Source organism: Nocardioides terrigena (genome assembly GCF_003047265.1).
In the GTDB taxonomy this organism is placed as follows: domain Bacteria; phylum Actinomycetota; class Actinomycetes; order Propionibacteriales; family Nocardioidaceae; genus Nocardioides; species Nocardioides terrigena.
The window spans coordinates 170,140-224,144 of record NZ_PZYY01000004.1 but is presented as its reverse complement, the minus strand read 5'-3'; the positions used below and the strand labels follow the sequence as shown (position 1 = coordinate 224,144).

At 72.9% G+C, this 54,005-nt stretch carries 61 protein-coding genes (2 of these 61 only partly in view); 35 read left to right on the top strand and 26 right to left on the bottom strand.

The annotated features are described in order from the left end of the window. On the bottom strand, positions 1–111 hold the 5' portion of the coding sequence (locus DAE25_RS10355; RefSeq protein ID WP_159083672.1) for a helix-turn-helix domain-containing protein. The gene continues 690 nt to the left of window position 1, outside the view; 111 of the gene's 801 nt are visible here — the first part of the coding sequence; the start codon lies at positions 109–111; its stop codon lies off the left edge, out of view. Between the two features lie 126 nt (positions 112–237). Between DAE25_RS10355 and DAE25_RS10350 the strand changes: the two genes are divergently transcribed. From DAE25_RS10350 to DAE25_RS10335, 4 genes are all read left to right on the top strand, one after another. Next, a complete protein-coding gene (locus DAE25_RS10350; protein WP_159083671.1) occupies positions 238–2,391 on the top strand; it encodes a hypothetical protein in 2,154 nt (717 codons plus the stop codon). A 19-nt stretch (positions 2,392–2,410) separates the two neighbouring features. After that, positions 2,411–4,135 carry a hypothetical protein gene (locus DAE25_RS10345; protein ID WP_107766128.1) on the top strand — a complete coding sequence of 575 codons (1,725 nt, stop codon included), beginning with the start codon at positions 2,411–2,413 and terminating at the stop codon, positions 4,133–4,135. 115 nt (positions 4,136–4,250) lie between these two features. Beyond that, the gene (locus DAE25_RS10340) at positions 4,251–4,604 is read left to right on the top strand and encodes a YciI family protein (RefSeq protein ID WP_107766127.1); all 354 of its coding nucleotides are present in this window, start codon (positions 4,251–4,253) and stop codon (positions 4,602–4,604) included. 22 nt (positions 4,605–4,626) lie between these two features. Continuing rightward, positions 4,627–5,835 carry an RNA polymerase sigma factor gene (locus DAE25_RS10335; RefSeq protein ID WP_107766126.1) on the top strand — a complete coding sequence of 403 codons (1,209 nt, stop codon included), beginning with the start codon at positions 4,627–4,629 and terminating at the stop codon, positions 5,833–5,835. Positions 5,836–5,842: 7 nt separating this feature from the next. Here DAE25_RS10335 and DAE25_RS10330 read toward each other — a convergent pair whose 3' ends face one another. From DAE25_RS10330 to DAE25_RS10320, 3 genes are all read right to left on the bottom strand, one after another. Further along, complete coding sequence (locus tag DAE25_RS10330; RefSeq protein WP_107766125.1) at positions 5,843–8,167, bottom strand: MMPL family transporter; 2,325 nt, start codon at positions 8,165–8,167, stop codon at positions 5,843–5,845. A gap of 64 nt (positions 8,168–8,231) precedes the next feature. Further along, positions 8,232–8,825, bottom strand: coding sequence for a TetR/AcrR family transcriptional regulator (locus tag DAE25_RS10325; protein ID WP_159083670.1), 594 nt, complete (start codon positions 8,823–8,825; stop codon positions 8,232–8,234). Positions 8,826–8,870: 45 nt separating this feature from the next. Then, positions 8,871–9,557 (bottom strand): SDR family NAD(P)-dependent oxidoreductase, encoded by a 687-nt coding sequence (locus DAE25_RS10320; RefSeq protein WP_107766123.1) that lies wholly within the window; start codon positions 9,555–9,557, stop codon positions 8,871–8,873. A 46-nt stretch (positions 9,558–9,603) separates the two neighbouring features. Between DAE25_RS10320 and DAE25_RS10315 the strand changes: the two genes are divergently transcribed. Beyond that, positions 9,604–10,062, top strand: coding sequence for an MOSC domain-containing protein (locus DAE25_RS10315; protein ID WP_107766353.1), 459 nt, complete (start codon positions 9,604–9,606; stop codon positions 10,060–10,062). Between the two features lie 183 nt (positions 10,063–10,245). Here the strand turns inward: DAE25_RS10315 and DAE25_RS10310 are convergent, their stop codons facing one another. The 6 genes from DAE25_RS10310 to DAE25_RS10285 all read right to left on the bottom strand — a co-directional run bounded on the left by DAE25_RS10310 (position 10,246) and on the right by DAE25_RS10285 (position 15,503). Beyond that, the gene (locus DAE25_RS10310) at positions 10,246–10,632 is read right to left on the bottom strand and encodes a nuclear transport factor 2 family protein (protein ID WP_107766122.1); all 387 of its coding nucleotides are present in this window, start codon (positions 10,630–10,632) and stop codon (positions 10,246–10,248) included. Between the two features lie 50 nt (positions 10,633–10,682). Further along, positions 10,683–12,032: a calcium-binding protein gene (locus tag DAE25_RS10305; protein ID WP_159083669.1), complete on the bottom strand. Its 1,350-nt coding sequence runs from the start codon at positions 12,030–12,032 to the stop codon at positions 10,683–10,685. 139 nt (positions 12,033–12,171) lie between these two features. Continuing rightward, entirely contained in the window at positions 12,172–13,197 is a 1,026-nt protein-coding gene (locus DAE25_RS10300; RefSeq protein WP_107766120.1) for a glycosyltransferase family 2 protein, read from the bottom strand. Positions 13,198–13,470: 273 nt separating this feature from the next. Next, positions 13,471–14,082 (bottom strand): hypothetical protein, encoded by a 612-nt coding sequence (locus DAE25_RS10295; RefSeq protein ID WP_107766119.1) that lies wholly within the window; start codon positions 14,080–14,082, stop codon positions 13,471–13,473. A gap of 54 nt (positions 14,083–14,136) precedes the next feature. Next, positions 14,137–14,928: an SRPBCC family protein gene (locus DAE25_RS10290; RefSeq protein ID WP_107766118.1), complete on the bottom strand. Its 792-nt coding sequence runs from the start codon at positions 14,926–14,928 to the stop codon at positions 14,137–14,139. After that, on the bottom strand, positions 14,925–15,503 hold the full coding sequence (locus DAE25_RS10285; RefSeq protein ID WP_107766117.1) for an ArsR/SmtB family transcription factor: 579 nt from the start codon (positions 15,501–15,503) through the stop codon (positions 14,925–14,927). The genes DAE25_RS10290 and DAE25_RS10285 overlap by 4 nt, the downstream gene beginning before the upstream one ends. Before the next feature lie 108 nt (positions 15,504–15,611). On the opposite strand from DAE25_RS10285, the gene DAE25_RS10280 reads away from it, so the two are divergent. Further along, entirely contained in the window at positions 15,612–16,073 is a 462-nt protein-coding gene (locus DAE25_RS10280; RefSeq protein WP_199907527.1) for an AAA family ATPase, read from the top strand. Positions 16,074–16,291: 218 nt separating this feature from the next. Next, positions 16,292–17,536 carry an HNH endonuclease signature motif containing protein gene (locus tag DAE25_RS10275; RefSeq protein ID WP_107766116.1) on the top strand — a complete coding sequence of 415 codons (1,245 nt, stop codon included), beginning with the start codon at positions 16,292–16,294 and terminating at the stop codon, positions 17,534–17,536. Between the two features lie 58 nt (positions 17,537–17,594). On the opposite strand, the gene DAE25_RS10270 is transcribed toward DAE25_RS10275, so the two are convergent. Beyond that, on the bottom strand, positions 17,595–18,221 hold the full coding sequence (locus DAE25_RS10270) for a class I SAM-dependent methyltransferase (protein ID WP_199907526.1): 627 nt from the start codon (positions 18,219–18,221) through the stop codon (positions 17,595–17,597). A 19-nt stretch (positions 18,222–18,240) separates the two neighbouring features. Here DAE25_RS10270 and DAE25_RS10265 point away from each other — a divergent pair, with 19 nt between their 5' ends. Continuing rightward, positions 18,241–19,251 carry an aldo/keto reductase family protein gene (locus DAE25_RS10265; protein WP_107766114.1) on the top strand — a complete coding sequence of 337 codons (1,011 nt, stop codon included), beginning with the start codon at positions 18,241–18,243 and terminating at the stop codon, positions 19,249–19,251. An 80-nt stretch (positions 19,252–19,331) separates the two neighbouring features. Here the strand turns inward: DAE25_RS10265 and DAE25_RS10260 are convergent, their stop codons facing one another. After that, entirely contained in the window at positions 19,332–19,856 is a 525-nt protein-coding gene (locus DAE25_RS10260) for a DUF2231 domain-containing protein (protein WP_107766113.1), read from the bottom strand. A 103-nt stretch (positions 19,857–19,959) separates the two neighbouring features. Between DAE25_RS10260 and DAE25_RS10255 the strand changes: the two genes are divergently transcribed. After that, positions 19,960–20,259 (top strand): hypothetical protein, encoded by a 300-nt coding sequence (locus DAE25_RS10255; protein WP_107766112.1) that lies wholly within the window; start codon positions 19,960–19,962, stop codon positions 20,257–20,259. A 3-nt stretch (positions 20,260–20,262) separates the two neighbouring features. On the opposite strand, the gene DAE25_RS10250 is transcribed toward DAE25_RS10255, so the two are convergent. Beyond that, positions 20,263–22,083 (bottom strand): DNA/RNA non-specific endonuclease, encoded by a 1,821-nt coding sequence (locus DAE25_RS10250; protein ID WP_107766111.1) that lies wholly within the window; start codon positions 22,081–22,083, stop codon positions 20,263–20,265. A 107-nt stretch (positions 22,084–22,190) separates the two neighbouring features. Between DAE25_RS10250 and DAE25_RS10245 the strand changes: the two genes are divergently transcribed. Both DAE25_RS10245 and DAE25_RS10240 read left to right on the top strand, forming a co-directional pair. Then, positions 22,191–22,628, top strand: a complete 438-nt coding sequence (locus DAE25_RS10245; protein ID WP_159083668.1) for an SRPBCC family protein — start codon at positions 22,191–22,193, stop codon at positions 22,626–22,628. After that, positions 22,625–23,590, top strand: coding sequence for an SDR family NAD(P)-dependent oxidoreductase (locus DAE25_RS10240; protein WP_107766109.1), 966 nt, complete (start codon positions 22,625–22,627; stop codon positions 23,588–23,590). Before DAE25_RS10245 ends, DAE25_RS10240 begins: the two co-directional genes overlap by 4 nt. Before the next feature lie 21 nt (positions 23,591–23,611). On the opposite strand, the gene DAE25_RS10235 is transcribed toward DAE25_RS10240, so the two are convergent. Continuing rightward, complete coding sequence (locus DAE25_RS10235; protein ID WP_107766108.1) at positions 23,612–24,559, bottom strand: NAD(P)-dependent alcohol dehydrogenase; 948 nt, start codon at positions 24,557–24,559, stop codon at positions 23,612–23,614. A gap of 85 nt (positions 24,560–24,644) precedes the next feature. Here DAE25_RS10235 and DAE25_RS10230 point away from each other — a divergent pair, with 85 nt between their 5' ends. From DAE25_RS10230 to DAE25_RS10220, 3 genes are read left to right on the top strand one after another with little or no spacing between them, the layout of a single operon-like run. After that, a complete protein-coding gene (locus tag DAE25_RS10230) occupies positions 24,645–25,304 on the top strand; it encodes a TetR/AcrR family transcriptional regulator (RefSeq protein ID WP_107766107.1) in 660 nt (219 codons plus the stop codon). Next, positions 25,301–25,594 (top strand): Dabb family protein, encoded by a 294-nt coding sequence (locus tag DAE25_RS10225; RefSeq protein ID WP_107766106.1) that lies wholly within the window; start codon positions 25,301–25,303, stop codon positions 25,592–25,594. The genes DAE25_RS10230 and DAE25_RS10225 overlap by 4 nt, the downstream gene beginning before the upstream one ends. Before the next feature lie 36 nt (positions 25,595–25,630). Then, complete coding sequence (locus tag DAE25_RS10220; protein ID WP_107766105.1) at positions 25,631–25,906, top strand: hypothetical protein; 276 nt, start codon at positions 25,631–25,633, stop codon at positions 25,904–25,906. 65 nt (positions 25,907–25,971) lie between these two features. Here DAE25_RS10220 and DAE25_RS10215 read toward each other — a convergent pair whose 3' ends face one another. Continuing rightward, on the bottom strand, positions 25,972–27,393 hold the full coding sequence (locus DAE25_RS10215; RefSeq protein WP_107766104.1) for a GntP family permease: 1,422 nt from the start codon (positions 27,391–27,393) through the stop codon (positions 25,972–25,974). Between the two features lie 116 nt (positions 27,394–27,509). Between DAE25_RS10215 and DAE25_RS10210 the strand changes: the two genes are divergently transcribed. The 5 genes from DAE25_RS10210 (at position 27,510) to DAE25_RS10190 (ending at position 30,909) form a co-directional block, all read left to right on the top strand. Next, positions 27,510–28,007 (top strand): cupin domain-containing protein, encoded by a 498-nt coding sequence (locus DAE25_RS10210; protein WP_107766103.1) that lies wholly within the window; start codon positions 27,510–27,512, stop codon positions 28,005–28,007. Between the two features lie 66 nt (positions 28,008–28,073). Further along, positions 28,074–28,430: a hypothetical protein gene (locus DAE25_RS10205; protein ID WP_107766102.1), complete on the top strand. Its 357-nt coding sequence runs from the start codon at positions 28,074–28,076 to the stop codon at positions 28,428–28,430. A 39-nt stretch (positions 28,431–28,469) separates the two neighbouring features. Further along, entirely contained in the window at positions 28,470–28,850 is a 381-nt protein-coding gene (locus DAE25_RS10200) for a DUF1304 domain-containing protein (RefSeq protein ID WP_107766101.1), read from the top strand. A 59-nt stretch (positions 28,851–28,909) separates the two neighbouring features. Further along, on the top strand, positions 28,910–29,293 hold the full coding sequence (locus DAE25_RS10195; RefSeq protein WP_107766100.1) for a tetratricopeptide repeat protein: 384 nt from the start codon (positions 28,910–28,912) through the stop codon (positions 29,291–29,293). Beyond that, positions 29,293–30,909: an LLM class flavin-dependent oxidoreductase gene (locus tag DAE25_RS10190; protein ID WP_107766099.1), complete on the top strand. Its 1,617-nt coding sequence runs from the start codon at positions 29,293–29,295 to the stop codon at positions 30,907–30,909. The genes DAE25_RS10195 and DAE25_RS10190 overlap by 1 nt, the downstream gene beginning before the upstream one ends. A 13-nt stretch (positions 30,910–30,922) precedes the next feature. Here DAE25_RS10190 and DAE25_RS10185 read toward each other — a convergent pair whose 3' ends face one another. Next, entirely contained in the window at positions 30,923–31,867 is a 945-nt protein-coding gene (locus DAE25_RS10185; RefSeq protein WP_107766098.1) for a helix-turn-helix transcriptional regulator, read from the bottom strand. A 62-nt stretch (positions 31,868–31,929) separates the two neighbouring features. Here DAE25_RS10185 and DAE25_RS10180 point away from each other — a divergent pair, with 62 nt between their 5' ends. Further along, on the top strand, positions 31,930–32,505 hold the full coding sequence (locus DAE25_RS10180; protein ID WP_107766351.1) for a mycothiol transferase: 576 nt from the start codon (positions 31,930–31,932) through the stop codon (positions 32,503–32,505). 123 nt (positions 32,506–32,628) lie between these two features. Here DAE25_RS10180 and DAE25_RS10175 read toward each other — a convergent pair whose 3' ends face one another. After that, positions 32,629–33,078, bottom strand: coding sequence for a MarR family winged helix-turn-helix transcriptional regulator (locus tag DAE25_RS10175; RefSeq protein WP_107766097.1), 450 nt, complete (start codon positions 33,076–33,078; stop codon positions 32,629–32,631). Positions 33,079–33,226: 148 nt separating this feature from the next. Between DAE25_RS10175 and DAE25_RS10170 the strand changes: the two genes are divergently transcribed. Continuing rightward, a complete protein-coding gene (locus DAE25_RS10170; RefSeq protein WP_107766096.1) occupies positions 33,227–34,417 on the top strand; it encodes an MFS transporter in 1,191 nt (396 codons plus the stop codon). 9 nt (positions 34,418–34,426) lie between these two features. Here the strand turns inward: DAE25_RS10170 and DAE25_RS10165 are convergent, their stop codons facing one another. Then, the gene (locus tag DAE25_RS10165; RefSeq protein WP_107766095.1) at positions 34,427–34,744 is read right to left on the bottom strand and encodes a GNAT family N-acetyltransferase; all 318 of its coding nucleotides are present in this window, start codon (positions 34,742–34,744) and stop codon (positions 34,427–34,429) included. Between the two features lie 157 nt (positions 34,745–34,901). On the opposite strand from DAE25_RS10165, the gene DAE25_RS10160 reads away from it, so the two are divergent. From DAE25_RS10160 to DAE25_RS10140, 5 genes are all read left to right on the top strand, one after another. Beyond that, the gene (locus DAE25_RS10160; RefSeq protein WP_107766094.1) at positions 34,902–35,243 is read left to right on the top strand and encodes a hypothetical protein; all 342 of its coding nucleotides are present in this window, start codon (positions 34,902–34,904) and stop codon (positions 35,241–35,243) included. Between the two features lie 10 nt (positions 35,244–35,253). After that, entirely contained in the window at positions 35,254–36,114 is an 861-nt protein-coding gene (locus DAE25_RS10155; protein ID WP_107766093.1) for a WXG100 family type VII secretion target, read from the top strand. A 52-nt stretch (positions 36,115–36,166) separates the two neighbouring features. Continuing rightward, positions 36,167–36,433, top strand: coding sequence for a hypothetical protein (locus DAE25_RS10150; RefSeq protein ID WP_056887908.1), 267 nt, complete (start codon positions 36,167–36,169; stop codon positions 36,431–36,433). A gap of 185 nt (positions 36,434–36,618) precedes the next feature. After that, positions 36,619–37,557: a JmjC domain-containing protein gene (locus tag DAE25_RS10145; RefSeq protein ID WP_325050369.1), complete on the top strand. Its 939-nt coding sequence runs from the start codon at positions 36,619–36,621 to the stop codon at positions 37,555–37,557. After that, positions 37,550–38,449 (top strand): sucrase ferredoxin, encoded by a 900-nt coding sequence (locus DAE25_RS10140; protein ID WP_107766091.1) that lies wholly within the window; start codon positions 37,550–37,552, stop codon positions 38,447–38,449. The genes DAE25_RS10145 and DAE25_RS10140 overlap by 8 nt, the downstream gene beginning before the upstream one ends. Positions 38,450–38,663: 214 nt before the next feature. On the opposite strand, the gene DAE25_RS10135 is transcribed toward DAE25_RS10140, so the two are convergent. From DAE25_RS10135 to DAE25_RS10120, 4 genes are all read right to left on the bottom strand, one after another. Beyond that, on the bottom strand, positions 38,664–39,617 hold the full coding sequence (locus tag DAE25_RS10135) for a succinylglutamate desuccinylase/aspartoacylase family protein (RefSeq protein ID WP_107766090.1): 954 nt from the start codon (positions 39,615–39,617) through the stop codon (positions 38,664–38,666). Between the two features lie 134 nt (positions 39,618–39,751). Further along, complete coding sequence (locus tag DAE25_RS10130; protein WP_107766089.1) at positions 39,752–40,231, bottom strand: hypothetical protein; 480 nt, start codon at positions 40,229–40,231, stop codon at positions 39,752–39,754. A 52-nt stretch (positions 40,232–40,283) separates the two neighbouring features. Then, complete coding sequence (locus tag DAE25_RS10125; RefSeq protein ID WP_107766088.1) at positions 40,284–41,825, bottom strand: carbohydrate-binding domain-containing protein; 1,542 nt, start codon at positions 41,823–41,825, stop codon at positions 40,284–40,286. A gap of 126 nt (positions 41,826–41,951) precedes the next feature. Further along, positions 41,952–42,425 carry an ATP-dependent zinc protease family protein gene (locus tag DAE25_RS10120; protein ID WP_107766350.1) on the bottom strand — a complete coding sequence of 158 codons (474 nt, stop codon included), beginning with the start codon at positions 42,423–42,425 and terminating at the stop codon, positions 41,952–41,954. Between the two features lie 26 nt (positions 42,426–42,451). Between DAE25_RS10120 and DAE25_RS10115 the strand changes: the two genes are divergently transcribed. Next, the gene (locus DAE25_RS10115; RefSeq protein WP_107766087.1) at positions 42,452–43,645 is read left to right on the top strand and encodes a RimK family alpha-L-glutamate ligase; all 1,194 of its coding nucleotides are present in this window, start codon (positions 42,452–42,454) and stop codon (positions 43,643–43,645) included. A gap of 10 nt (positions 43,646–43,655) precedes the next feature. Here the strand turns inward: DAE25_RS10115 and DAE25_RS10110 are convergent, their stop codons facing one another. The 3 genes from DAE25_RS10110 to DAE25_RS10100 form a co-directional block, all read right to left on the bottom strand. After that, positions 43,656–44,045: a YbaB/EbfC family nucleoid-associated protein gene (locus tag DAE25_RS10110; RefSeq protein ID WP_107766086.1), complete on the bottom strand. Its 390-nt coding sequence runs from the start codon at positions 44,043–44,045 to the stop codon at positions 43,656–43,658. A 70-nt stretch (positions 44,046–44,115) separates the two neighbouring features. Then, positions 44,116–45,174: a DNA polymerase IV gene (locus DAE25_RS10105; RefSeq protein ID WP_234410965.1), complete on the bottom strand. Its 1,059-nt coding sequence runs from the start codon at positions 45,172–45,174 to the stop codon at positions 44,116–44,118. A gap of 18 nt (positions 45,175–45,192) precedes the next feature. Further along, the gene (locus DAE25_RS10100) at positions 45,193–45,639 is read right to left on the bottom strand and encodes a MarR family winged helix-turn-helix transcriptional regulator (RefSeq protein WP_107766085.1); all 447 of its coding nucleotides are present in this window, start codon (positions 45,637–45,639) and stop codon (positions 45,193–45,195) included. Between the two features lie 76 nt (positions 45,640–45,715). Here DAE25_RS10100 and DAE25_RS10095 point away from each other — a divergent pair, with 76 nt between their 5' ends. From DAE25_RS10095 to DAE25_RS10070, 6 genes are all read left to right on the top strand, one after another. Then, positions 45,716–46,309, top strand: a complete 594-nt coding sequence (locus DAE25_RS10095) for a maleylpyruvate isomerase family mycothiol-dependent enzyme (RefSeq protein ID WP_159083667.1) — start codon at positions 45,716–45,718, stop codon at positions 46,307–46,309. 29 nt (positions 46,310–46,338) lie between these two features. Then, positions 46,339–46,695: a hypothetical protein gene (locus tag DAE25_RS10090; protein WP_159083666.1), complete on the top strand. Its 357-nt coding sequence runs from the start codon at positions 46,339–46,341 to the stop codon at positions 46,693–46,695. Further along, a complete protein-coding gene (locus DAE25_RS10085; protein WP_107766083.1) occupies positions 46,682–47,122 on the top strand; it encodes a hypothetical protein in 441 nt (146 codons plus the stop codon). Before DAE25_RS10090 ends, DAE25_RS10085 begins: the two co-directional genes overlap by 14 nt. A gap of 115 nt (positions 47,123–47,237) precedes the next feature. Further along, a complete protein-coding gene (locus DAE25_RS10080) occupies positions 47,238–47,831 on the top strand; it encodes a DUF4956 domain-containing protein (RefSeq protein WP_107766082.1) in 594 nt (197 codons plus the stop codon). Positions 47,832–47,847: 16 nt separating this feature from the next. Further along, positions 47,848–48,627, top strand: coding sequence for a VTC domain-containing protein (locus DAE25_RS10075; protein WP_107766347.1), 780 nt, complete (start codon positions 47,848–47,850; stop codon positions 48,625–48,627). Then, on the top strand, positions 48,624–50,024 hold the full coding sequence (locus tag DAE25_RS10070; RefSeq protein WP_159083665.1) for a CotH kinase family protein: 1,401 nt from the start codon (positions 48,624–48,626) through the stop codon (positions 50,022–50,024). The genes DAE25_RS10075 and DAE25_RS10070 overlap by 4 nt, the downstream gene beginning before the upstream one ends. Before the next feature lie 22 nt (positions 50,025–50,046). Here DAE25_RS10070 and DAE25_RS10065 read toward each other — a convergent pair whose 3' ends face one another. Continuing rightward, positions 50,047–50,769 (bottom strand): EcsC family protein, encoded by a 723-nt coding sequence (locus DAE25_RS10065; RefSeq protein WP_107766080.1) that lies wholly within the window; start codon positions 50,767–50,769, stop codon positions 50,047–50,049. 194 nt (positions 50,770–50,963) lie between these two features. On the opposite strand from DAE25_RS10065, the gene DAE25_RS10060 reads away from it, so the two are divergent. Together DAE25_RS10060 and DAE25_RS10055 are read left to right on the top strand one after the other, a co-directional pair. Next, positions 50,964–52,370 carry an alpha/beta hydrolase family protein gene (locus DAE25_RS10060; RefSeq protein WP_107766079.1) on the top strand — a complete coding sequence of 469 codons (1,407 nt, stop codon included), beginning with the start codon at positions 50,964–50,966 and terminating at the stop codon, positions 52,368–52,370. Between the two features lie 65 nt (positions 52,371–52,435). Then, a protein-coding gene (locus tag DAE25_RS10055; protein WP_107766078.1) for a sensor histidine kinase crosses the window boundary here: on the top strand, positions 52,436–54,005 show its 5' portion. Its footprint extends 59 nt past the window's final position; the window shows 1,570 of its 1,629 coding nt (coding positions 1–1,570); its start codon is at positions 52,436–52,438; its stop codon lies off the right edge, out of view.

Sequence of the window (54,005 nt, the reverse complement as noted above, 5' to 3'; positions counted from 1 at the left end):
CGACCGGATCGTCTCCACCGACAGGGCCACCCGCTCGGCCGTCGCGCGCCGGCTGAGCCCGGCCTCGGTCCGGGCCGTGCGCAACAGCTCGAACCAGGGCGGTTCTTCCACCGCAGAAGCGTGGCACAGGTGGTACTTGCCGTACCAGACACGCGATGGGCTGCCGCGCCGGTCCGTCCCTACCGTCGAGGGCAGGACTCGTCCGTGGGGGGCGGGGGGATCAAGGGGGAGATCGTCGTGTCCACACACTTCGCGACGCTGCGCACGCTGGACCTGGAGACCGGCCAAGCCGCCGGCCTGGGCGCACTAGGGATCCACACCATCGGCGACCTGCTCGCCTTCTCGCCGTTCCGGCACGCCCGGGCGGTCGCGGCCGCCCTCGAGGGGAGCCTGCGCCGCCACGAGGTCGACGTCTTCCTCGTCGCCCGCGTCCACGACCTCGAGCTCGACCGGGTCCTGGACGAGCCCTCGACCGCCCTGCGCGCGGTGGACACCGGGCTCGCGCCGCGGTTGGCCGCGCTGGGGCTCGACTCCGTCGGAGACCTCGCGCGCTACGCCCCGTTCGACGAGGCGGAGGACCTGGTGGCGTCGTACGTCGACGACTACCGCGACCCGGACGCGCCCCGGCTGCTGGTGCCACAGCCGCGCAGGTTCACCCGCAACTCCAAGTCCTTCGTCAGCTTCACCAAGCAGCGGGCGGTGCGGGGCCAGGACATGGTGAGCGACGGCGGGGACGCCGTCCTGGGCAACGTCTTCTGGTTCCCCGACAACCAACCTCCGGTGATCCACCTCGGTCACGCGGTGTCGTTCCGCCAGGACTGGATCTTCGAGGGCACCCACCTCGGGGAGCCGCGCGGCTCGGTCAACCTCTTCATGGGCCAGGACACGCAGGTGTCCGTGCTGGACTGGCGGCGCGCGGTCACGGCGGTGCGCACCGAGGACTCCACGACCGCCGAGCGACTGGCGAGCACGCTCTTCCACCAGCGGGCGGTCGACGAGGTCGCCCGGGCCACGGCCCAGGAGCACCAGTTCGGTGCGACGGGGTCCTTCGGCGCCAATGCCGCCACCTCCGGCAGCTTCGTGGCGGCCGGGGCGCTCGTCGGCGGCGTCGGCGGCGGTGCCACCGGCACGGTCGTCGGGCTCGGCATCGACGCCCTGACCGGCGGTGCGACCGGGGGCCTCGGCACCCTGGGCGGTGCCGTGATCGGCACCGCGGTCGGCAGCATGGTGGGAGCGGCGGCCGGCAGCCTGGTCACGACGGGCGCCACCACGCTGGGTTTCGTGGCCTCGGACGCCCGGGGCGCCCGGACGGTGATGGGTCGCTCGGCGCAGGACATCACCCAGACCACGGCACAGAACTCGTCGTCCATCCGATCGTTCTGGTCCAACATCGTTGCGCAGAACCTGGAGGAGGAGCAGCAGACGGTCCGCACCGACAGGGTGACCAACCACAACCGGATCCACGCCCTCAACGCGCTCTACTTCGAGGTCCTCAACGACTACCGGGTGACCCTCACGCCGACCGAGGTGCGCGGGTTGCTGTTCCTCCCCTTCCGGCCGATCACCTTCGACCGGGCCTCGCTCGAGCGCTACTGGTGGATCATCCGCACCGTCCTGGACGACGACGACCTGGTCGCGTTGCTCGACCTCCACTTCACGACGCTCACGCCGGCCCCCAGCCCGGGAGGACCGCCCGTCGAGCTGCCCCGGATCGAGGAGATCCGCACGGGCATCGTCGAGGTCGAGCTCAACTTCGACGGGTCCAGGATGGCCGAGTTCATCGCGGGCCTGGCCTTTCCGCTCGCGGTGTTCCTGAGACTGGTCTCGGGTCTCTCGCGGGACAACATCACCGTCGAGCTGGTGACGACCGGCGACGACGTCGAGCTCGAGCTCATCGACTCCGCGGACGACGACCCGAGCTTCGTCGGGCTCTACCGCGCGCGTGAGGTCACCGCCGTCCACACCATCACCGGGATACGAGTCCACAACGAGAACGACGAGTTCACCGTCGGCCTGGAGCTGGGGCCGATCGACGCGAGCGTCGACGTCAACGCGCTGCACTTCGAGGAGCTGACGGCGAGGCTGACGGTGCTGGACCGCGCGTCGTTCTCCGCCGCCCTCCCGGACCTGGGAGCACTGGAGGACGACCAGCGGCTCGGGACCGAGACCCTCACCGTCGGTGCACAACGGAGCAAGCTCGTCCGCTGGAACGTCGGGGACCGGCTCCGTGAGCAGTCACAGGCGTGGAGCAGCTGCGGGCCGAGCAGGAGGCGGCGGCCTCGGAGGCGGCCGCCCTCGAGGCCAAGGTCCAGCACCTGCTCGGGTTCCTCAACGCCCAGGCCTTCACGTTCACCCGCCTGGTGCTCGAGGGCACGGAGCGCGCCCAGCTGACCCGCGCCCCCTCGAGGCGGTGCGGATCGGCGGGATCGAGCTGAGCCAGGTCGCCTCCACCGATCCGGTCGGGTTCGCCGGGGAGCACGTCGTGCTCGCGCTCACCTGTGAGGACGCCGAGGACAGCGCCATCGGCGTGGACACCACCAAGCTGGAGGGTCAGCTGGCCCGGGTCGAACGTCTCGCGCTGTCGGACCGGGCGGCCGTCGCGGAGTTCTTCGCCGACACCCGCCGGTTCATCGACTCCTTCGTCGTCGCCTCGCGCGGCCAGGGCAACGGCTCGTCCACCGAGCGACGGCTCTTCACCGAGCTGCTCGAGCTGCGCCGCCTGCTCGCCTCGGCCTCGCCGGGACTGCGGCAGACGGCGGTTCTCGCGGCGATCCGCGACGTACGGCGCACGATCCGGGCCGGCACCCGCACCGACGACTTCACCTCACTGGTGTGCGAGTTCAACCGTGAGGTCCTGGCCGAGCTCGCCCCGACGCTCGGCGAGATCGCCACCGACGACGACGTCGCCCTGCCGTCGCCGGCGATCTTCATGGAGCCGGTGCTCAGCCACGCCAAGGGGGCGGAGCTCTACGACCTGCGCCGCAACTCCCACTACGAGCTGCTGACCGCGCCGGGCATCGGGGACGTCGACCCCAACGTCGTACGCGCCAGGGAGCTCGAGCTCACGCCGACCGACCCTGCTCGCACCCTCGAGCTGCTGAGGCCCCCCGAGCTCGCTCTCCCCGACTCGCTGGGCGCGGCGCTCGCCGAGGCGGGCAGGCTCGACCTGTCGTCGCTGATCAGCTCCAGCGCGACCAGCCTGACGTCGACGATCTCCACCGTCGCGGACCTGGCGACCGAGCTGGCCAGGGCCTCGACCCAGCTGACCGGGGACGCGCAGGAGCAGGCCCTCGACGCCGCGACCGAGGTGGCGGGCAAGGTCGCCGAGACGTTGCGGGCCACGGCCGCGGCCCCGCCCGTCGGGCCCGCACCACCCGCCGCGCCCCCCACTCCCGTGCCGGCCCCGCCCCCGGCGGCGACCACGTCGCAGGACCAGGCCCCGCGGGTCCGGGAGATGGACCGGATCGACCGTGACACCACGCTGACCCCCACGCAGCGGACGGAGCGCAAGCAGACGCTCGGCGTGCCGGTCGTCCCGGACCCGCAGCTCACCTCCTCGATCTCCGTGCAGTTCCTCGACGACCTGGGAGTCCCGATCACGGGTCAGTACCAGGCGTCGGTCGAGGGCTTCTCTCAGGATCCCAACGACGACCTCCTCCTGAGTGGCAGCGTGCCCCTCGACGTCTCCGACGGCATCCTGCGGATACCCGGGACCTTCCGGCTCACCCCCGGGCGTGGAGTGCAGCTCGAGGTCGACGCCCGCTTCGGCAGCGCCACCGTGCCCGGTGTCGTGCAGTTCCGCGTGCCCGCGACACCCGACCTGGTCGTCCAGTGCCGCATGCCGGTCAGGACGGAGACGGTCGTCGAGACCAGCGTCAAGAGGGCTGTGGACCGGGTGGTCGCCACCAGCGGCGTGGGCACCCTCTTCGAGGAGTTCATGTCGAGCCAGGTGTCGCTGCCGTTCCGCCTCGTCGAGCTGACCGGCACCGACTCGGCGGAGACATCGCTGGACCTCAAGCGGGAGTACGACGCCTCGCCGTCGAGCACCAGCGAGGAGAGCGGGGCGCCGAGCCAGCGAACGTTCAGGGTGACCACCCCCTTCGGCAGGTGGGCGATCACGCTCTTCGGTGCCTGAGCGGCGTACCCGGACAAGATTCCTGTCGCGGACGTGTCGCACCTGGGCGACCCCGTTCGTGGAGTGGGTGAAGGGCGCCCGATGAGTAGGGTTCCCACCGACGAGAGGAATCGCGATGTCCACCACCCAGTACCTGCTCGGAGTCCACCACGGCGACGAGATCAGCTGGCCCGAGGGCGTCACCGTCGACCAGGTCATGGCCGACGTCGACGCCTTCAACGTGAAGCTCCGCGAGCAGGGCCGGTGGGTCTTCGCCGGAGGCCTGCAGCCGGCGTCGTCCGCCACCGTCATCGACGCGACCGGCGCCGAGCCGGTCGTCACCGACGGCCCCTACGTCGAATCGAAGGAGTACCTCGGCGGCTTCTGGGTCATCGAGGCCGACGACCTCGACGAGGCCATGCGCTGGGGCACCGAGGCATCCGCGGCCTGCCACGGCCCGGTCGAGGTGCGTCCCTTCCAGTCCGAGTGAGCGCAGTCCTGACGGGCGCCGGGTGAGCGCGGGGGAGGCGCTGGCCCGGGTCGTGCGCGAGGAGCACGGCCGGATCGTCGGCGCGCTGGTCCGCCGGTACGGCGACGTCGACCTCGCCGAGGACGCCGTCGCGGAGGCCCTCGAGGTGGCCTGGCAGAAGTGGCCGGTCGACGGCGTCCCGCCCAACCCGGGCGCCTGGCTGACCACCACGGCGCACCGGCGGGCGCTCGACCGGCTGCGTCGCGAGTCCACGCGCACGGGCAGGGAGAGGGAGGCGACGGCGATGCTGGACACCCCGGCAGAACCCCTCGGCGTCGTCGACGACGACCGGCTCCGGCTGTTCTTCATGTGCTGCCACCCGTCGCTGGCGCTCGAGGCCCGGGTCGCCCTCACCCTGCGACTGGTGGCCGGGCTCAGCGTCGCCGAGATCGCCGCCGGCTTCCTCACCGAGGAGCGGGCGATGGCCCAGCGGATCACCCGCGCCAAGCGCAAGATCCGCGACGCCCGGATCCCCTTCCGGGTCCCCGAGCGCGAGGACCTGCCGGCCCGTCTGGCCGGCGTGCTCGCCGCGCTCTACCTCGCGTTCAACGAGGGCTACCTGTCGGTGGGCGACGAGAGCGGCAGCCGCCCCGACCTCGCCGACGAGGCCATCCGGCTGACCCGGCAGCTGGTGGCGATGCTGCCCGCCGAGCCGGAGGCGCAGGGGCTCCTCGCCCTGATGCTGCTGACCCGGGCCCGTGACGGTGCCCGCGTGGTCGACGGCCGTCTGGTCCCGCTCGACGAGCAGGACCGGGCTCGCTGGGACCCCGTGCGGCTGGCGGAGGGCCGCCTGCTCGTGCGGGCGCTGCTGGCGATCGGGCACCCCGGTCCCTACCAGGTGCAGGCCGCGATAAGCGCCGCGCACACCGACGAGGAGGTGCCGTGGGCGGAGGTGGTGGCGCTCTACGACCTGCTGCTGACGCTGGCGCCGAGTCCCGTCGTACGCCTCAACCGGGCCCTGGCGCTCGCGCACACCCAGGGACCGGAGGCGGCGCTGGAGCTGGTCGACGACCTGGACCTCGCGTCGTACCACCCCTGGCACGTGGCCCGTGCCCACCTGCTGCACCTGCTCGGTCGGGACGCGGAGTCGCGCGCCGCGCTCGAGGCGGCCCTGGCGCTGGACCCGACCCCGCTCGAGCGCGCCCACCTCGAGCGGCTGCGTGCGACCGGGGGCACCGGACCCCCGTCCTGAGCGAGCCTCAGGCCCGGACCGGGCTCGACTCGTCGAGGTCGTCGAGCTCGTCCTCGAGGGTGCGCCCGCCCAGGTGCGGCCGGACCAGCTTCTCGCCCTCGACGTCCACGTCGGGCAGCAGGCGGTCGAGCCACGCAGGCAGCCACCAGGCCTTCTCGCCGAGCAGGTACATCAGGGCCGGGATCAGCGTCATCCGGACGATGAACGCGTCGAAGAAGACCGCGACCGCGAGGGCGAAGCCCATCGACTTGATGATCGGCTCGTCGATCAGGATGAACGCGGCGAACACCGAGATCATGATGACGCCGGCCGCGGCGACCACGCGGGCGCTGTTGCGGAAGCCGTCGACCACCGCGTCGTGGGTCGACATGCCGTGGACGTGCGCCTCACGCATCCGGGTGACCAGGAAGACCTGGTAGTCCATCGCGAGCCCGAAGACCAGGCCGATCAGGAAGATCGGCATGAAGCTGACGATGGGCTGTCCCTCGACGATCCCGAACATGCCCTCCTGGAAGACCGCGACCGTGACGCCCAGCGTGGCGAGCACGGAGAGCAGGAAGCCGAGGGTGGCGGTGAGCGGGACCAGGATCGACCGGAAGACGATCATCAGCAGCACGAAGGCGAGGCCGACCACCACGGCGAGGTAGACGGGCAGGGCGCTGCTGAGGCGCTCGGACACGTCCGTGGTGATGGCGGTCAGCCCGGTCACGCCGGTGGTCGTCCCGGTCGACTCCTCGATCTCCGCCTGCTCGGCGCGCAGCGTCGTGAGGAGGTCCTCGGTGGCGGTGTCCTCCGGCCCGGTCGCGGGCGTGATGAGCACGGTGGCCCCGGTGCCCTGCTCGTTGGTCCCCACGACCTGGGCGTGGGCGACGTCGTCCTGGCCGGCGGCCCAGGCGGCCACCTCGCCGAAGGCGGCGCCGCGGTCGGCCTCGGGCACGTCGCGGGCGTCCACGACGGCCAGCATGGGGGCGTCCCGTCCCGGGCCGAAGGCGTCGGCCACCAGGTCGGACGCCTGGCGCTGCGTGGTGTCCACGGACGCGGTGCTGTCGCTCGGGAAGGCCAGGTGCAGGCTCTGCAGCGGCAGGGCCAGGGCGCCGAGGCCGATCACGACGACGACCACGACCGCGACGGGGGCCCGCGCGATGGTCCGTGCCCAGCGGACGCCGTTGTTGAGGACGAGGCCGTCCGCGTCCCGCTTCGGCCGGTAGTGGCGCACGCGGCCGCCGAACGCCTTGGACTTGGTCATGCCGAGGAGGGCGGGGAGCAGGGTGAGGGCGACCAGGACCGCGATGAAGACGGTGGCCGCGGCCGCGATGCCCATGCTCGCGAGGAACGGGATGCCCACGACGAGGAGCGCCGTCAGCGCGATGATGACGGTGAGACCGGCGAAGACGACCGCGGAGCCGGCGGTGCCGACCGCGATGCCGACGGCCTCCTCCCGGTCGTCGGTGTGCTGCAGCTCGTTGCGGTAGCGGGCCAGGATGAAGAGCGCGTAGTCGATCCCGACCGCGAGCCCGATCATGGTGGCCAGCATCGGGGTGGTGGAGCCGATGTCGATGAAGGCGGTCATCGCGGTGACGCCCATGATCCCGAGCCCGACGCCGACCAGGGCGGTGAGGATGGGGAGCCCGGCGGCGACGAGCGAGCCGAAGGTCAGGATGAGCACGAGCAGGGCGACGGCGATGCCGATCAGCTCCGACGTACCACCGAGGTGGATCATGCCGGTGGTGCCGGACCCGTTGGCCTCGACGGTGAGGCCGTCCCCGCGGGCGTCGTCCATGACGTCCATGAGGGCGTCGATGGTGGCCGGCTCGACGTCGGCGACCGAGTCGACGTCGAAGTCCCACTGCACGAGACCGACCCGGCCGTCCTCGCTGAGCGGCGACAGCGCTGCGGCGTCCACGCGGGCGTCCGCGACCGGCGAGCCGGCGTCGCGTGCGGCTTGGACCATCGCCTCCTCCTGTGCCTGCGCCGCCTCGACGGGTCCCGCCAGCGGGGCCTCGGGCATCTGCGGCAGCGCGGCCAGGTCCTGGACCAGGGCGTCGACGCGGTCGGCGTACGCGCGGTCGGACAGCGTGCTGCCCTCGGGCACGGCGACGACCACCTTGACGCTCGCCTGGTCGAAGGCGTCGACCGCGTCGGGGAAGAGCTCCGACTGGAGGTCGGCGGCCTTCTCCGAGGGGATGCCGGGGATCGAGAAGGCGTCGGTCATCGGCTTGGACATCGTCGCCGCGAAGGCGCCGACGGCCAGCACGGCGACGATCCAGCCGGCGAGGAAGAGCGGCCAGCGCCGGAAGGCGGTCTTGCCGAGACGGTGCAGCAGGGTGGCCATGAGGGCTCCAGGTCGGGTGATGAGGGACGGATCAGGGGGTGGAACGGGGGTGGTGCCCCGGTGGTCAGGCGAGCAGGTCGCGGGCCATGCGGAGCTGCTCGGTGAAGACGTCGGCGAGGGGGACCTCGAGGTCCGGGTCGCCGCCGTCGGACGTCATGCACCCGTCGAAGAGGGCGACGAGGAGCCGGAGCAGCAGGCGGGCACGTTCGGCACCGAAGTCGTTCCCCTCGCGGGCGAGGATCACGTCGACGAACTCCCCGGTGAGCTGCTCGAAGCGCTCGTGGGCGGCCATGATCAAGCGCGGCGTGGTGGTGACGAGGCGACGACCCCGCTCCATCTCCTCGCGGGTGAGGAGCTCGGAGCTGAGGAACACCGAGGCCAGCTCGCCGACGTCGTCGACGAGGTGACCGTGCGGCCCGCCCTCGAGGAAGGTGGTGACGGCGCTCTCGGGGATCTGCGGAGGGTTGCCGAGGACGGCGTCGATCTTGCTGGGGAAGTAGTTGAACAGCGTCCGGCGGGACACGTCGGCGGCCTCGGCGAGCTCGTCCATGGTGAAGCCGTCCAGCCCGAGCTCCTCGGTGAGGCGCTGTGCGCACACCGTGATGCGGCGCTCGGTCTGCAGCCGCCGCTGCTCGCGACGCGTTGCACTCTGGGTCATGGAGTGCATTCTTGCACTCCATGGCTAGAAGTGCAGAATTATCGATCAGCCGAAGGCGGCCGCACCCAGGTCGGTCTCGCCGATCGCGATCGCGTCGACGATCCGGCGGGCGACGTCCTCGGGGGCCAGCCCCTGCGGCAGCCCGGGCGCCTGGCCCGAGAGGGGACGGGTGGCGAGACCGGTCTCGGTGTGCGGCGGCCGGACGTCGTGCACGGTGACCTTCGTCCGGCGCAGCTCGGTGCGCAGGGCGGTGGCGACGCCGCTGAGCGCGGCCTTGCTCGCGGAGTACGCCGCCATCCCCGGCAGCGGGCGCTCGGCGACGACCGCGCTGACCTGGAGGACGAAGCCCTGCGACTCCTCCAGCAGCGGCAGCAGGCGGCGGACGAGGAAGAGGGGTCCGACGACGTTGGTGAGGAAGAGCTCCTCGATCACCTCGTCGGGGGTGTCCACGAGCGGGCCGAAGGCGACGACGCCGGCCGCGTTGACCAGCCCGTCCAGCCCGCCGTACGCCGCCCGCGCGGCCTCCGCGATGGTGTCACCGGCCGTGGCGTCCCCGATGTCGGCCACCACCACGGGGGCGTCGATGCCCAGGGCCTCGAGCCGGGTCGCGTCGCGGCCGACGAGCAGCAGCCTCGCGCCGCGGCGTACGAGCTCGTGGGAGACCAGCGACCCGAGGGCGCCGCTCGCCCCGACGACTGCGATCCGGGCCCCGTCCAGCTCGCGTGCGCTCATGTCGGCGACAGTAGCCACCACCTGACTACCGTGGCGTTTCGTGTCGATGCCCTCACCGTCCCCCTCGTCGACGACGATCGCCGCGATCCACGTGGCCAAGGCGACCCGGCTGCCGATGCGCTCGGTCGAGCAGGTGGAGGCCGAGGCCGGGCGGGGGATCGTCGGCGACCGCTACCACGGCACGAAGCACCGGCACGTGACGGTGCAGAGCGCGACCGCGCTGGCCGAGTCGGCCGAGGTCTTCGGTCGTGACATCCCCGCCGCCCTCACCCGCCGCAACCTGACCGTCACCGGCGGCGTCGTGCCGCGGGAGCCCGGTGCGCGGATCCGGATCGGCGACGTGCTCCTCGAGGTCGTGCGGGTCGCTGCACCATGCAAGCTGCTGGACGACACGATCGGCGCCGGCGCCCAGGAGGCGCTGCGGCGTCGGGCCGGCTCGGTGTGCCGGGTGCTCGAGTCGGGCTCGATCCGGATCGGTGACGCGGTCGACCTGGACGCGCGCTGACGCGTGCACAGTGAAGGCAGTTGGCGCCGTCTCGGTCGTCGGCCACGCTCGGGACCGAGGGGAGCCCGCCCAACTGCCGTCACCGTGCACGGCGGGTGGTCTCGGGCCGGCGGTCAGGGACTCGACAGGGTCAGGTCTCCGATGGCGAGGTGCTGACGACGAGGGGCCCGGCTCCGCGGGCCGTCACTCGGACACCGGCGACCGGCGCGGGCCTGCGTGACCGCCGAGGCACGACCAGCGCCCGTCCGTGCGCACCCACACCTGCGTCATCGGCATCCGGAACGTCGCTGGCTCGTCGTCCCCCGACAGCACGACGTCGGTGACCTCGCAGCGGAGCACCGCGGTGTCGTCGACGACGACCACGTGCGGGTCGAGCATGGTCTGCGATCGCCACACCGTGTGCCCCTCGGTGTTGCGACGGACGTACTCGGCGCGGTCGTAGGTCTCCCCGACGTGGGCCGTCCACCGGAACTCCGGGTGGAGAAGGGCGACCAGCCGGTCGGCATCGCCGTCGGCCAGGGCGAGCGCCCGTGCCTCGGCAGCCTCGATGACCTGGGATGCGGCGTCCATGCGCGTCAGGGTGTCAGACGGCGGGAGCTCGCGGGTTGTGGCCGTTCCATCTAGCGCCTGATCTCGCACAGGCTTGTCTTCTCGCCATTGACGCAGCGGTCGACGGCGCCGTTGCCGTCGAGGGTGTCGCGTCCGGGACCACCGTCAAGGAAGTCCCGGCCGTTGCCGCCGCCGAGGCTGTCATTCCCACCCAGGCCATGGGCCCGCACCGAGAACGCAGCACTCCCCACCGCAAAGCTGTCGTCCCGGTTGCTGCCGATGTAGGTCAGGCCCGTCTTCTTCCGTCCCTTGCCCTTCATGTGCAACGTCTCCACGCCACTGAGCCGCACCGACGCCCGATGCCCGGCAAGACTGATGCGCCGCTCGGAGACGTCGACGGTGATGCGCTGCTCGGGGACGGTGGAGGCAATGCGGACGGACATGTTGTCGCGACCGCTGCCACCGTCGAGGGCGTAGCGGCCCCGGTGGGTGTAGGTGGCGATGATGTGGTCGTTCCCGGCGCCCCCACGGACCGCCATGGCCCCGGACCCCTCGATGTGGAGCCAGTCGCGACCGGTGCCGCCGCTCACCGACCCGCGTGCCTCGCTGCTGCCGAACACATGGTCGTTGCCCGGCCCGGCGTCGACGGCGTCGCCACCGGAGAAGGAGATGCGGTCGCGTCCGTCGCCTGCCTCGACGACGTCCCGATCCTCCGGGGCGCCGTCCGCAGGGATGGTCTCGTCGGGCCAGATCACGTCATCGCCATCCCCGGCGACGATCGTGTCGGCTCCGGCTCCGGCCTTGAAGAAGTTCATCTCATCGGTGCCGGTGAGGTGGTCGTCGAAGGGCGACCCGATGACGCCGAAGGCGCCACCGACGACGATGGTGTCCCGGCCCTCACCTGTGGCCCGCCCGGTGGCCAGGTCCGCGGTGACTCCTGCCGCCGAGTCCGCGTAGGAGATCCGGTCGAGGCCGTCGACCGGATCGCCCTCCCACAGGTTGAGCGACTGGAGGTCCACGCCGATGTCGACGTGGTCATTGCCCGGGCCCGGTACGAGGAGGTCACCCGGGTAGCCGTTGTCGACGTCGTAATCGCCGTCGAGACCGCCGAAGAGCCGATCGTCACCCTCCCCACCGGTGAGGTGATCGCCGCCAGCGAGGCCGCAGATCACGTCGTTGCCGCCTGCTCCGTCGATCCGGTCGTGCCCCGACGTTCCCACGATCACATCGTCGCCCGGCGTCCCCACGACCGGGATGATCGGCCAGGTGGTCGGGACTGTCGCGACGATCGTGGCGGGACGCCCGTCGCACGACTGCTCGGCGGCGTGTGCTGGAGCCCCGGCTCCCATGGCGCCCACGACGGCCAGCGGGACCAGCAGGCCGATCAGTCCGGTGAGAGTCGTCGTGGCCTTGCGCATCATGCCTCCGTGAGTAGGGCGAACCAGTGGTTGTCGGCGGGTATGACGCAGCCAGGTGAGGAAGGGTTGTGGCCGTTCCCGCCGCCCGGTCGGCGCTTGCGGGAGGGGCAGCAGCCTGCACTCCGATCCCTTCTGTCTGGGGTCATGACGGCTTGCCCGGGTAGGCGTCGACGAGGGCTCGACCCGCAGCGGCGCCTCGCTCGGGCTCGAAGGCGCGCTTGTCCTGGGAAGACAGAGCCAGCAGCCGACTCTCGAGCTCCTCCGCCGCGGCGTACGGCGTCGGAGCATGTTGCACCGCACAGGGGTCGATCTCCTCGAGCACCCCGAGGGCGCGCAGGGAGGGCACGTCGTCGGCGACGGTCTCCTCGAAGACCCTGCGGAGGGCGTCTGGTCCCATCGGCTCGCCGGCGGCGATCGTGGCGCGCAGGCCGTCTGCGACGGGCGTGCGAGCAGACCGCACGGTGGCCCGGGTTCCTGAGCTGAGGAGGTTCCGCCACTTGCGCTCGAAGTCGCGTCCGGGCGGAGTCGCGTAGTGGAGCAACCGCAGCCACGGGGCCTCCAGGGCCGGAAGTGCTTGCCGGCGATCGTCCATGGCTCGGTGTATCCCGAGCCAGACGTCGTACGCCGGGCGGACGCCGATCTTGCCGTTGACGTGACCGTTGAAGTAGTGGTCGTTGCGCGGTCGGTCGACGAGTCCACGTGCGACGAGCTCGTTCAGGTCGTCCTTGGCGAGCCTCCTCTTGAAGAGGTGCTCGGACCCGGGGGACGGGTCCCACTGCGCAACCGCCTCCAGCACCTCGAGGCGAACGGCCCGGGCGTCAGGACCCAGGCTCGCGAGTCGTCGAGCATCGAGCTGGATGGCCTCGTCGCCGTCGATGTGGAAGACCCATGCGACGTCGCCCAGCCCGGCCGCGATCGCGCGGACTGCGTTGGCAGCGATGCGTTGACGACTGTTGAGCGCGTCCGGGCGACCCGGCCCCCACCACGGTCCTGCGGCGATGCCGGTGGTGTGGGGGTGCGATGACAGGAGCTCCAGAGACCCGGCGTCGTCGTCGTCCACGAAGACGACGAGGTGGTCGACACCGCCGGCGAGATTGCGGGTCACGAAGCGCTCGAGGTTGGCCACCGTGTCCTTGACGGTGCTGACCGTCCAGATCAACGAATCCACCGAGGCGCGGGGACGGAGGTCGGGGACACGATCTGCTGCCTCAGACCGGAGGTGTGGGGACGTGCATGCCGGACCGACGACGACGGCGGCGGTCGCTCGCGGTGAAGGCGGCCACCGGGCCCTTCTTCACTCCGGTGTGAGCGTTCGTGGCGTTGGTCATCGGGCCTCCGTGGCGTGTACGTCGAGCGGTGGGAACGCCGCTATGACGCCGCGTAGGCAGTGATGGTTGTGGGCAGCCGGGACTCGTGCGCCGAGGTGCTCGGTCCCCGAGCGTCACCAGCCCCCGGGGAAGCGCGCCGACCCGGCGACCACCACGAGGAGGACGGCCACGGCGATGCCCGCCGCCAGGAGCAGCTCCCGGCCCAGGTGGCGCCAGGGCGGGACGAGGAGCACGCCGAGCCCGACGACCGCCACGGCAACCGGCAACGCCAGGACCGCCGCCTGCTGCTCCGCGACACCCGTCACGACGCCGAGCACGACGCCGCCGGCGACCGCGCGGCGTACGGCGACCGGTCGATCCCCTCGTGGCAGGCCCACCACCGTGACCGCGCCTCCCGTGGCCAGCTGGTCGGGCGCGAGGACCCGCAGCAGCAGCGTCGCGGTGGCCGGGTCGGTCACGACGACGACGTCGCGGAAGCGGTCGCGCAGGGCGTCGCGCCGCACGAGATCGTCCAGCCGGTGACCACGGTCGGCAGGGGGGAAGCTCGCCGGCGCCAGCAGCACTTCGACCCTGGGCTCGATCCCGAGGGCGGAGACCACCCGCTTTGCCTCGGCCGTCGGGGCGGTGAGCACGACGGGGTCGCGCCCCAGGTCGTCCCGGACACGCTGCAGCTCGGCCTCGTCCGCGCTCGTGCTGACCACGAAGATGGGCTGGCGACCGGGCACGCCCGTGACGATAGCCGGGACGGGTGCCGCGGGGACGGGCGTGCCGCGTGCTGCTCAGGCCGGGACGGAGAGCCCGTCCAGCCAGGCCTGCCAGCCCGGCTCCTCGCGCCGTACGTAGTCCGCCGCGTCGGGGGAGAAGAGGTATGCCCGGACGCCCGTGGCCGACCTGCCGTCTCCCTCGCCGTGCGCGAAGACGCTGAGCATCCCCGGGACCGGTGCGGTGAGCCGGACCAGCGTCTGCCGCTCGCCGACCCGCTCCACCGTGCCGGTGGCACCCCGGACGTCGACCTCGGAGCCCACGTCACCCAGCCCGAGCGCGTGGTGGAGGGTCGACCAGAGCGTCTCCGCCTCGCCGGGGTGGGAGGCGGTGGCCTCGAGCATGGTGGCCTCCTGGCCGGGGAAGTGCGACAGGTAGAGGCGCAGGTTGTCGAAGAAGGGCTTCCAGCTGATGCCCATGTCGTCCCAGAACTCCGACTCCCAGTCGGCGCCGGTCCCGAAGCCGCTGCTGGTCACGCGCACGACACAGGTGCCGCCGGACTGCGCCTCGACGAGGAACTCGGAGGTCAGCGGGCTGAGCGCGTCCGGCTCCTGGCCCATGAGGGCCGCCCAGTCCTCCTCGTAGACGATGCGGCGCGGCGGGTCCCACTCGGTGACGTGGCCGTCCGAGCCCATCTCGGGACCCATGGTGAAGTGCAGGGACCCGCCCGCGCGCTCCTCCATCTCGGTCGGCAGGAACCAGGCGCTCATGCCCCGGGCGGTGGCGACGGCCTGCCAGACCTGCTCCGGGGTGCCCGGCACCTCGACGCTGAACTGCAGGCGGTAGGGGACGTTCGGGATCGTGCTCATGAGTACTCCTCGGGAAGGGGGTGGGACGCGACGACGAGCCGGTGGGGGCGCCCGTCGTCGTGGTGGTAGCGGGCGGCCAGGTCGAGCACGGCCGCGGTCAGGTCGTCCGCGAAGGCGGCCCGGTCGGCGGCCGAGCGGAAGCTGATCTGCGTGTCGATGGTCAGCGTCGGCAGGCGCTTGCCGGACGCGCCTGCCCGGCGCGCGAGGGTGCCGACCTCGCGCACCAGGCGACCGGCCAGCGCGACGAGGTAGCCCGCCGACAGGTGGTCCGCGTTGGCGTCGGGATCGGCCGCGGAGGCGCTGACGGCCGCCGGCGACACGACGTACGACGACGCCGACGCCTGCAGGACCCTCTCGGTGATCCCGCCGTGCCGGCGCTCCTCGGACAGCTCCACCAGGCCGTGCGCCTCGAGCGACTTGAGGTGGTAGTTGACCTTCTGACGGGTGATCCCGACCCGGGCGGCGAGCCCGGCGGCGGAGGCCGGGACGGCCAGCTCGCTGAGCAACCGGGCCCGGACCGGGTCCAGGGCGGCGGCTGCCGCCTCCGCGTCCTCGATGACTTCGACGTCGTGCATGGGGTCCACGATCCGCTTGACAAGAATTATTGTCCAGGGTGGGTCAGGTCCTTCTGGTGTCTCGTTCGCCCGCATCGTGACCACGTTCCGGGGACGTAGGGTCCAGGCGTGAGCCGCGTGATCTTCATGTGCGGCCCCTCGGGGGCCGGGAAGTCGACCCATGCCCAGCGCCTGGAGAGTGAGGGCATGGTGCGCCTGTCCTTCGACGTCGAGATGTGGCGTCGAGGGATGTCGAGCGTGCCCCTGCCTGCGGACGTCCGTGCCGAGATCGAGGCTGACCTGCGGGCGCGGCTGCTGGATCTCGTCGCGCACGGCGCCGACGTCGTCCTCGACTTCTCGTTCTGGTCCCGACGGATGCGCGACGACTACCGCGAGCTGCTCGAGCCGACCGGCGTCGTGCCCGAGACCATCTACCTGGCGACCGATCGCGACACGGTCCTGAGGCGGATGAGGGCAAGGCGCGGCAGTCACTCCGACGACTTCGTGCTCACCGACGACCTCGTCGCCGAGTACTTCGACCACTTCGAGCCGCCGACGCCGGACGAAGGCCCGCTCACCGTCATTCGGTGAGCGAGGCGACGCTGTTCTGCGGCCGTGCACCTCGTGGGACATGCCCCATCAGTACGACGCCTCGAGCGCGCCGGCACGTCGCCGTCCGGGTGCGCCGGGGTTTGACGAACTCTTGACCGATTCCTGCCGTAATTCGAACACACGTTCGAGTAGCATGGTGCCACGGAACTGGTCCCCGCTCGTGGGGACGCTCAGGAGCCGATCAGCGGGGGGCTGAGATGACGACCGGACACCTGGTCCAGGAGTGTGGCGAGGCGATCGCTGCGGCCCTGGACAAGGCGGACGCGGTCGAGCTGCTCTACCTCTCACCGGCCGACAAGGCAGCAGCGATGCGGGAGTTCGCCCGGTTGTCGGCTCGTGTCGACGCGACCCGACTCAGGTTGATGGCGGTCGCTGACGAGGTGACCGAGGAGAAGGGTGACCGCGACGTCGCGGCGTGGTGCCAGCGCGAGCTCCTCGTCGACCGCGGTGCCGCCCGCCACGACATGACCCTCGCGGGGGCACTCGAGCACCGGTGGACGGTCCTGGCCCAGGCCCACCGGTCGGGTGAGGTGTCGACGGCGCAGGCCGACGTGATCGCCCGGGCGTTGGACGACCTCCCCGACGAAACCCCGGCCGGTGTGGTCGTGAACGCGGAGAAGGCTCTGGTGGAGTACGCGGCGACGTTCGCGCCGAAGGAGCTCCGCCGGCTCGGCAGCCGGATCCTCGACATCGTCGCCCCGGAGGTGGGTGAGGAGCAGGAACGCAAGCGGCTCGAGGGTGAGGAACGGAAGGCCCGCAGGACCACCAGCCTCACGACCCGTTCTCACGGTGATGGGTCGACGACGATCCGGATCCGGGTCCCCGACGCGACCGCGGACCGGTTGCTGACGTACCTGCACGCGTGGACCAACCCCCGCAAGCACGACGGCGACCCGGCTGGGACGGCCGGCACGGGTGCCGGGACGAAGGTGTCGTACCCGACCCGCCTGGGTCATGCGTTCTGCGCCCTGTTGGAGCACCTCGACCCGAACAAGTTGCCCCGCCACGGCGGGACCGCGACGTCCGTGGTCGTGACGATGGACTACGACACGATGATCAGCGGCCTCGGGGTAGCGACGACCAACACCGGCGGACGGATCAGTGCCTCCGAAGCACGACGATTGATGTGCACCTCCCACGTGATCCCCGCGGTCCTGGGCGGTAAGTCCGAGGTCCTGGACCTCGGCAGGGGCGAGCGGCTCTACAAGTTGGGCCAGCGGCGGGCGATGGACCTCCGCGACCAGCACTGTCGGGCGGAGGGGTGTGACATCCCGGCGGCGTGGTGCGAGGCGCATCACCTGATCCCGTGGCTCAAGGGCGGCAAGACCGACCTCGCCGACGGGATCCTCCTCTGCTCGCACCACCACCATCGCGCCCACGACGACCGGTACCTCCACGACCGCCTCCCCAACGGCGACCTCCGGTTCCACCGCCGCAGATAGGCCGACCGTCAACATGGCGGTTCATCTGGACCACCGTGATCGGGACGAGGTCGAGGAATCAGCGGTCGCGTCGCGCCCGCAGGACCTGGTCTGCCGTGTGGTGCGCGCCAGGACCTTCGACCGGCGCACGCTCGACGACCGCGGCGTACTCGACCGTCCAGTCGTCGCCCGGGAGCGCAGCCAGCAGGTCGTCGTGGCCGACGTAGTCGTCCGGGTCGAAACCGCGCTCCAGTGCCTGCGCCCGGTCCACCGACGCGTGGTGCACCACGAGCAGCGTGCCTCGGGGCGCGACCGCGCCGAGGAGGGTGGACACGATCGAGCCGTCGCCGCGCAGGAGGGCGGGGTAGAACACACTGACCAGGTCGTACGCCGCGTCGGCCGGCAGGTCCTCGAGCCCGTGGTGGCGCCACTCGACCTCCACACCCGCGGCGTCGGCAGCGCGACCGGCGCGTTCCAGCGCGCGGCCGGAGACGTCGAGGCCGGTGACCTGCCAGCCCTGCCTGGCCAGCCAGATTGCGTCGCCGCCCTCACCGCACCCCACGTCGAGCACGGTCCCGACAGGGAGCCCGGACACCTCCCGGACCAGCGCCTCGTTGGGCCGACCGCTCCACAGTGGCTCGTCGCCGTACCGCTCGTCCCACTCGTGTCCGTGTCCGTGACCGTGCCCGTGCTCCCCTTCACCCATGGCCCGTAGTTTGGCAGCCATGGAATATCGATACCTCGGACACAGCGGGCTCAAGATCTCGGAGATCACCTACGGCAACTGGCTGACCCACGGGTCGCAGGTCGAGAACGACATCGCGACCCAGTGCGTGCAGGCCGCGCTCGACGCCGGCATCTCGACCTTCGACACCGCGGACGTCTACGCCAACACCGCCGCCGAGACCGTGCTCGGCGAAGCCCTCAAGGGCGAGCGGCGCGAGTCGCTGGAGATCTTCACCAAGGTCTACTGGCCGACCGGCCCCAAGGGCAAGAACGACACCGGCCTCTCCCGCAAGCACGTCATGGAGTCGATCAACGGATCGCTCACGCGGCTGCAGACCGACTACGTCGACCTCTACCAGGCCCACCGCTTCGACACCGAGACGCCGCTCGAGGAGACGATGCAGGCCTTCGCCGACATCGTCCGCCAGGGCAAGGCGCTCTACATCGGCGTCAGCGAGTGGACCGCCGACCAGATCCGCGCGGGCGTGGAGATGAGTCGCGAGCTCGGCTTCCAGCTGATCTCGAGCCAGCCGCAGTACTCCATGCTCTGGCGCGTCATCGAGGACGAGGTCGTCCCCGCCAGCGAGGAGCTCGGCGTCTCCCAGATCGTGTGGAGCCCGATCGCGCAGGGTGTGCTCACCGGCAAGTACGTGCCCGGCCAGCCGCTGCCCGAGGGCTCGCGCGCCACCGACGAGAAGGGCGGTGCCGACATGATCAAGCGCTTCATGAACGACGACGTCCTCACCCGCGTCCAGGCGCTCAAGCCCGTCGCCGACGAGGCCGGCCTGACGATGGCCCAGCTCGCCGTCGCCTGGGTGCTCCAGAACGACAACGTGGCCTCCGCGCTCGTCGGTGCCTCCCGGCCCGAGCAGGTCGGCGAGAACGTCAAGGCCGCCGGCGTGAAGCTCGACGCCGACGCGATGAAGGCGATCGACGACGCGCTCGGCGACGTCGTCGTGCGCGACCCGGCCATGACGCTGGCCAACGCGCCGCGGACCCGCGTGGTCTGAGTCGTACGCCGCACGCGTCCGCGCCGCCGATCCGGTCGGCGTCGCGGTCGCGCCGGCTCCTCGGTCGGTCGGCCTCGGGGTCAGTCCTCGACGCCGACCCCGAGGCGGTAGACGAGGTGCCCACCCAGGTACGCGCCCACGCCCGCCGTGGCGACCCCCGCGAGGGCCAGTCGGCGGGCGCCCCGTCGATTGCCGCGGCGGTGCCGGACCCAGGCCATGGAGAAGAGCGCGAGGGTCACGTCCATCGTCCCGGCGTGCACGATCGCGACCCGGGTCGCGGCGCCCGTGGTCGTCGCGAGGTCGTGTGCCCCGGTGATGGCGGTGGGGACCGCGGCCACGCAGCCGGTGAGCAGCAGGGCATCGACCGCGGCCGCGTGCTTCTCGCCGTCGACGAGGTCGAGCAGCACGGCCATCAGCCAGGCGCCCATCGGGACCTGCACGGCGACCGGGTGCACGCGGTGCCCCAGCCACTCGCCGCCGAGCAGGTCGTCCAGGGTGGACGAGTCGTTGAACTTGTCCTGCGCCAGGGACCGCGAGTAGTCGGCGAGCGGATCGAGCACCTCGGCGTCCTCGATGCGTCGTGCGAATGACTCGAGCAGGCTCATGCGGTCCTCCTGAGGATCGAGGTGAGGGTCGACGCCCGACAGTCGACCACGACCGGGCCCGGAAGGACAGGGCCCACCGCGCTCCTCGTGGCAGCATGCGGGGATGGACCTCGGTGACCTGTCCGAGCTCGCGGCCGGCCTCGACGGCGTGGGCGAGCGCACCCGCGGCGGCCTGCTCGAGTGGAGCCGTCACGGCCGTCGGGTCGCCCGCCAGCTCGACGAGCGCAGCGTCGTGGTCCGGACGTCGTTCGACGCACGCGACCACCTGGTGCGGGACTTCCCCGGGACCTTCAGCGTCCCGTCGCACCTCGAGAAGCACATGATGGTCGTGGCCGACCTCGCGAGCGGCGACCGGGACGCGATCGAGGAGGCCTTCACCACCGCGTGGCGCCTGCAGGCCTGAAGCTCACCAGACGATGTCCTCCTCCGAGGTGACGACGTGCGGCGCCACGGCCTCGGTGCCGGACGCTTCCCCGGCCGACAGCGAGGGGTCGAGGAGGACCCCGGTCCGGGAGGCCAGGTCGGCGAGCGGCACCTGGTAGGTCTCGAACTCGCCGAGGTCGATGGCCTCGAGCGGGTCGAGGTCCTGGGTCAGCAGGAAGGCCCGGGCGGTGAGGGCGCCGTCCTCCTCCCACGCGATGACCTTCCAGAACTCGCGCGGGACCAGCACCCCGCGGTACTCGCGGTCGTCGTCGCGCAGCACCGGCCCGCCGAAGACGCTGATCCGCAACCGGTCGACCGTCACCGCCTCGTAGAGCGCGTCCTCGAGCCGCCCCCACACGCCGTACCGCGACGCCTGGTTGAACGCGTCGATCTGCGGCGCGATGTTGGTGAAGAAGAACGAGTCGCTGTTGGCCTGCGCGGCCTCCGTCGCCGTGCCCCACGTGAGGTCGGCGCGGCGCGCGAGGTGCCCGCGGTCGAGCCGGTTGTCGGCGTACAGCTCCTCGCCGACCTGCGCGTCGCCCGGCACCCGCGGGTCGAGCCGGAAGTCGTTGCTGCGCTCGAGGCGGCGCATGGCGGTGCCGTCGACGTTCCACGCGACCCAGCGGGCCAGGCGTCGCGACGTGCTCATGGTCAGCGAGAAATGGGTGTAGGGGACGACCTGGTCCCCGTCGACCTCGACGGCGTCCTCGACCAGCTCGGGGGCCAGCGTGGGGACCCCGACCGGTGTGGAGAGGAAGCCCTCGTCGTAACCGGACGCGCCGGCGGCGGCTGCGGCCTCCGCCGCCGCCTCGGCGGAGAGGGTGATGCCGAGCTTGTCGAAGACCGAGCGGGGCAGGCAGGCCAGCGCGTGCTCCTCGGAGTCGCGTCCGTCGGTCTCGCCGGCGAAGTGCAGCCCTGCCAGGACCCGGGTCGGACGGCCGTTGCCGGCCTTGAAGAGCCACGCGCTGCCCGAGTCGCCACCGTCGCTCAGCTCGCCGTCCTCCGGGAGGCGAGCGGGGTCGGGGCGGATCTCGAAGCAGCCGATCCGGTGCTCGCCGGCCTCGCCGTAGTCGAGCCGCACGATCACGTCCACGCGCGACACCCGCCCGTGGGTGACCGCCGTCGTCCGGCCGGACTTGACCACCGGGTCGTCGAGCTCGGGGTCGCCCAGCTCGACCGGCGCCACCCCGAGGTCGAGCACGGTGGCGTCGAACCCACGGTCCTCGATGGTGGCGATCGCGGCGTCACCGGCGATGCCGAGGTGGGAGCGGGTGACGACGCCGAGCCGGTTGCGGCCGACGCGGTTGTCGTCGTACGGACCCGGCTGGAGGACCTCGTCGCCGATCGCGCCGCCGGGGCCCTGGAGGACGTGCCAGTTGCTCAGCACGTGCGGCGCCCCGGTGTCGGCGTCCCAGACGATGCACCCGATCGTGCCCGCACTCTCGGCCGCGCCCGCGACGCTGACGCCCGGGACGACCGGGTCGATGCGCGTACGCCGCGCGTCCGGGGCGGCCTCGGGCACCACGGCGTACGACGGGGCGTAGGCGCGCTCGAGGACGTCGGTCGGCACCGCCGTGCTCTCCACCTCGACGGACTGCGGGATGAGGGCGGAACCGAGGTCGTCGACCTGCTCGGGCGGCACCTTGGCCGCGACCGTGAACTGCACGCACATCACGTCGGTGCGCCGGCCGTCGACGACCTTGTGGCCGATGCCGATCGAGGTGATGTTGGGGTCGGCGAGGAAGTCGGAGCCGTGCCGGCGGACGTAGTCGCGCAGCGCGGCCGGGGTCGCGGTGGTGGGCATGGACCCGACGGTACGGCGGATCGGGGACAGCGGTACGGCGCCGGGACGCCGGCACTCCGTGTGGGTCCCGCCCCGTAGCGTGGAGGACGACCCCAGGAGTGATGCCGATGAAGCCCACCGTGTCCCGCACGTTCACCACCACCGCGTCGCCCGAGGCCGTCTACGACTACCTCGCCGACTTCACCAACGCCGAGGAGTGGGACCCGGGCACCGTGTCCTGCGAGCGGGTCTCCGGCGACGGCGGGGTGGGGACGGTCTACCGCAACGTCTCGTCCTTCCTCGGCCGGACGACGGAGATCACCTACACGACCGTCGAGGCCGAGCGCCCCACGCGGATCCACCTCACCGGGCACAACGAGCAGTTCGACGGCCACGACGTGATGGGCGTCCGGGCCAGCGGCACCGGCTCCGAGGTGACCTACACGGCCGAGTTCGCCTTCAAGGGCGCGGCGCGCTTCGCGGTGCCGGTCGTCGCGGCCTACCTCCCGGTCCTGGCGAAGAAGACCGTCGACGAGCTCCGCACCCACCTGGACCGGCTCGCATGAGCCGCCCGCTGCCCGTGCGGGCGCTCGACACCGTGATGGACCGGACCCTGGTGCTGGGCTACACGACCATCGGGCTGCGTGTGCGGCAGGCGCTGCCGGGCTGGCCGGCCGACCCCGCGCCCGACGCGCTGGCCGGCCGCGACGTGCTCGTGACCGGCGCGAGCTCCGGACTGGGGATCGCCACCGCCGAGGGCCTCGCCGCGCTCGGCGCCCGCGTCCACCTCGTGGTGCGCGACGAGGCCAAGGGCGGTCGGGTCCTCGACGAGATCGCCGGCCGGTTGCCCGGTGCGTCGCTGCGGCTGTGGCGCTGCGACGTGGGCGACCTCGACGACGTACGCCGCTTCGCCGGCGAGGTGGCGGGCGAGCTGCCGGCGATCCACGGGATCGTGCACAACGCCGGGGTGATGCCGCCGGAGCGCTCGGAGTCCGCGCAGGGCCACGAGCTGAGCATGGCCGTCCACGTCCTCGGTCCCGTCGTGATGACCGAGGCGCTGCGACCGCAGCTGGCCGGGGGCCGGGTCGTGCTGGTGAGCAGCGGCGGGATGTACAGCCAGGCGCTGCGCGCCGACGACCCGGAGTACCTCCGCGGCGACTACTCGCCGACGACGTCCTACGCCCGGTCCAAGCGGATGCAGGTCGAGATGCTGGCGCTGCTCGCCGACCGGTGGTCGCTCGACGACGTCACGACCTCGGCGATGCACCCCGGCTGGGCCGACACCCCCGGTGTCCAGGAGTCCCTGCCGCGCTTCCGGTCGCTGACCCGGCGTGTGCTGCGCGACGACGCCCAGGGCGCGGACACCAGCGTGTGGCTCGTCGGTGCCGAGCCGGCGCCGCCCAACGGGCGCTTCTGGCACGACCGCGTCGAGCGGCCGCTCCACATCGTGCCCACCACGCGGGCCGGCGAGGACGAGCGGGCCCGGGCGTGGGCGTGGCTCAAGGACGCGGCCGGCCTCGCCGACTGAGCCGCCCGGGGCGGCACCCGGTCAGGGGTTGAGCACGATGTTGCCGACCTTGCGGCCGGAGTCGACGCGCTCGTGGGCGGCGACCACGTCGTCGAGCGGGACCACCCGGTCGAGCACGACGCGCAGTGCGCCCGACGCGACCAGGTCGAGCAGCTCGCGGGCGTCCTCGACCCGCTCGGGCGCGGTGCCGGCCCGGACGTCGCCGCGGGCGCGCAGGAGCTCGCCGAGGTCGGCGGCGGCCAGCAGCAGGACGCCGCCGTCGGCCAGCAGGCGTCGGCCGGAGGCGGGCGAGAGGGTGCCGACGGTGTCGAGCACGACGTCGTAGCGCTCGGTGACCGACGCCAGGTCGGTGGTCGTGTGGTCGATGACGTGGTCGGCTCCCAGGCTGCGGACCAGGTCGGCGTTGGCCCCGCTGGTGACGCCCGTGACCGTGGCCCCGGCGTGCTTCGCGAGCTGGACGGCGCTGGTACCGATCGCCCCGGACGCCCCGTTGACCAGCACCCGGGTGCCCGGCCCGACGGTGGCCTTGGCGCGGAGGAAGAACAGCGCGGTCGCGCCCCCGAAGAGCACTCCGGCCGCGTCGTCGTGGCTGACGCCGGCGGGCTTGGCGACGACCCGCGACGCCGGGACCACGGCGTACTCCGCGTGCGTGCCCATCCGCAGGCCGGTCGTGCCGGCGACCTCGTCGCCGACCGCGATGCCAGTGACCTTCGGTCCGAGCGCCTCGACCACGCCGGAGAACGTGTTGCCCAGCACCGTCGTCCGGGGCCGGCGGATCCCGAAGGCCAGCCGGGCGAACGGAGCGAAGCCGCGCGGGAACCGGGCGCCCCGGATGCGGGAGTCGGCGGCCGTGACCGCGGTGGCGCGGATGCGGACGAGCACGTCCTTCGCTCCGGGGGTGGGGGTGTCGATGTCGACGACCCGGACGACGCCCGGTGCGCCGTACTCGTGGACGACTGCTGCTCTCATGTCGGCTCCCTTACGCGTGTAAGTCTTGACGGGGACTGTAGCCTTACACCCGTAAGTCCGCAATGGCCCATACCTCGGAGGTGGCATGTCGGCCCGACCTGCGCTGACCCGCGACCGCATCGTCGAGGCCGCCGTGACGGTGGCCGACCGGGGCGGGCTCGGGGCGGTGAGCATGCGCAGCGTCGGTCGCGAGGTGGGCGCAGAGGCGATGTCGCTCTACCACCACCTGCGCGGCAAGGAGGAGCTGCTCGACGCGCTCGCGGACTGGGCGTTCTCACGGATCAGGCTGCCCCGGCCCGACCAGCCCTGGCGCGTGGCGATGAGGACCCGGGCCGCGTCGGCGCGCGCGGTGCTCTTCGCCCACCCGTGGGCGCTGGGCCTGCTCGAGTCCCGGCGGCACCCGGGACCGGCGCTGCTGCACCACCACGACGCGGTGATCGGCTGCCTCCGGGACGCCGGGTTCCCGGTGCGGCTGGCGGCGCATGCGTACTCGGTCCTCGACGCCTACGTCTACGGCTTCGTGCTCACCGAGCTCAACCTGCCGATGGAGGCCGGTGAGGACGCCCAGGAGTTCGCCGAGGGGCTCGCGCTCGCGGCCGAGGACTACCCGCACCTGGTCGAGATGATGACCGAGCAGATCTCCGGCGGCACCTACGACTACGCCGACGAGTTCGACTACGGGCTCGACCTCGTCCTCGACGGGCTCGAGGAGCGGCTGAGCGCGACGGCTAGGGTCGACGGGTGATCCGCCACACCGTCGCCTTCCGGCTCGTCCATCCGTCCGGCTCGCCCGCGGAGCAGGAGTTCCTCGACGCCGGCGCCGCTCTGGCCGCCATCCCCGGGGTGCAGCGCTTCGAGCAGCTGCGCCAGACGGGCACCAAGAACGACTTCTCCTTCGGGTTCTCGATGGAGTTCGCCGACCAGGCGGCGTACGACGCCTACAACGTGCACCCGGTCCACACGGCCTTCGTCGCGCAGCGCTGGGTGCCCGAGGTCGACGACTTCCTCGAGCTCGACTACCAGCCGCTGGGGTGAGCCTGCCGTCCGCGCCCCGCGCGTAGGGTCGCGAGCATGGACACCCCCGGCACCGACAGCACCGGCACCAACGGCGACTGGAACGACCCCGACGCCAGCGACGCCGACGGGAGCCCGGCCTCCTCCTTCCCGGGCGCCGGGGAGCGCGTCGACGACTCCGCCGCGGCCCTCGACGCCGAGCCCGCGGGCAACGCGACTGTCGGCGACATGGTCGACACCGACGCGGTGGACTCCAGCGCCCACGAGGTGGGGCCGGGGTCCGACGAGGTCGCCGAGCAGGCCGCGGAGGAGTCCGTCGAGGACGACGACTGACGCCCGCGTCGTACGACGCGCTGGCTCGCCGGTGACGCGTCGTACGACGCCGCGCCCGAGCCCGGTCAGGCGACCAGCGCCGCCACCATCACGAGCGGCAGCGAGACGACCGACGCGACCGAGGTCACCAGGGTCAGCGTCTTGAGCGTGCCCTTGGTCGAGAGCCCGAGCAGCGACTTGAACATCCAGAAGAAGTTGCTGTTGACCTGCAGGGCGAACATCGCGCCCGACGCGATGGCGAGGCCGATCACGATCGGCGAGACGGCGAGCGAGTCGAGGATCGGCGCGATGATGCCGGCCGCCGTGATCGCCGCGACGGACACCGAGCCGATCGCCAGGTGCAGCACCGCCGCGATGAACCACGCGAGCAGGATGCTGAGGATGATCGGGGCGCCCTCGTCGGCGCGGAAGAGGTCGCCCAGCACGGAGTCGAGGCCGGTCGCCTCGATGACCGCGCCGAGCGAGCCGCCGACACCGGTGATGAGCAGGATCTCGCCGGTGGTGTGGAAGCCCTCGGTCATGGCGTGGTCGGTGCGCTCCGCGCCGGCCGACATCCGCGAGAGCGTGTAGGCGCCGATCAGGCCGATGAAGAGCGCCATGTTGGCGTCGCCGAGGAACGCGATGAACGCGTTCGACCAGCCGCCGAGCTCGGCGAAGGCGCCGAAGGCGATGAGCAGCAGCGGCACCAGGATCGGGAGCATCAGGACCAGCAGCGGCAGGCGGCGTACGCCGTGCGCCTTCTCCGTCTCGCGGGCCTCGTCCTCGGCGCGGGACATCGCCTCGTGCGCGCTCTCCGCCTCGCCGGTGAGGTACGCCGCGTCGGCGGCCTCCTGCTCGGCCATCGCCTCGTCGACCTCCTCGTCGGTCTCGGGGTCCCACCAGCCGCCGGCGCTGAAGAGGAGCCGCATGAGCAGCGTCGAGACGACGGCGGTCACCAGTCCGATGACCAGCCCGTAGAGCAGCCAGTCACCGAGCTGGATGTCCAGCAGCCCGGCGATGGAGATCGCCGCGAGGCCGGGGATGACGAACACGTAGCCGGCGAAGATGCCGCAGCCGAGCGCCGACGCCAGCACGGGCAGGCCGGTGCGGCCGATGAACGGCGAGGCGCTGCGGGCCACCGGTGCGGCCAGCACGACCTGGACGTCGACGTAGATCGACGGCATGACGACGGCGAGCAGCGAGGTCAGGGCGTAGGGCAACCGGCCGGCGCCGACGCTCTTGACCAGCAGGCCCACCAGCCGGCGGAACGCGCCCGTCGAGTGCAGCAACGCACCGATGAGCACGCCGAAGCCGATGAGCAGGCCGACCTCCGCCATGATGCCGCCGAAGCCGACGGTGATCGCCTCGATCGTGCCGGCGAAGCCCACCCCCGCGGCCAGCCCGAGGTAGAGCGAGCCCAGCACCAGCGAGATCACTGGGTCGACCTTGACCCGGATGATCAGCGCGATGACCAGGACGATCGCGATGGCGGTGTGGACGGCAACCATGGGGACTCCTCGTTCCGAGAACAGCGGGGTCCTGTCTATCTGCTCCACCACGTCGTTGGCCACCGGGCCCGTCCGGTGGACTGCTGGACACCGGTCGGGTGTGCCACGCTGGCGGCATGTCGTTCCCGGCGTACTCCACCGGTTCCTATCCTCCCGACGTCTACACGGGGGAGGGCGGCGAGGCGAGTGCCTGGCTCCGCCCCTCCGACACCCCGCCCGACCTCACCTACGCGAGCGGCGTCACCTGTGAGTACCTCGTCACCGGTGAGCAGTCCGGCGGCCTGCTCGGCGTCTACCGGTGGACGTTCGGCGAGCCGGAGACGGGCCCGGACCCGCACTTCCACCGCAGCATCTCCGAGCACTTCTACGTGCTGTCGGGGACCGTGAAGCTGTACGACGGGCGCGAATGGGTCACCGGGTCGCCGGGCGACTACCTCTACGTCCCCGAGGGCGGGATCCACGGCTTCCGCGGGTCCGACAACGCGCAGATGCTGCTGAGCTTCGCGCCCGGCGGGCCGCGCGAGGACTACTTCGAGACCCTGGCGCGCGGGGAGCGGATGGGCGAGGACGAGCGGGCGGCGTTCATGCTCCGCCACGACACGTTCTGGGTCTGACGGGCGGGCCATGCCCACGGGTGGACCGGCCTTGTCCGCGCGGGTGCCAGCGGACAGAGTGGAGGCATGACCCACGAGAGCGAAGGCGACTGGGGAGAGACCCAGCTGGACCAGGCCGAGCAGGCCGAGGCCGAGATCAACCTCGACGACCCGAGCGCGGGTGACGACGAGCCGTGGAGCCCGCCGGACCGCCAGCCCCGCGGTGCGGAGTTCATCGACGGCGACGAGACGATCTCCCAGCGCCTGCGCCAGGAGGACCCGGATCCGGACGCCGGCTACCACGACCCCGACGCGATCGACCGGGTCGGCGGTGACGACCCGGACGCGGTGCCCGCCGAGGAGGACGTCCTCGGTGGTGGCGGGGTCATCGACCCCGGCAGCGAGGAGGGTCCCGAGGCTGGGGCGCTCCACCTCGACGCCTGACCCACCCCTGTCCCGATCGGCCGGCCCTATGCTCCGGCCATGACCTACGTCGCCTGGGTGCTGCTCGCGCTCGCGGGAGCGCTCCACGTCTACATCTTCTGGCTGGAGTCCTTCGCGTGGACCGCGGCCAGCACCCGGCGCACGTTCGGCACGACCCCGGAGCAGGCCGAGACCACGCGGCAGCTGGCCTACAACCAGGGCTTCTACAACCTCTTCCTCGCGCTCGGCACATTCGCCTCGGTGGGCTTCCTGGCCGCCGGCCACGAGGACGTCGGGCTCGCGCTCGCGGTGGTCTCCGCCGGCTCGATGGTGGCGGCCGCGCTGGTGCTCGTGCTCAGCGACCGGTCCAAGGCCCGGGCCGCCCTGACCCAGGGCCTGCTGCCCACGCTGGGCCTGCTCGCCCTGCTGGTCTCGCTCTAGGAATACCCCCGGTGGGTATGTGGTTGAGGCGGACGTCCGCACTCACAGAAGGGGAACCCATGACCCGCATCGAGCAGACCCTCCGCACCCTGGCGCCGTACGACGCCTTCCGCTGGGCCGAGGACCTCTTCGAGCACCGCGACTACTACTCCGCCGCGATCGTGCTCCAGCACCTCGTCGACACGCACCCCGACGAGCGGGACCTCGCGAGCGCGCGCGAGCTGCTGGCGCGCAGCTACTTCCACTCCGCGCAGTCCGGCCGGGCGGCCGACGTCGCCCGCGAGATGCTCGAGCGCGACCCCGGGCACGCCTACGCCGCGGTGCTGCTCTTCCGCTCGCTCGAGCGCAGTGCCGGGAGTGACCCGGCGCGTCGCGACGAGGCCCGCGCCGTACGCCGGCTGGCCGACGCGCTCAACGCCGAGGTCCCGGGCGCGGCCGCCTGATGGCCGACTACGGGCAGGAGCTGGAGTTCGGGATCTTCCCGACCCCCGAGGCCGCCCGCCTCGACGACCTCCTGGGGCTGGTGCAGCTCGCGGAGGTCTCGGGGCTCGACCTCGTCTCGGTGCAGGACCACCCCTACCAGGACAAGTACCTCGACACCTGGACGCTCCTGTCCGTCCTCGGCGCGCGCACCAGCACGATCAAGATCGCGCCCAACGTGGCCAGCCTGCCGCTGCGGCCGCCGGTGGTGCTGGCCAAGGCCGCGGCCACGCTCGACCTGGTCACCGGGGGCCGGGTCGAGCTCGGCCTCGGCGCCGGTGCGTTCTGGGACGCCATCGAGGCGGCTGGCGGCGTGCGTCGTACGCCGGGCGAGGCGGTCGACGCGCTCGACGAGGCGATCCGGCTGATCCGCGCCTTCTGGGGCGGCGGCAGCGTCCGCTTCGAGGGCGAGCACTACCGGGCGGCCGGGCTGCACGCCGGGCCCGTGCCGGCGCACGACATCCCGATCTGGGTCGGCGCCTACAAGCCCCGGATGATCCGCCTGACCGGTCGGCTGGCCGACGGCTGGGTGCCGAGCATGGGGTACGCCGACCCGCCCGCGCTGCCCGACCTCTCCGCCGCGCTGGACGAGGCGGCCGTCGCCGCCGGCCGCGCGCCCGAGGAGATCCGGCGCATCTACAACGTCTTCGGCCGCTTCGGCACCGGCAGCGGCTTCCTGCAGGGGACGGCCGACGACTGGGCCGAGCAGCTGGCCGGCCTCACCCTCGAGACCGGGATGAGCACCTACGTCCTCGGCACCGACTCGCCCGACGACGTCCGTCGCTTCGCGACCGAGGTCGCCCCCGCCGTGCGCGAGCTGGTCGAGGCGGAGCGGGCGCGGGCCGCCTCGGGCTCGGACTCGCCCGCGGGCGGTGAGCAGGCCACGTTCTCGGGGTCCGGGACGGTGGCTGGCGCACCGCCGGCCGGCGAGTCGCGCGGTGACACGCGGAGTGACTCGCGGAGCCGCCCCGGGGTCACGCCGACGCCCGACGACGGCACCCGCCTGGTCGCCGAGCAGCCGTGGGACGAGTCCGACCGGCCGACGCACGACGGCCCGGACGGGGCGTCGTACCCCGCTGCCCAGCAGGGCCTCGCCCAGCACCTCGTCGACATCCACGACGGGCTGCGCGCCGAGCTCCAGCAGGTCCGTGGCGTGCTCGACCAGGTCCGCACCGGCCACCTGACCGTCGGCGCCGCCCGCTCGGTCGTCAACACGATGACCATGCGGCAGAACAACTGGACCCTGGGTGCCTACTGCGAGTCCTACTGCCGGATCGTCACCGGCCACCACACGCTCGAGGACCGAAGCGTCTTCCCGCACCTGCGGCGCTCCGAGCCCGGTCTCGGGCCGGTGCTCGACCGGCTGGAGGCCGAGCACGACGTCATCCACGACGTGCTCGAGCAGTTCGACCGGGCGCTGGTGCAGCTGGTGGCGTCCGACGGCACGGGTACGTCGGGGGAGCGGGCCCTCGACGACGTCCAGCACGCGATCGACCTGCTCACCGACACCCTGCTCTCGCACCTGGCCTACGAGGAGCGCGAGCTCATCGGACCCCTGGCGCGGCACGGGTTCAACTAGACGGACCCCGGCGTCAGCCCGCAGCGAGCAGGCGCCGGCCGAGCTCGCGGACGGCCTCGCGGACCTCGTCGCCGGCCACGACTCGGAACGGGACGGGCAGCAGCGCCAGCCCCTCGGCGTACGACGCGGCGTTGCTCGTGCTGCCCGTCAGCCGGGTGGTCGACTCGTCCATCGCCTCGAGCCGGCCGAGGTGCCGGGGCAGCCAGCCGATCCGCTCGAGCGGCGCCTCGATGACCACCTCGACCGGGTGGTCCCAGCCGGTCGCCAGGTGCTCCTCGAGGGCGGCGACCGGGTCCAGGTCCTGGGGTGGACGGAAGCCCGCGTCGAGGACCCGCGCGCCGGTCACTCGGTCGATCCGGTAGGCGCGGGTGGCGCCCGAGTGGTGCGACCAGCACAGCAGGTACCACCGACCGTGGCGCACCACGATGGCCCACGGGTCGACCACGCTCTCCCACTCGCGGCCGGCCTCGGAGCGGTAACCGATCGACACCTGCCGGCTCGTGGACGCAGCCCGGACGAGGGTGGTGATGACGGCGGGATCGGGCCGGACGGCGGAGCGGTCGGGCACCGCGGCGGCCGTGCGGCGTACGGCCTCGGCCTGCGCGGCGACCGTGTCCGGCAGTGCGGCGATGAGCTTGCCGAGAGCCGAGCCGACGAGGTCGGTCGGATCGCTCGCGGGGTGGTGCCCGTCGAGCGCGGCCATCACCAGGCCGAGGGCCTCGGCGGCGCTGAAGCGCAGCGGGGGGAGCCGCAGCGCCCGGGCCACCCGGTAGCCGCCGTACTGCCCCCGGCTGCTGTCGATGTCGATCCCCGCGGCGCGCAGGATGCTCACGTAGCGGCGCGCCGCCCGGTCGGAGACCCCGAGCCGCTCGCCCAGCTCGACCGCGCCGATGCCGGGGCTGGACTGGATGAGGTCGAGCGCGAGCAGGGCCCGCGCGGTGGGGTTGGTGTCGTCCACCCCCGCAGGATCCCACGCCCAGCGGACGCGATCCGTCCGGAACCGGTCCTACCGTGGTCGACATGACGACCTCCTGCACCTCCGGCTGGACCCCGCCGCCCTGGGAGCCGCCGGTCGCGGGCACCGAGACCGAGCACCTCCTGGGGGCGATCACCCGGATGCGGACGACGTTCCGCTGGAAGGCGGGCCACCTCGACGCGGCCGGGCTGGCCGCGACCCTCGGACCCTCCGCGCTGACCCTCGGGGGCCTGCTGCTGCACCTGGCGATGGTGGAGGACTACATGTTCACCACCAAGCTGCGCGGCAAGCAGCTCGTCGAGCCCTGGCGCTCGCTGGGCCACGACGGCACCGACGACTGGGAGTTCACCAGTGCCGGCAGCTTCGCGCCCGACGAGCTCTACCGCCTGTACGACGACGCGGTCGAGCGCGCCGACGCCCGCATCGCCGCTGCGCTGGACGAGGGCGGCCTCGACTTCGTGTGCCACGTGGACGACGGCAACGGCCACCACGCCAGCCTGCGCCGGCTGCTCTTCGACCTCCTCGAGGAGTACGGCCGGCACACCGGGCACGCCGACCTGCTCCGCGAGTCCGTCGACGGGGTCACCGGCGAGGACCCGCCGGACGACTGGACCCGCTGACCTGCCTCAATCTCGGGGTAGTCCGTGACGATCGGACCCCTCGCACCGCGATTCTGGGGTCCGTTCGTCACGGACTACCCCGCGAGAAGTGCGGGCCGTACGACGCCCGCGGGAGCGCCGCGGTCAGGCCGGGGCCGGCAGGCGGTGCAGCGCGTCGACGAGCGACCTGAGCTCGGGCCGCTCGCCCGCGTCGGCCATGGCCGCCTCGAGGGTGCGGTCGTGCGTCGGTCGGGCCCGGTCGAGCAGGCGACGTCCGTCCGCCGTCAGCTCGGTGTAGATCCCCCGCCGGTCGTCCGCGCAGATGATCCGGGTGAGCAGGCCACGGTCCTCGAGCCGGTTGACGAGCCGGGTGGCGGCACTGCCGGAGAGCGCCGCGGCGCGGGCCAGCTGGCTCATGCGCATGTGCCAGCCGTCCTGGCGCGACAGGGCGTCGAGCACCGTGAACTCCACGACCGAGAGCTGATGGGCGCTGCTCAGCTCGCGCTCGAGGGCTGCCTCGATGAGGCCGTGCAGGGCGGCGAGGGTGCGCCAGCCCTGGGCGCGGATCTCGACGGCGTCGTCGGCGATGCCCATGGATTCCTCCGGACGGTGGGTGGACTGACGGTGGGTCGATGTGACGCGCCCCATCGTAGCCGCCGCTTGCAATAGTCAGCGTGTGCAACTAGTTTCGTGATCACGCCGTTAGTTGCACACGCGGACTATTGCTTCTGGAAGGAACGTCATGCCCCTCGCCCTCCTCGCCCTGGCCATCGGAGGCTTCGGCATCGGGCTCACCGAGTTCGTGATCGCCGGCCTGCTCCCCGAGGTCGCCGCCGACTTCCGCGTCGACGAGGCGACGGCCGGCTGGCTCATCTCCGGCTACGCCCTCAGCGTCGCTGTGGGCGCGATCGGCCTCACCGCCGCCGTCACCCGGTTCAACCGCAAGCACGTGCTGACGGCGCTGATGGTGTTGTTCATCGCCGGCAACCTGGTCTCGGCCCTCGCCACGACGTACGAGGCGATGCTCCTCGGCCGCATCCTCGCCGCGCTCACCCACGGCGCGTTCTTCGGCATCGGCTCCGTGGTCGCCGCCAACCTGGTGGCCCCCGAGAAGCGCGCGGGCGCCATCGCCCTGATGTTCGCGGGACTCACCAGTGCCAACGTCCTCGGCGTGCCGCTCGGGACGTTCCTCGGCCAGCAGCTCGGCTGGCGTTCCACCTTCTGGGCGATCACCGTCATCGGCCTCGTGGCCCTCGTCGGCATGGCCACGCTGGTGCCCAGCCAGCCCGTCGACCGCAGCGGCGCCGGGCTGCGCGGGGAGGTCGGCGCCTTCCGCTCCGGCCAGGTGTGGCTGTCGCTCGCCGTCACCACGCTCGGCTTCGGCGGCATGTTCGGTGCCTTCACCTACATCGCCTACACGCTCACCGAGGTCTCCGGCTTCGCCTCGAGCAGCGTGCCGTGGCTCCTGGTCCTCTTCGGCGGCGGGCTGTTCGTCGGCAACTGGCGCGGTGGTCGCGCCGCGGACCGCTCGGTCCCGCGCACCCTGGCCGTGGTGCTGGCCGGGCTCACCGTCGTCCTGGCCGGGTTCGCGCTGACCGCGGGCTCGCAGGCGCTGACCGTGGTGAGCCTCGTGCTGATGGGCGGCTTCGGCTTCGCCACCGTGCCCGGGCTGCAGATGCGGATCATGACGTACGCCGGCAGTGCCCCGACCCTGGCGTCCGGCTCCAACATCGCGGCCTTCAACGTCGGCAACGCGTTCGGGGCCTGGCTCGGCGGGCTCACCATCACCGCGGGCCTCGGCTACACCTCGCCCCTGTGGGTCGGTGCCGGCCTCTCCGCGGCCGCGCTCGTGGTGCTGCTCGTGGCGGACCGGGCTGCACGGCGTGCTCCCGTGACGACCGCCGACGAGGCCGACCTGCTGGCGGTCGGCTGACCCGCTGCCTCAGGCCTGGGAGGCCCGGACCGCGGCGACCGCGTCAGGCGTGACCGGGTCGACCAGGTCGGCGTACTCCTCGTGCTTGCCCACGAACCGCTTGACGTAGGGGCACACGGGTACGACGCGCAACCCGGCCTCGCGGGTGGCGTCGAGCGCGCGGGCGACCAGCTCGCCGGCGAGCCCCTGCCCCTCGAACTCGTCACCGACCTCGGTGTGGAAGAAGATGCGCCGACCGTCGACGTCGACGAACTGCGTCAGGCCGGCTCGGGTGCCGTCGACCGTGATCTCGAAGCGGTCGCCGGCCAGGGTCACGTCAGTGGTCATGCCCCCACCCTAGGAGCGCTGCGGTACGACGGCCCGGACCGCTTGTCGTCCACCACCCGTGGATCGGTCTCCCTCCTCCACAGGTGGCAGCCTCGTCAGCGCGGCCGTCCCTCCCGTCGGGCAGCGTGGTCCCATCGACACGAGGGAGGAGCAGGGGATGTGGCCGAGTGAGCAGACCGGCGGGCTGATGCGGGTGGAGTACGACGTGCTGTCCCGCGCCGCCGCCGAGGAGCGCGCCGTGCGCAACGAGCTGATCCGGGCCCAGGACGAGCGCCGGGCGACCGCGCTGCCCGCGGCCGCGCTCGGGCGGATCCTGCCGAGCGAGGAGCTCCTCGCGGCGGTCGACCGGGCCGACGAGGCGACCCGTCGCCGGCTCTGGGACCAGGCCCATCGCTGCCAGGAGCTGCACGAGACGCTGCGCGCGTTCCGCAACGAGGTCCGCTCGGTCGACGAGGACGTCGCCGACCGCTTCGAGTCGATCCGGGGAGCCCTGGCATGAGGGGGGTGGCATGACCGGGGTGGCCTCGAGCGGGACCCTGCTCGAGTCGGTGGCCCTGCTCGCTGCCTTGCCAGGCGAGGTGCGCGACATCGTCCGACCCCTGGTGCAGCCGCTCCTCGATCAGTGGGACTCCCTCGTCGGCGACCACGAGGCGGTGCGGGAGGCGGCCGACCGGTGGCGGTCGATGGGTCGACACCTCGACGACCTGGGACACCGCCAGCACCGCACCGTCGAGGACACGGGGGTCGGCTGGGTCGGGTTGGCCGCGGGCAGCTGGACCGTCGCCGGCGTGGAGGTCGGCCGCGGGCTCGAGGAGCTCGCCGACCGGTCGCTCGACGTCGGTGACTGTCTCGACGAGGCTGCCTCGGCCGTGCACGAGACCGAGCGGCTGGTGCGCGACCTGGTCCGGGAGCTGCTCGAGTGGGCCGCCCTCACCCTCGCGGTGTCGGCGGTGACCGGGCTGGTGACCCTCGGTGCGTCCACCCTCGCCGGCGCCGCGTCGGCGGCGGCGAAGGCCGCGGTCACCGGGTCGCGGATCGCGGCGCTGGTCCAGCGCCTCGCGGGCGTGCTTCGCCGCATCCAGGACCGGGTCGACGCCTACCGGGACTGGGTCCAGGGCCTGTCGATCGTCCGCCGCACGGTGGTCGAGCGGGCCGAGCAGCAGGTCGTGTCCGTGGTGGTGAAGAAGCCGTTGCGGGGCACGATCTCGGAGGCCACCGGGATGGACGGCCAGGTCCGCCGCCCCCTCGAGTCGTTGGCCGGCGCCCCCCCTGCGCGAGCTCAGGTTGCCGACGTGACGGGCGACTCCCTTGTCGAGGACCCGCGCACCCGCAAGGGTGTGGGAGTGGCTCCCGGACACACAGCAGACTGACCGACCTGGAGGCGGAACCGCCGCCGGCCAGGTGAGTAGAGGAGGTACGACGATGACGACGACTCCCGACGCCCCGCTCGGCGACGACGACATGACCACCGAGGGCCTGACCGCCCCCGGCGACAGCTCGGTCCCGGCTCCCGGTGGCGACGCCGACGGCACCGACGGTGACTCGACCGACGGCGACAGCACCGACGCGACCGACGGCGACTCCACTGACGCCGACGGCGCCGACGCCGACAGCACGGACGGCGACAGCACCGACTCCACCGACGGCGACAGCACGGACGCCGACGGCACCGACGGGACGGCCCTCTGAGCGCCCTCGACCTGCTGACCGGCGACGCCCAGGGCTTCCGAGAGAAGACCTGGGCGTCGCGGGTCCACGTCCACCACAGCGACCCGTCCCTCCTGGTCGGCCTGCTGTCGCTCGACGACGTCGACGCACTGCTCACCTCCAGCGCCCTGCGGACCCCGGCCGTCCGGGTCGCGCGCGACGGCCGCGTGCTGCCCGAGTCGTCGTACACCCGCGGCGGCACGCTGGCCGGCAAGCCGCTGACCGGGCTGGTCGACCCGGTCCGGCTGCTGGGCCTCTTCGACGAGGGAGCCACCGTGGTGCTGCAGGGGCTGCAGCGCTACCACCCGCCGCTGGCTGACCTCGTCGCCGCGCTCGAGCTGGAGCTGGGCCATCCGTGCCAGGCCAACGCCTACCTCACGCCCGCCGGTGCGCAGGGCTTCGCGGTGCACTCCGACTCCCACGACGTGTTCGTCTTCCAGACCCACGGGACCAAGCAGTGGGAGGTACACGGCACGGACGGTCCCGGGGACCTGCTCCTCGAGCCGGGCGTCGTGGCCTACCTGCCGACCGGGACACCGCACGCAGCGCGCGCCCAGCAGACCGCGTCGCTGCACGTGACGATCGGCATCAACCAGCTCACCTGGCGCGCACTCGTGGAGCGGGTCGTCCGCGACGCCGTCGCCCAGGTCCCCGACGACCACCTGCCCGCCGGGTGGCTCGACGAGCCCGCGGACCTGTCGTCCGGCCTGGGCCACCACCTGCGCGGGGTGGCCGACCGACTGGTCGCGGTCGACACCGACGCCCGCGCCGACGCCGAGGTACGACGCTTCCTCACCAGCCGGCCGCCCCGGTCCGCCGGCGGACTGCGGGACCGGGTGGCGCTGGCCGACGGGATCGGTCCCGACTCGATCCTCGAGCGCCGCGCCGGGGTGCCCTGCCGCCTGGTCGACGAGCCCGACGACCGGATCCGGGTGCTGCTCGGCGACCGGTCCCTGGTGGTCCCGGCCCGCCTCCGTCCCGCGCTGGACGAGGTCGCCCGCCGTGAGGCATTCACCCCCCGCGACCTGGTCGCGCACCTCGACCTCGAGAGCGCCCTCGTGCTCACCCGCCGGCTGGTCCGCGAGGGGTTGCTCCGCGTTGGCTGAGCCCTTCCGGTGCGCCGCGGACGCCGCCGAGCGGGGCGACCCGCTCCCCGGCAGCGCCTCGACGTTCCCGGCCTTCCTGCTCCTGGAGCACCCGGGTCCCTGGGGTGTCGACGCGCTCCGCGACGCCCGGCTCCCCGACGGGCTCGGCGCGCACCTCGCGTCGGCCGCGCGTGGGACCGGCGTGCGGGTGCTGCTCGCCCGCCGGCACCGCGGTGGACCCGCCCGTACGAGCGGCGAGGACCACCCCGGGTACCGGGTGATCGCCGCCCACACCGGCGCCGGGTGGTCCGAGGGCGCCACCGTGCCCGATCTCGCGGACGTGGCCGAGCTCGACCTCGCCGCCCTGGGTGCCGGCGTGCGCCCGGGCTGGGCGCCGATGACCGAGCCCGTGCTCGCCGTCTGCACCCACGGTCGGCACGACGCGTGCTGCGCCGAGCGGGGCCGGCCCGTCGCCGCCGCCCTCGCCGCCGCGCACCCCGACCTCACGTGGGAGGTCAGCCACGTGGGCGGCGACCGGTTCGCGGCCAACCTGGTCGTGCTCCCGCACGGCCTGTACTACGGGGGGCTCGACCCGGCCGGCGCCGTCCGGGTCGCGGCCGCCACCCTCGACGGCCACGTCGTGCTCGACCACCTCCGCGGCCGGTCGCGGTTCCCGATGCCCGTACAGGCCGCGGAGGTCGCGCTGCGGCACCGGCTCGGGGAGACCCGCCTCGACGCCGTCGAGCTCCGCGGGCACCGCCGCGACGGCGACCTGGTGACCGCGCGCTTCGAGGTCGACAGGGCGTCGTACGACGTGGTGGTGCGGGAGGGCCGCTCGGTCCCCGCCCGGCTCACATGTCGCGCCGGCCGCGACTCGGCGGCGTACACGTTCGAGACCCTCTCGATCACCTGAGCTGCGTCGGACCGCCGAGCAAGCCCGGCACAGCTGGCGGCGTACGACCGTTCCACGGGCCCTCCGGGTGTCGGAGGCCGCCAGTTGCCGACGGCCCCGGCGAGCGGGTCGGGCCGCTGAGGCGGGCGGGCGGAGACTGGCGGCGTACGACGGGCCGGCCGGCCGCCCGGGTGTCGCAGCCCGCCAGTCTCCGAGGGCCCGGCGAGCGGACGAGTCAGTCCGCCGAGCCGATGTGCACGAGCGCGTCGCCGGAGTTGACGAGCGCCTGCTCGGTCCGCCCGATCACGATCCCGGTCCGGTTGGCGTGCACGAGCCGCAGCGTCTTGCCGAAGGCGTCGACCAGGGCGCCGAGGCGTTCGCCGTCGGTGACCTCCTGCCCGAGCTGGGCGTCGAGGTCGAGGATGCCCGTACGCCGCGCGCGGACCCAGCCGCTCGCCCGGAGCTCGGCGCTGGCCGGCGGCGGGGGCTCGTCGACGCCGTCCACCATGCCGAGCGCGGCGAGCACGCGGCGTACGCCGACGACCCCGGCGTCGATCGCGTAGGCGTCCATCCGCAGGCTCTCGCCCGCCTCGTAGAGCAGCACCGTCGCGCCCCGTTCCCGGGCGGCGTGCCGCAGCGACCCGTCGCGGATGCGGGCGTGCAGCATGACGGGCGCACCGAAGGCCGCCGCCAGGTCACGGGTGAAGCCGTCGTCGAGGTCCGCGCGGATCTGCGGCAGGTTGGAGCGGCGGTCGGAGCCGGTGTGCAGGTCGAGGCCCACCGAGCACTTGGCGACCACCTCGGTCATCACGAGGTGGGCGATCCGGCTGGCCAGCGACCCGCGCGCCGACCCGGGGAACGAGCGGTTGAGGTCGCGACGGTCGGGGAGGTAGCGGTCGCCGTTCATGAAGCCGAGCACGTTGACCATCGGCAGCGCGACGATCGTGCCCCGCACCTGCTTGGGGTCGAGCCCGGCCAGCACCTGGCGGACGACCTCGACGCCGACGACCTCGTCGCCGTGGATGGCGGCGCTGATCCACATCGTCGGCCCGTCCTCGCGGCCGTGCACGACACGGACCGGGAGGCTCACGTCGGCGCCCGTCACCAGCCGGGTGATGGGCAGCTCGAGGTTGCGGATCGTGCCGGCCCGCACGCGCACCGCGCCGACGGCGAACGACTCCCGCGCCATCAGGCGCCCCCTGCCGCGGCCGCGGCGTACCCCTGGCAGTGCATGCGCAGACGCTAGCGGGTGGAGCGCTCCCGCCCGGACGGCACTCACCCGGCCCGCGAGGTGCGGGCCGGGTGAGGGGAGGGGTACGCCGCTCAGCTCTGTTGGGTGCTCGAGTCCGTGCCGGAGTCGGTCGAGCCGTCGTCCGGCACCCCATCGCCGTCGAGGTCCGGGGCAGTCCCGGTGCCTCCCTCGGTCTGCGCGCCCGGGGGCACGCCCATCGGGCCACCCATCCCGCCGTCCGGCGGACCGCCGAAGCCGTCCCCGTCGCGGTCGAAGCCCTGCTGGGTGGTGGTGCCGGCCTGGTCGGCGGCCCGGTCGCCCACGGCGTACCCGGCCCCGAAGCCGGCACCCCCGACGACCAGCGCGCCGGCCGCCACCCCGGCGACGATCGCGCGCCGGCCGCCGAGCAGTCCGCGCCGCCAGCCACCCCGCCCGGGAGCGGTCGAGGTGACGGGGTCGGCGGGACCGCCGTGGTCGGCGTCGTACGCGGCCGGAGGAGTGGGGGCGGGAGCCGGCGCGGCGGCCGCCGAGGTGGCGCCGGTGGGAGGAGTGGAGTCGTGCGGTGCGTTCATGGTGCGTCCTTCGGTGTGGGTGGGTTCAGGGGAGAGCAGGTGCAGGGACGGCTCAGCCGCCCATGGGCCCGCCGCCGGCCGGCGCCTCGCCGGCCGTGACGGTGGTGTCCGTGCCGTCGACGGTGACGGTGTAGGTCGCGCCCGGCTCGATGTCGGCCGAGGAGAGGACGATCGAGGCGAAGTCCTTCTCGACCGTGGACGTCGCGACCTCGGCACCGTCGTCGTCGGTGACGACGACCTCGGAACCGGCGCTCGCGGTGGCTGTGAGGACGGTCGCGATCCAGCCCTGCGACGAGTCGGCCGACGGGGCCACCAGCATCCCGGCGCTGCCGGTTGCCACCAGCGTGCCGCCCGAGACGTCGAAGGTGCCGTTGACGTCCAGGGCGCCGTTGCCCTCGGTGGTCGGCCCGAGGACGGTGATGTCCCCGCCGGTGATGGTGGCGTCGCCGTTGGAGTCCAACCCGTCGCCGCTCGACCACACCTCGAGGGTGCCGCCGTTGACGAACAGCTGGAGCGAGCGGTCGGCGGCCATGCCGCCCCCTCCGGGTCCGCCCGCGCCGTCCGTGGCCGCGCTGTCGTCGGTGCCCTCGGCGGAGGTGGCGGCGACGTTGACGCCGTCGTCGGCCGAGTGCAGCTCGAGGTCGCCGTCGTCGATGACGATGAGCGAGCCCTCCAGGGCCTCGACCGACTCGGCGACGTCGATGGTGCCGCCGGACACCAGCACCTGCACGCCCTTGACCCCGTCGTCCTCGGACGTGACCGTGACCGCGCCACCGGAGACGAGCACGAAGCCCGCACCGGCGTCGGTCGTGTTGTCGGCCTTGAGCCCGTCGTCGACCGCATCGACCGTGACGTCGCCGTCGGAGACGACGAGGTAGTCCTTGCCGATGATGCCGTCGTCGACCGAGGTGACCTCGATGGTGCCGCCGGAGATCACCAGACCGTCCTTGCCCACGATGCCGTTGTTGGCGTTGCCCGTCACGGTCAGCGACCCGGTGCCGCCGATGGTGAGGTCAGCGGTCGAGTAGAGCGCACCGGTGGGCGCCTCGTCGGAGGTGTCGGCGTACGTCGCCGCGTCGGCGAGGGTGTTGTTGCTGCCGTCGGCGAGCACGACGACGACGGACTGGGCGTCGACCACGTCGACAGCCGCCGTGGTGGACGAGGTGATGGTGGCGCCGTCGAGCACGAGGCGTACGACGCCGTCACCGGCGCCGTCGACCACGACCTGCCCGTCCAGTGCACCGCTCAGCCGGTAGGTCCCGGCGGCGGTGATGGAGACAGTGCCGTCCTCGCTGGTCACTGCATCGTTGTCCGAGGTCGCTGACGTGCCGGACAGCGCGACGTCGGTGACCTCCGCGTCGTCGTACGCCGTGTCGCCGGCCTCGACCGTCACGTTCGCGTCCAGCGCCTCGGCCACGGTGGTGACGCCGGCCGGGACCGTCGTCGAGGTGGTCGTCGACGCCGCGGTGGAGCCGGTGGTCGAGGTGGCGGCTGTGCCGGTTGCGAGGGACGTGCCGCACCCGGCCAGCAGGACGCCGGCCAGGGTCGCGGCCACGGCCTCGCGGAGCCGGGGTGGTCGACGGGGGAGTCGCATGGGATGGAACCTCTCGGGTCTGGGACGCCGCGTCGGCGGCTCGTGGACCCGATCGTGCGCACCGGACCTGTCGGCGAGGTGGCGTGAGGTTGTGCGTCGGCTGTGAGCTCGTCGGGCAGGCCCCGGTCAGACCCCGCGGTTGCGACGGCGCACGGCCCGCCGGGGCCGCCCGCCGACGTAGGACCGGTGGGAGTCGACGAGGAAGCCCTGGCGCAGCGCCTCGCGCCCGACGAGCATCCGGAAGCCCATCTCGTCGCGGCTGCTCAGGGTGACCTCGGCGGTGACGGTCCGGTCGACGAGCCGCAGGGCCATCAGCACGACGTACCGCTCCTCGGAGTGGCCGGACGAGCTGCGCACGAGGCGCCGGTCGTGGACCGGGCACTCGTGGGTGACCGTGTCCTCCTCGGAGCGCTGCCAGGGCCGGATGGAGAACCGCACCCAGGCCTCGCCGTCGCGGGAGAACTCCTCGAGGCCGAACGCGTGGATCGACGACGACCGCGCACCGGTGTCGAGCTTGGCCTTGATCCACTCCACCCCCGCGTCCGGGAGGGAGACCCACTCGCGCCAGCCGGCGACGATGGTTGGATGGGGATCGGCCACGCCCCCCATCCAATCAGGTGTGAAGAGTGAAGCTCGCGATCCTGTCCCGCGCCCCCCGGGCGTACAGCACCCAGCGCCTGCGCACCGCGGCGCTCGACCGCGGGCACGAGGTCAAGGTGCTCAACACCCTGCGCTTCGGCATCGACCTGTCGGGCAAGGAGCCGGACCTCCAGTTCCGCGGCAAGCAGCTCTCCGACTACGACGCGATCCTGCCGCGAATCGGCAACTCGATCACCTACTTCGGCACCGCCGTGGTCCGCCAGTTCGAGCAGATGGACGTCTACACGCCCAACACGGCGTACGGCATCTCGAACTCGCGCGACAAGCTGCGCGCGACGCAGATCCTGTCCAAGCACGGCATCGCCATGCCCGCCACGACCTTCGTGCGCGACCGCGCCGACGTGATCCCGGCCATCGAGCGCGTGGGTGGCGCGCCCGTCGTGATCAAGCTCCTCGAGGGCACCCAGGGCATCGGGGTCATCCTCGCGCCGGACATCAAGGTGGCCGAGGCGATCATCGAGACCCTGCAGAGCACCAAGCAGAACGTCCTCATCCAGCGCTTCGTCAAGGAGAGCAAGGGCCGCGACATCCGCGCGCTGGTGGTCGGCGACCGCGTGGTCGCCGCGATGCGGCGGGTGGCGCAGGGCGACGAGTTCCGCTCCAACGTGCACCGCGGCGGGTCGGTCGAGCCGGTCGAGCTGGACCAGGCCTTCGAGGAGGCGGCCGTCCGCTCCGCCCAGATCATGGGCCTCAAGGTCGCCGGCGTCGACATGCTGGAGGGCAACGACGGCCCGCAGGTGATGGAGGTCAACTCCTCGCCCGGCCTCGAGGGCATCGAGAACGCGACCAAGCTCGACGTGGCCGGCGCGATCATCGACTACATCGACAACCAGGTCGCCTTCCCGCAGATCGACGTGCGGCAGCGGCTGAGCGTCTCGACCGGGTACGGCGTCGCGGAGCTGCTCGTGCACGGCGACGCCGACATCGTGGGCAAGTCCCTCGAGGAGTCGGGCCTGCGGGAGAAGGACATCTCGGTGCTGACCCTGCACCGTGGCACGTCGGTGATCCCCAACCCGCGCGGCAGCCACGTCCTCGAGCCCGAGGACCGGCTGCTGTGCTTCGGGCGGCTCGAGGAGATGCGCTCGATGATCCCCGAGCGCCGCAAGCGTCGGCAGAAGGTCAAGAAGCTGCCCAAGCACCCGATCCACGAGCAGGAGTGACGGCACCCGGCTAGGGCCCCGCCGACCGCCAGCGGTCGAGCTCCTCGTCGACGGCCTCCCGGTCGGCCGCAACGACGGGGCCGGACAGCAGTGCCTCGAGGTCGACCCCGGGGACGAGCTCCCCGACCACCTCCCGCACCCGCTCGCCCGCGGACGCGGCGGCCTCGGTGATGGCCGCGACCACGTGGCGGGCCAGCTGGTCGGCGGACAGGCGCATCGCGTCCGGTGCGAGGTGCAGCTCGGTGGGCAGGCCGGTCGGGCCGACCCGCACCCGCACGAGCCCGCCGGCCGCCGCGGCCTCGCCGTGCACCTGCGCGAGCTCGTCCTGCATCCGGGAGACGGCCTCGAGCCGCCGGGTGGTGTCCTGGCGGAGCCGGGCGCTCCAGTCGTCGGTGTCCATCCCTCACCGGTGCCCGCGGAGCGCCCCCGCCAACCCCGCCGTCCCGGGCCTGTGGACAACGGGACGACCCTCAGTAGCCACCCTCCGGCGGCACCATCTCGCCACGGATGCCGAGCAGCCGCACCGGCCGGTCGTCGCCGAGCGCCAGGTAGAGCTCGTGGGCCGTGGTGGCGATGACGTCGACGTCGTACGTCGGCTCGGCGAGCTTGCGGACCTTGGTGGAGGTGAAGAACGGCTTGACCCGCACCTTGAGATGCACCCGCATCGCCGCCCGCTCCTCGCGACGCAGGTCGGCCACCACCTGCTCGGCGAGCACGCGCAACGCCTCCGGGACCTCGGCCGGGTCGAGGTCGCGCTGGTAGGTCGTCTCGTGGCCGTGCGCCCGGGCGACCCACGGGGTGTCGTCGGGCCAGTCCCGACCGCCCCCACGGCCGAGCCGACCCACGTGTGCCCCGCCGGACGGTCCGAGTTCGGCGACCAGCGCCTCGACCGGTGCGCTCGCCAGCTGGGCGACGGTGTCGATCCCGAGGCCGGCTAGCCGGGCCGAGATCCGCGGGCCCACGCCCCACAGCGCGGTCGTCGGGCGCTCGCCCATCACGTCCAGCCAGGTCTCGCGGGTGAGCACGAACGTGCCCCGCGGCTTGCCGAAGCCGGTCGCCGTCTTGGCCCGCACGAGGGTGTCGCCGATGCCGACCGAGCAGTGCAGCCCGGTGGCCTCCAGGACCGTGGCCCGCACGGACCCGGCGGTGGCCTCGGGGTCGTCGGTGTGGACGCCGACGAAGGCCTCGTCCCAGCCGAGCACCTCCACCACGGTGCCGGGGAGGTCCTTCAGCGTCTGCATCACCCGGGCGGACGCGGCCTCGTAGACCGGCCGGTCGACCGGCAGCAGCACCGCGTCGGGGCACTTGCGGACCGCCACCCGCAGCGGCATGCCGGACCCGACCCCGTGCTCACGGGCCTCGTACGACGCGGTGGAGACGACGGCGCGCTCGGTCGGGTCGCCGCGACCACCGACGATGACCGGCCGTCCCACCAGGTCGGGCCGGCGCAGCAGCTCCACGGCGACGAGGAACTGGTCCATGTCGACGTGCAGCACCCAGCGCGGGGGCGCGGCGGGGGGCGTGGTCACCGCACCATCATGGCCGGGTCAGGCCTCCCGGCCCTCCCACCACGGGTCGGTGATCTCGCGCAGCTCCGCCAGCATGGTGCGCAGCTCGCCGTAGCGCTCCGCCCCGAGGTGGCGCGACCACTCGCGCGCGATGCGTCGCTCGACGGTGCGGGCCTCCCGCTGCACGGCACGCCCCCGGTCGCTGAGGCAGACGAGCCGGGCCCGGGCGTCGGTCGGGTCCGGCCGCCGCTCGACGTACCCGGCGCGCTCGAGCTGGTCGACGAGGTAGCCGGCGGTCTGCTTGGTCACCTGGGCAGCCTCGGCCAGCTCGGTGAGCCGGGACCCGTGCTCGCCGAGACGGGCCGCGATCCGGCCCTGCGCGATGGTGATGTCGTCGTACCCGCGCTCCCACAGGTGCTCGAGCACCTGCCTCTCCACGTGGCGATGCGAGACGAACATCAGCACCGCCGGGTGCGGTTGGGCCATGGGTTCCTCCTTGACAACATCGTCAGCCTATCTGACCATAAAGTGGTCAGGGAGACTGACGGTCCGGAGGGATTTCATGGAGCGCGACGAGGTCTGGCAGCACACGATCGCCCAGCGGCTCGCCCTGCGCGACGTGCTCCGCGACCTCACCCCCGAGGAGTGGGACCAGCCGTCGCTGTGCGCGGGCTGGCGGGTGCGCGACGTCGCCGCCCACGTGATCGCCGGCCCGCAGCTGGGCCTGGTCAGCACGGTCAAGGTCATGGGCGGCATGTGGCGCGGCTACAACGGGATGATCCTGCGCGACGGGCAGCGCCGGGGGCGCGCGCCGGTGGCCGACATCCTCGCGCAGTACGACGAGTGGGCCGAGGTCCGCAAGGGGCCGCTCACCGTCACGCACGTCGAGCCGCTCATCGACGCGATCGTGCACACCCAGGACATCGTGCGCCCGCTCGGTCGCACCGTGGCGGCACCCCCCGAGGCGGCGGCCGTCGCCGCCGACCGGGTGCGGACCCTCGCCCTCCTCTTCGGCACCCGCCACCTCTTCAGCGAGCACCGCCTGGTCGCCACCGACACCGACTGGGTCCGCGGCACCGGCCCCGAGCTGCGCGCCCCGATGACCGAGCTGCTGATGTTGTGCACCGGTCGCCCGACGGCCGACGCGGCGGTCTGACCCCTCCGGTGCCCTGACAGACTGGGGTGGTGATCGATCCGCTCCAGACGGTCCTCATCGTGGCCTCGCTCGTCCTCGCGCTCGTCACCGGTGTGTACGTCGCCCTCGACCGCAGCCCCGACCGGGTGCTCGTGGCCCTGCTCGCGCTCCTCGAGGCCGGTCTGGTCGTCCAGGCGGTCGTCGGCATCGGCCAGCTCATCGGTGGCAGCGGCGACCCCGGCATCACCTTCGTCGGCTACCTCCTGGCCGTGCTGGTCATCCTGCCGCTGGGCCTGCTCTGGTCGCTGGGGGAGCGCAGCCGCGGGGCCACGGCGGTGCTGATCGTCGCCCTGCTCACCGTCGCCTTCCTCGTCCTGCGCCTGGAGCAGATCCATGCCGCAGCCTGACGCTGCCCGCACCCCTGCCCCGGGCAGGTCCGGGCGGAGCTCCACCTCGACCGGGCTCGGGCGCGTCCTCGTGGCGACGTACGCCGTCTTCGCGCTGGCCGCGACCGCGCGCAGCCTCGTCCAGCTGCTCACCAAGGCCTCCGAGGCGCCGCTGGCCTACACGCTGTCGGCGCTCGCCGCGGTGGTCTACGTGCTCGCGACGCTGGGCCTCGCCGAGGTCGGTCCGCGGCCCCGCACCATGGCGTGGGCGGCCGTCGGCTTCGAGCTCGTCGGGGTCCTCACGGTCGGCACCCTGACCGTGCTGGACCCGGAGCTCTTCCCGGACGCGACCGTGTGGTCGGCGTACGGCCAGGGCTACGGCTACCTCCCGCTGGTGCTGCCCTTCCTCGGCATCGCCTGGCTCGTGCACACCCGCCCGCGCGACTGAGAACGACTGCGACACGGGGGCTGCCTCACAGGGTCGTCACAGGCGCACGGCAGGTCGGGTACAGGTGGGGACGCGAGCCTGCGGGGACACGCAGCCGAACCGGAGGAACCCCCGCATGCCCACCTACCTGCTCGCCCTGGCCGACGTCGTCGCCGTCCTGGTCCTCGCCCTCGCCGTCTACTTCCCCCGCCACCGTCGCGGCGACCTCGTGACCGCCTTCATCGCCATCAACGTCGGCGTCCTGGCCGTCACCATCGCCCTGTCCAGCAGCGCGGCGACGGTGGGCCTGGGCCTCGGCCTCTTCGGGGTGCTCTCCATCATCCGGCTGCGCTCGGCCGAGCTCGGCCAGCACGAGATCGCCTACTACTTCGCCTCGCTGGCCCTCGGCCTGCTCGGCGGACTCGGAGCCGGTGACCCGCAGCTGGCGCTGGCCCTGATGGCGATGCTGGTGGTCGTCGTCGCGGTCGCGGACAGCGCCCTGCTCCAGCGCGGTGCCCGTCAGCAGGTCGTGGTCCTCGACTCGGCGATCACCGACGAGGCCGCCCTGGTGGAGCGGCTCGAGGTCGTCCTCGACGCCCGGGTGCACCGCGCCGTCGCGCTGCGGGTCGACCTCGTCAACGACTCGACCACGGTCGACGTCCGCTACGCACCCTCGCCGCGACCGGTCGTGTCGGCGGTCGAGCGGTCCGCCGCCCTCGCGACGCACTGACGTGGGGAGCGCCGACATGGATGCCCTCGCCGCCCTGCCCGCCGTCGGGCTCGCCGACCTGAATGCCGCCGCCGCCCTGCTGGTGCGGACCGATCGCAAGTACGTCGTCCCCGTCGGCGACCTCGGCGCCACCGTCACCGGCGTGCCCGGGCTGAGGGTCCTCGAGATCGACGGGCGCCGCTCGGCGCGCTACGAGTCGACGTACCTCGACACCACCGACCTCGCCAGCTGGGCCGCGTCGGCCCACCCGCGCCGGCGCCGCTGGAAGGTCCGCACCCGGCTCTACGCCGACACCGGCGAGTGCTGGCTGGAGGTCAAGACCCGCGGCAGCCGCGGGGTCACGGTCAAGGACCGGATGCCGTACGACGCCGCGCGACGCGAGCAGGTCGGTGCGGACGAGGCCGGCTGGGTCGCCGACCGGCTCGTCGCCGCGGGTGCCCTCGGCGTCGACCCGCTCGGGCTGGTGCCGACCCTGCACACCGGCTATCGCCGCGCCACGCTGCTGCTCCCGGGCGGGGCCGGCCGGGCCACCGTCGACGCCGGTCTCACCTGGACGACGGCGTCGGGGCGGGCGGAGGTCGGCTCGGTGCTGGTGGTCGAGACCAAGTCGGCGCCCGGCGGGGTCGGTCCGCTGGACCGGCGGCTGTGGTCGCTGGGCCACCGCCCGGTGCGGATCAGCAAGTACGGCACCGGTCTGTCGCTGCTCACGCCCGAGCTGCCCGGCAACCGCTGGCATCGGGTCACCACCCGGCACCTGTCAGACGGCCTGGTCCGCTCGGCGGGGGACGCCGCGTGAGCCGGGGGACGCAGCGCCCGCGGCGTCGTACGGTCGTGGCCGCGAGCGTCGCCGCGCTCGCCCTCGCCGGCGGGACCACCGCCACGGTGACCCTGCGCGATCCGGGGCCGGCGACGAGCGGCGTCGTCACCGCCGCCGTCGAGGTGCCGGACGGCTCCGGCATCTGGGACGCCGGCACGGTCCACGACGTCGCCGTCGAGGTCGACGAGGCCGCCGTGGCGACCATGATCGACACCTACCAGGAGTCCGGCGACAAGGAGTGGATCGAGGCGACCGCCACCATCGACGGCGCGACCTTCGAGCAGGTGGGCCTGCGCCTCAAGGGCAACTCCTCGCTGCGCGGCGTCACCGACGACGCAGACCCGGCCGAGCTGCCGTGGCTGCTGCGACTCGACGAGTACGTCGACGGCCAGCAGCTCGACGGGTGGACCGACTTCGTGGTCCGCTCGAACAACACCGAGACCGCGCTCAACGAGGCGGTGGCGCTCGACCTGCTGGCCGAGACCGGCCTGGCCAGCGAGCACGCCGTCGCCACGTCCTTCAGCGTCAACGGCGGCGAGGCCCGCCTCCGGCTGGTGGTCCAGGCCCTCGACGAGGCGTGGGAGCGGGAGAACTTCAGCACCGAGGGGCTGCTCTACAAGTCCGAGGCGGAGGGCGACTGGTCGTGGCGCGGTGACGACCCGGACTCCTACGCCGACGTCTTCGACCAGGAGACCGGTGAGGAGGACCTGACCCCGCTGATCGAGCTGCTCGACCTCCTCAACAACGGCACCGACGCCGAGCTCGAGGAGGAGCTGCCCGACCGGCTCGACGTCGAGGCCTTCGCGCGCTACCTGGCGTTCGAGGAGCTGGTCGGCAACGCCGACGACATCGACGGCCCCGGCAACAACTCCTACCTGCGGTACGACGCCGAGTCCGGCGGCTTCACCGTGGTCGCCTGGGACCACAACCTCGCCTTCGGCGGCCTCGGGGGACCCGGCGATGGAGGGCCCGGTGGCGGACCCGGGGCGTTCCCCGACGGCGAGCGCCCGGAAGGGATGCCCACGGACCTGCCGGAGGGGATGCCGGAGGAGCTGCCTGAGGGCATGCCCACCGAGCTGCCCGAGGGGATGGAGCCACCCGCCGGGACGGCCGACGGTGAGCGCCCCGAGGGTGGGGGCATGCGCGGCGGGTCCAACGTCCTCGTCGAGCGCTTCACCGCGGTCGAGGAGTGGGCGGACCTGGTCGAGCAGGCCCGCGCCGACCTGGCCGCGGAGCTCTACGCGAGCGGTCTCGCGGACGAGGTGATCGACCGGTGGGCCGCCCTGCTGACCGACGAGGCCGGCGACCTGGTCGACGCGGCGACCGTCACCGAGGAGGCCGACGCGATCCGCACGGTGGTCGCCGAGGCGTCCTGAGCCGCCGAGATCCCAGGCGGGGTCAGGCGGTCGCGCCCGACCCCGAGACCTGCGGGAACTCCTTCATGGCGTGGTCGGCGATCCGCTTCATCATCCAGGCGTCGACACCGGCACCGATGAAGCCGCCCACGATCGGCACGCCGCGCCCGAGCCGGCCGAGCGCCTTGAGGCCGAGGCCCCGCATCAGGTGGAAGCCGACGGCCTTGTTGACCACCATCAGGGCCGCCGGCGGCAGGCCGCGGGTGGCCAGGGTGGCGAGCCGGCCGCCGCCGGTGCTCATGCCGGCCTTCTGGAGCACCTGGTGGGCGTCCGAGCCGACGAGGGTCAGCAGGACGGCGGTCTTGACGCGCTCGTCGGTGACGTCGTAGCCGCGGAGGCTGGCGATCGAGCCGACCATCCGGGTCGCCTGGACATAGAACTCGAGCACGTTGGCGGGCAGTGCGATCGGCATCGTCACGAAGCCACCGACACCGGTGACGAAGCCGCCGATCCCGCCGCCGAGCGTCGCCCCGCGCGCGACGGCCGCGAGCGCCTCGTCGGTCGTGCCCTGCTTGTGCAGCGCCTTGGCGGCGATCTGGTCGGCGGAGCGGATCGGGCCGCGGCCCTCGAGCCCGATGTCCACGAGCATCCGGACCACGCGGTGGATCGGGCCGTTGTCCTTGGCCGGGTCCTGCGCCGCCTCGAGCGCCGAACGGGTCTCCTCGACCTGGTGGGGTCGGGGCACGAACATGTCGTACAGGCCCATGGTCACTCCTCTGTGTGGCTGATGTCGCTGGTGTTCGACGACGATCCTGTCACCCGGGCCGCAGCGCGGGCTCACCCGCAGGGACAGCCGCCGGGTGGCGGGGAACACTACGAACACAAGAGTGAGACGCAGGTCACATGGCCCTAGCGTCGGCCTCCCGGGCGCACTCGGGCGCCCACCTCCTGGAGGCTCACATGCGACACCTGTCCCGCTCTGCCCGCCTCGTCCCCGCGGGGGCGCTCGTCGTCCTCGCCGGCCTGCTCGCCCCACCGGCGAGTGCCGCCGACTCGCCCACCCCGGTCGCCTGCCCACCCGCCGTCGCCGAGCTGGCGACCTGCTGGGGCGGGCAGGACGACAACGGCGCCTACTACACGATCGCCGTCCCGGAGGACTGGAACGGCGACCTCGTCGTGCACGCCCACGGCGGTCCCGACCTGGCCGAGGAGTCGGACCCCGCCCGCAGCGTCGAGGACCTCGACCGGTGGTCGGTGATGGTGCGCGAGGGCTACGCCTGGGTGGGCTCGGCCTACCGCCGCGGCGGTTACGGCGCCCGGATGGCCGTCGCCGACACCGAGAGCGCCCGCCGGATCTTCGTCGAGGAGGTCGGCGAGCCGGACCGCACCTACGCGCACGGGCAGTCCTGGGGAGGGGACGTCGCGGCCAAGCTGGTCGAGGTCCACCCCACGTCGTACGACGGCGCGCTGCTCACCAACGGCGTGCTGGCCGGCGGGTCGCGCGGCTACGACTACCGGGTCGACCTGCGCGTGGTCTACCAGTACTACTGCGGCAACCACCCCCGCCCGACCGAGCCGCAGTACCCGCTGTGGATGGGGCTGCGCGAGGGCTCGACGATGACGTCGGCCGGCCTGCGCGCCCGGCTCCAGGAGTGCACCGGCTACCAGTCCGACCCAACCGACCGCACCGGGCTCCAGCAGCGCAACCTCGACGACATCCTCGCCGTGACCAACATCCCGGAGCGCACCATCGAGTCGCACCTGCGGTTCGCGACCTTCACCTTCCGCGACATCGTGCACGCCCGGCTCGGCGGGCGGAACCCGTTCTCCAACCAGGGGATCCGCTACTCCGGCAGCCACGACGACAAGGCCCTCAACGCCGGGGTCGAGCGCTTCGCCGCCGACCCGTCCGCGCGCCGCGACCTGTCGTGGGACAGCGACCTCACCGGTGCGGTCGAGGTCCCGACGGTCACCCTGCACGCGATCGAGGACCCGACGGCGTTCGTCGAGCACGAGTCGGCCTACCGCGAGACCCGTGAGGGTGCCGGCACCGACGACCTGCTCGTCCAGGCCTTCAGCCAGGAGTCGGAGCACAGCTCGCTCAGCGACTCCGGCTACGCGTCGGTGATGGGCGCGCTCGCCGACTGGGTGGAGACCGGCACGCGGCCCACGCCCGCGGACATCGCGGCGACCTGCCCGACGTACGACGCCCGCTACGGCACCGGCTGCTTCCTCGACCCGGCCTTCACGCCCGACAGCTATGCCTCGCGCGTCGAGCCCCGCCCCGGTGGCCTGCGCTGGCCGGCCCTCACCGCGGCCCAGGAGCGGGCCTGGGCGCACCGACCGTCGATCGGCATCGCCCCGTGACCCGCAGCCCCCGTGTGATCGGATGAGCCAGTGACCCGCCTCACAGCACCACCTACGATGACGCCGTGCTGAAGCGGGTCGGCCACGAGCGCTCCGTGGCGCGCCAGGTCCTGGTGCTGCAGCTGGTCGCAGTGCTGGTCCTGGTCGTCACGGCGCTCGCCCTGGCGACGTACGACGCCCGCTCCGACATCCGGGCCAGCGCCCGCGACGAGGCGGTCTCGGTCGCGCAGGCCGTGGCCCGGTCGCCGGTCGTCCACCAGGCGATGGACACCGGCGACCCGTCGGAGCTGATCCAGCCGTTCGCCGAGGCCGTCCGCGTGGACACCGGCGTCGACTTCGTGGTGGTGATGGCGCCCGACCGCACCCGCTTCTCCCACCCCAGCCCCGAGCTGCTCGGCCAGGCCTTCATCGGCAACCTGGGCGGCGCGCCCGAGGGCGAGGTCTACACCGAGGAGTACGTCGGGACGCTGGGGCCGTCGATCCGCTCGATCGTGCCGGTCTTCGCCGGCACCGGGGGCGGCGCCGCTGCCGGTGCCGCCGCCGAGGAGGTGGTCGCCATGGTCTCGGTCGGCATCACCCTGCGCCAGCTCGACGACCTGCTGGTCGACGAGTTCTGGGACATCGTGGTGGCCGCGCTGGCGGTGCTGCTGGTCGGCATCTGCGGGGCGTGGTTCATCAGCCACCGGCTGCGGCGGCAGACCCACGGGCTGGGGGAGCGGGAGATCACCCGGATGTACGAGTACTACCGAGCCGTCCTGCACGCCGTCCGCGAGGGCCTGCTGCTCATCGACCTCGAGGGTCGGGTCCAGCTGGTCAACGACGAGGCGCGCCGGCTGCTGCGGCTGCCCGACGACGTGGTGGGCCGCTCGCTGAGCGAGCTCGGCCTGCCGCCCGCGCTCGTCGAGTCCGCCTCCGGCGAGCGGGGCGCCGACGAGGTCTACGTGACCGGCGACCACGTCCTGGTGGCAAGCACCAGCACCGCGCTGTGGGAGGGCCGTGAGGTCGGCGCCGTGGTGACCCTGCGCGACCACACCGAGCTGCAGTCGCTCACCGGCGAGCTGGACGTCGTCCGCGGCCTCACCGAGTCGCTGCGCGCGCAGACCCACGAGGCGGCCAACCGCCTCCACACGGTGGTGTCCCTCATCGAGATGGGCCGCCCCGAGCAGGCCGTCGAGTTCGTCACCGGCGAGCTCCAGGTCGCCCAGATGCTCACCGACCAGGTGGTCGGTGCTGTCGCGGAGCCGGTCGTCGCCGCGCTGCTGCTCGGCAAGTCCGCCGAGGCCTCGGAGCGCGGCGTCCGGCTCACGGTCACCGGCCAGCTGCCGGCGGGCGACCTGTCCGCCGGGGAGTCGGAGATCTCCACGCGCGACCTGGTGACCGTGCTCGGCAACCTCGTCGACAACGCCCTCGACGCCGTGGCCGGGCGGGCCGACCGGCGCATCGTGGTCCACCTCGAGGGCTCCGACCGGCACGTCCGGCTCGTGGTCGGCGACAGCGGCCCCGGGCTCACCCCCGAGGAGGCGGCCCACGCGCTCGAGCGCGGCTGGACCACCAAGGCCGACACCGGCGACGGCAGCGGGGTGGGGCTGGCCCTCGTCTCGCAGGTCGCCCGCCGCCTCGGGGGCAGCGTCACCA

Coding starts and splice junctions, on each gene's coding strand:
- DAE25_RS10340 (WP_107766127.1), top strand. CDS start 4,251: ATGTCCACCACCCAGTACCTGCTCGGAGTCCACCACGGCGACGAGATC.
- DAE25_RS10330 (WP_107766125.1), bottom strand. CDS start 8,167: ATGGCCACCCTGCTGCACCGTCTCGGCAAGACCGCCTTCCGGCGCTGG.
- DAE25_RS10325 (WP_159083670.1), bottom strand. CDS start 8,825: ATGACCCAGAGTGCAACGCGTCGCGAGCAGCGGCGGCTGCAGACCGAG.
- DAE25_RS10320 (WP_107766123.1), bottom strand. CDS start 9,557: ATGAGCGCACGCGAGCTGGACGGGGCCCGGATCGCAGTCGTCGGGGCG.
- DAE25_RS10315 (WP_107766353.1), top strand. CDS start 9,604: ATGCCCTCACCGTCCCCCTCGTCGACGACGATCGCCGCGATCCACGTG.
- DAE25_RS10310 (WP_107766122.1), bottom strand. CDS start 10,632: ATGGACGCCGCATCCCAGGTCATCGAGGCTGCCGAGGCACGGGCGCTC.
- DAE25_RS10305 (WP_159083669.1), bottom strand. CDS start 12,032: ATGATGCGCAAGGCCACGACGACTCTCACCGGACTGATCGGCCTGCTG.
- DAE25_RS10290 (WP_107766118.1), bottom strand. CDS start 14,928: ATGAGCACGATCCCGAACGTCCCCTACCGCCTGCAGTTCAGCGTCGAG.
- DAE25_RS10285 (WP_107766117.1), bottom strand. CDS start 15,503: ATGCACGACGTCGAAGTCATCGAGGACGCGGAGGCGGCAGCCGCCGCC.
- DAE25_RS10275 (WP_107766116.1), top strand. CDS start 16,292: ATGACGACCGGACACCTGGTCCAGGAGTGTGGCGAGGCGATCGCTGCG.
- DAE25_RS10270 (WP_199907526.1), bottom strand. CDS start 18,221: ATGGGTGAAGGGGAGCACGGGCACGGTCACGGACACGGACACGAGTGG.
- DAE25_RS10265 (WP_107766114.1), top strand. CDS start 18,241: ATGGAATATCGATACCTCGGACACAGCGGGCTCAAGATCTCGGAGATC.
- DAE25_RS10260 (WP_107766113.1), bottom strand. CDS start 19,856: ATGAGCCTGCTCGAGTCATTCGCACGACGCATCGAGGACGCCGAGGTG.
- DAE25_RS10255 (WP_107766112.1), top strand. CDS start 19,960: ATGGACCTCGGTGACCTGTCCGAGCTCGCGGCCGGCCTCGACGGCGTG.
- DAE25_RS10250 (WP_107766111.1), bottom strand. CDS start 22,083: ATGCCCACCACCGCGACCCCGGCCGCGCTGCGCGACTACGTCCGCCGG.
- DAE25_RS10245 (WP_159083668.1), top strand. CDS start 22,191: ATGAAGCCCACCGTGTCCCGCACGTTCACCACCACCGCGTCGCCCGAG.
- DAE25_RS10240 (WP_107766109.1), top strand. CDS start 22,625: ATGAGCCGCCCGCTGCCCGTGCGGGCGCTCGACACCGTGATGGACCGG.
- DAE25_RS10235 (WP_107766108.1), bottom strand. CDS start 24,559: ATGAGAGCAGCAGTCGTCCACGAGTACGGCGCACCGGGCGTCGTCCGG.
- DAE25_RS10230 (WP_107766107.1), top strand. CDS start 24,645: ATGTCGGCCCGACCTGCGCTGACCCGCGACCGCATCGTCGAGGCCGCC.
- DAE25_RS10220 (WP_107766105.1), top strand. CDS start 25,631: ATGGACACCCCCGGCACCGACAGCACCGGCACCAACGGCGACTGGAAC.
- DAE25_RS10215 (WP_107766104.1), bottom strand. CDS start 27,393: ATGGTTGCCGTCCACACCGCCATCGCGATCGTCCTGGTCATCGCGCTG.
- DAE25_RS10210 (WP_107766103.1), top strand. CDS start 27,510: ATGTCGTTCCCGGCGTACTCCACCGGTTCCTATCCTCCCGACGTCTAC.
- DAE25_RS10205 (WP_107766102.1), top strand. CDS start 28,074: ATGACCCACGAGAGCGAAGGCGACTGGGGAGAGACCCAGCTGGACCAG.
- DAE25_RS10200 (WP_107766101.1), top strand. CDS start 28,470: ATGACCTACGTCGCCTGGGTGCTGCTCGCGCTCGCGGGAGCGCTCCAC.
- DAE25_RS10195 (WP_107766100.1), top strand. CDS start 28,910: ATGACCCGCATCGAGCAGACCCTCCGCACCCTGGCGCCGTACGACGCC.
- DAE25_RS10190 (WP_107766099.1), top strand. CDS start 29,293: ATGGCCGACTACGGGCAGGAGCTGGAGTTCGGGATCTTCCCGACCCCC.
- DAE25_RS10180 (WP_107766351.1), top strand. CDS start 31,930: ATGACGACCTCCTGCACCTCCGGCTGGACCCCGCCGCCCTGGGAGCCG.
- DAE25_RS10175 (WP_107766097.1), bottom strand. CDS start 33,078: ATGGGCATCGCCGACGACGCCGTCGAGATCCGCGCCCAGGGCTGGCGC.
- DAE25_RS10170 (WP_107766096.1), top strand. CDS start 33,227: ATGCCCCTCGCCCTCCTCGCCCTGGCCATCGGAGGCTTCGGCATCGGG.
- DAE25_RS10165 (WP_107766095.1), bottom strand. CDS start 34,744: ATGACCACTGACGTGACCCTGGCCGGCGACCGCTTCGAGATCACGGTC.
- DAE25_RS10160 (WP_107766094.1), top strand. CDS start 34,902: ATGTGGCCGAGTGAGCAGACCGGCGGGCTGATGCGGGTGGAGTACGAC.
- DAE25_RS10155 (WP_107766093.1), top strand. CDS start 35,254: ATGACCGGGGTGGCCTCGAGCGGGACCCTGCTCGAGTCGGTGGCCCTG.
- DAE25_RS10150 (WP_056887908.1), top strand. CDS start 36,167: ATGACGACGACTCCCGACGCCCCGCTCGGCGACGACGACATGACCACC.
- DAE25_RS10135 (WP_107766090.1), bottom strand. CDS start 39,617: ATGGCGCGGGAGTCGTTCGCCGTCGGCGCGGTGCGCGTGCGGGCCGGC.
- DAE25_RS10130 (WP_107766089.1), bottom strand. CDS start 40,231: ATGAACGCACCGCACGACTCCACTCCTCCCACCGGCGCCACCTCGGCG.
- DAE25_RS10125 (WP_107766088.1), bottom strand. CDS start 41,825: ATGCGACTCCCCCGTCGACCACCCCGGCTCCGCGAGGCCGTGGCCGCG.
- DAE25_RS10110 (WP_107766086.1), bottom strand. CDS start 44,045: ATGGACACCGACGACTGGAGCGCCCGGCTCCGCCAGGACACCACCCGG.
- DAE25_RS10100 (WP_107766085.1), bottom strand. CDS start 45,639: ATGGCCCAACCGCACCCGGCGGTGCTGATGTTCGTCTCGCATCGCCAC.
- DAE25_RS10095 (WP_159083667.1), top strand. CDS start 45,716: ATGGAGCGCGACGAGGTCTGGCAGCACACGATCGCCCAGCGGCTCGCC.
- DAE25_RS10085 (WP_107766083.1), top strand. CDS start 46,682: ATGCCGCAGCCTGACGCTGCCCGCACCCCTGCCCCGGGCAGGTCCGGG.
- DAE25_RS10080 (WP_107766082.1), top strand. CDS start 47,238: ATGCCCACCTACCTGCTCGCCCTGGCCGACGTCGTCGCCGTCCTGGTC.
- DAE25_RS10075 (WP_107766347.1), top strand. CDS start 47,848: ATGGATGCCCTCGCCGCCCTGCCCGCCGTCGGGCTCGCCGACCTGAAT.
- DAE25_RS10065 (WP_107766080.1), bottom strand. CDS start 50,769: ATGGGCCTGTACGACATGTTCGTGCCCCGACCCCACCAGGTCGAGGAG.
- DAE25_RS10060 (WP_107766079.1), top strand. CDS start 50,964: ATGCGACACCTGTCCCGCTCTGCCCGCCTCGTCCCCGCGGGGGCGCTC.